Source organism: Flavobacterium branchiophilum NBRC 15030 = ATCC 35035, from assembly GCF_002217205.1.
GTDB lineage: Bacteria > Bacteroidota > Bacteroidia > Flavobacteriales > Flavobacteriaceae > Flavobacterium > Flavobacterium branchiophilum.
Map to the genome: position 1 here is coordinate 1 of NZ_MUGT01000007.1, position 57,671 is coordinate 57,671.

The following is a 57,671-nucleotide window of genomic DNA, read 5'->3' on the forward strand; positions in this document are numbered from 1 at the left end:
AAATATATTTGGTATAACCTTTGGCTTGAACCAAAGATATTGTATAATCATTCCAAAAGGCTTTAGCCCAAAAAAGAGCTGCTATTTATTTCGACTAAAGCCTCTAGGTAACTCAAGACATTCAAGTATCGATTGTAAGAATGATTTTTAAATTATTATTCATTCGTTTTTAGCGGATTCCAATCAAAGGATTAAATGAGGATCCTTTGATTCTACAATAATATATAAACACAATTTACAATCGACCTACTAAAAAGGTAGGCTGACCTACGATAAGGGTAGGCTGACCTACTAAAAAGGTAGGCGAGCCTACGAAAAGGGTAGGCGGGCCTACGAAAAGGGTAGGCGGGCCTACTAAAAAGGTAGGCGGGCCTACTAAAAAGGTAGGCAGACCTACGAAAAGGGTAGGCGGGCCTACGAAAAAGGTAGGCGGAGCTACGAAAAGGGTAGGCACTCCGAGCGTAGAAAGAATGACTGTTTTATGTTTAAAAAAATAATCTTAATACATCCTCAAAAAAAAAGAGCCGCTATATTAGCGACTCTTTTTATTTTAAAAAATAATATAATTAGAACTTATAGTTTAATGATAAATTAAACATAGTTCCTAATTGACTAAAGTGGTATCCATCATAAGTCATTTGAGAGTAACGACCGTTGAATGTGATAAGGTTATATTGGTTTCTTATTTGAGCTGGATTATTCATAATTGCTTGACCAGCAGCATTTTCTGCTTTAAATTCCCATTTTGGCAATACATTGAAAATATTGTTAACATTTAATGCTATAGTAATACTTTTTGAAGCATTATAATTGATTCCTAAATCTGTAACCGTTTTTGGAATAAACTCAGTTCTCAAATCGCTACTCATACCATCTTGTTTAAAAGTAGCTTTACCAAAATAAGTGTTATTTAATGAAAAATCAAATTTTCCAATTTTATAATTTGCACCTAAAATATATTTAGATTCAGGTCTTGAAGTAAATGTTAAAGCATTTAATGTAGCTCCAAATGAATTATTTATTACAGGAGAAATTCTTTTGTTTTCGAAAGTTTTATTTCCAGATAAAGTGAAAGATAATTTACCTTCTCCAATCATAATATTACTATAATTAAACACTAAATCTAGGCCAGAAGTTCTAGAGTCAAACGAGTTTGAGAACCAAGCAACACTTCCAAATTGAGTATCAACTTTATCCCCAAGAACAATTCTGTCTTTTACGACAATATTATAATAATCTAATGTAAAATTAAAGTTTTTAGTAGGTTTTGCACCCACTCCAAAAGTAATATTTGTTGATTTTTCAGCATCTAATTGTGGAATCCCTAATTGACGGGCTTGTGGTGATACATTATTAATAATTCCACTAACTTGAATACCTTGTCCTGCTACAAATGAATATTGAGCTTTTTGAGTATAAATTTGATGTAAAGTTGGTGCTCTAAATCCAGTAGAAATAGATCCTCTGAAAGTCAATTTGTCATCCATCAATTTGTATCTTGAACTCAATTTCCAAACGGCATTAGTTCCAAAATCACTATAATTTTCAAAACGTAAAGTACCATTAATTAAGAAATCTTTATTAACATCATAAGCAACATCAAAGTATGCACCTAAATTATAACGATTCCATTTTCCAGAATTTTCTGGTCTATTTCCAGCAAAAGAATCCGCTCCAAGACCTTCGTAAGATGCTTTATCTCCTACTAATACTTCAAAATTTTCAGATCTAAATTCAGATCCAAAACCGATACTAACTTTATCAGATAAGACTTTTGAAACATCAATATTTCCTACGATATGGTTAAAACTAGTTCCTCCCGGTTTAAATGTAATAGGAGAATTTTCTCTGTATATATTTTGACCATTTGCATCTAAAATAGTTGAACGGTTTTGTGAATTGGATACAGTATAAATTTGTTGATTTCCACCAATAGTAACACTTGCATCAGTATTCCAACCATTCATGGTAGATTTGTAACCTAATGTAGCATTGTAGTCGTTCAAATCTCCTTCAAAAGTTGGAACATATCCTTTGTATGAAGCAGCAGATCCACCTGCAAACAAATTAGCTAAATAAGGCATAGAAGCTAAATCTCTCCAATAAGGTGTTCTGTAATTAGCAAAAGAGTTTACTTTTTTGTAAACATAAGCAGCATTGTAATATATTTTTGAATGATCAGTTAAATCACTTCCTCCGTTCATTTCAAATTTGGCCGCTGCAGTTTCTGGTGATCCATTGATATTTCCAGCGTCTGGATATTTAGCCAAAAAGGCATTCACTTCTGAAGGCGATGCACCAAAATCAGCAATTTCACCATCTGCATTTACAGTACCGGGTCTGTTTGCTAAAGTTACTTTTGAGAAATCGATGGTGTAGTTGATAAACCCTTTTTCGCCAACAGTTGTTCCGTTGTTGATACTAAAACCTAACATTTTACCATCTCCTTTTCCAGTAATACCAGAACGAAAAGTGGTAGATCCACCTGTGGTACTTTTTTTCAAGATGATGTTCATTACACCAGCAATAGCATCAGAACCGTATTGTGCAGATGCCCCATCTCTTAAAATTTCAACTCTCTCGATAGCGTCTGTTGGAATAGCCGAAATATCAGCTCCTGTTTCACCACGTCCTGGAGACGTTTGAACATATACCAATGAGCTCATGTTTTTACGTTTACCATTTATCAAAACCAAGGTTCTACTAGGTCCCATGTTACGAATTTCATAAGGATCCAATAATGATGTTGCATCATTTACTGGAGTTTGAACCGTGTTGAACGATGGAATTTTGTATTGCAACGCTTTATCAAAAGTGGCCTGACCGGTAGAGTTCAAGTCTTTTGCAGACAATACATCTACTGGCAAAGCCGATGTAGTGTTGCTTCGTGGTGCCGTTCTTGTACCTACTACTACAATTTCGTCCAATGATTGTCCGCCTTCTTCTGAAAGGGTTACATTGATAACTCCGTTTGTTGATTTTCTTTCAACTTTTGCATAGCCTACATAGCTAAATACTAGTGTAGCACCATCTTTTACCTTAATTTTGTAGTTCCCATCCAAGTCGGTAGAAACGCCATTTGTTGCTCCTTTTTCGGTAACATTTACCCCTGGAAGTGCGGCTCCAGATTTGTCAGTAACCTTACCACTTACTTCTTTTTGTGCTATAGCAAAAGAGAAATTCAGTAGTAATAAAAATAAAATAATTTTTTTCATAAAAAAATGTATTAATTAATTAATCGATTTAATTCGGATGCAATATTAATTATTTTTTTAACAATAACTTAACTTTTATTTAAAAATTTGTAAATTTGTTCGACAAAATGATTATTAAACCAATTTTTATACATTTTGTGAATTAAAATTGAAACGTATAATAGTTTAATTAAGAATTTTTCAAAAAATGCTAAAATAAAACGATGTTTTAAAATCCAAATTTATTAGTATATATTTGCACAATAAAATTATAAATCACTAACAACTATTTTTTTAAATAGAAAAATTGAAAAAATGAAAGCAGGAATTGTAGGATTACCAAATGTAGGGAAATCAACCTTATTTAATTGTTTGTCAAACGCAAAGGCACAAAGTGCCAATTTTCCATTTTGTACGATAGAACCCAACATTGGAGTAGTAAATGTGCCAGACCCCCGAATAGAAAAATTGGAAGCTCTTGTAAAACCAGAGCGTGTTCAAATGGCCACCGTGGATATTGTAGATATTGCAGGATTGGTAAAAGGAGCTAGCAAAGGCGAAGGCTTAGGCAATCAATTTTTAGGTAATATTAGAGAATGTAATGCTATTATTCATGTTTTGCGTTGTTTTGATAATGACAATATTGTTCACGTGGATGGCAACGTGAATCCTATTAGAGACAAAGAAACTATTGATATAGAATTGCAATTGAAGGATTTGGAAACCATCGAAAAACGATTGGAGAAAGTAAAACGTGCTGCTAAAACAGGTAATAAAGAGGCCCAAGCCGAAGAGGCATTGCTTAATAGAATAAGAGAAGCCCTTTTGCAAGCCAAATCGGCAAGAACCGTAGTGCCTCAAAATGCCGATGAAGAAGTTTTGATGGAAGGATTTCAATTAATTACCAATAAACCAGTGCTGTATGTTTGTAATGTTGATGAAAATTCGGCTGTTTCGGGCAATCGATATGTAGATGAAGTAAAAGAGCTAGTAAAAGATGAAGATGCCGAGGTTATTATCCTATCGGTTGGGGCAGAAGCCGATATTACAGAACTTGAAAGTTATGAAGAGCGACAAGTTTTTTTGGAAGACATGGGACTTTCAGAACCAGGATCATCAGTTTTGATAAGAGCAGCATATAAATTACTCAAACAACAAACTTATTTTACAGCAGGTGTGAAAGAAGTTCGGGCCTGGACCATTAATATTGGTGCCACAGCCCCACAAGCTGCAGGTGTTATCCATTCGGATTTTGAAAAAGGATTTATTCGTGCCGAAGTGATTTCGTACGAAGATTTTGTTCATTATGGTTCTGAGGCCAAATGTAAAGAAGCTGGAAAATTTAAAGTTGAAGGCAAAGAATATATTGTAAAAGATGGAGATGTAATGCACTTCCGTTTTAATGTGTAGGTACATTTTATTATTGATGGAAAATATGTTTTTAAAAATCTAAAATGATAAGATATGGTAAAAAAAATCAAAGAAATATTTTCTAATGTATTCAAAGAAAGTAATGTTTATTTTTACTATATTGATAAAAATGGAGATTTTACCAAAACTAATGTAAAAATTATATTGTTTTTTTATTTCTCCATTTCATGTTTTTATTATTTATTAGATTTAAAAAATGCCTATATTGCCTTTTTTGTCAGTTTTTTATTGTTTTTTTTCTTAAATTTATTTAATAAAATCAGTTCACAACATAAATTAATTTTTATAACGATTGTATCAAATACATTATATTGTTATGTTGATTTGTGTTATGGAAAAAAATTTGATTTTTTGGTATATTTTTTTATTACCAATTCTTCAGCAATTATATTTTTGCGGTTTTTTAAATTAGCAGGAGCTTTAACCTTATTATTTTGTATTAATTATTTTTTAAAAGAAAAGTTTAATTATTATGGTTTTGATATTTCAGATACTGTAAATTATGAAAAAACATACTATATTTGGAAAAGTATGGTATATTTTATTGTAATGTTTTATTTGTTTACATTAGCCTTTATGGTTACAAATAGAATAGGACAGGTAATTAATGAGTTTGAACTGAATAACAAAGAACTTATCCTTTCAAGAAACAGACAAAAAGAGTTAGAACAGATTAAAGAATCGTTTTTTGCCACCATAAGTCATGAAATTAGAACTCCTTTAAATGCCATAAAAGGCATTTCAGATTTGCTAATTAAAGAAGAAAAAATTGCAAGAAGTGAATTAGACTTGTTTGAAATCATGAACAATTCAAGCAATCATTTGTTGTCGTTAGTAAATAATTTTTTAGATTTTTCAAAATTAAACGAAGGTAAATTCACTTTAATATATTCTGATTTCGATTTTGAAGAGAATATTAATTTTATTTTTAATATGAATTCAAAGTTGGCATTTGAAAAAAATTTAGTTTATGAAATCAAAAAAAATGGTATCGTACCCAAAAGATTTTATGCTGATAAAAACAGATTAAATCAAGTAATTTTGAACATTTTAAATAATGCCATCAAATACACAGATAAAGGAAGTGTTTCATTACATTATGGAGGTACTTATTCTAAAGATTTTGCTGATATTTTTGATTTAGAAATAAAAATTATGGATACTGGCATTGGAATACATGATATGTATTTAGGTAGTATTTTTGAAACATTTACTAATGTAAACCGTACATCAGAGGATAGCGTTGGTTTAGGATTGTCAATCTCAAAAGGATTAATAGAATTGATGAAAGGCAAAATAAAAGTAGAAAGTATGTTGTCTAATGGATCCACTTTTACTATAAAATTACCTTTAAAAATTTCTAATGAGCCTAAATTAAATATTTCAAAAATTGATTTTTCTGATAAATTAATACATAAAAAATTAAAAATACTAATTGTAGATGACAATAAAATAAATGTTATGGTTATTACCAGACAGTTAGAAAAAGCCATCAAAAAAGCAGAAGTTCATGTAGCAAATAATGGGGTAGAAGCAATAGATCAAGTTGAAAAAAATTATTATGATTTGATACTTATGGATTTGATGATGCCCCTAATGGGCGGAATAGAAGCTACCAAAATCATTAGAAGACATACAGATAATTTCAAAAAACACACTCCTATAATAGCACTAACGGCTAATGTTGAAGAAAAAGCTTTGGAAAAATGTTATCAAATTGGAATGAATGATTATATAACTAAACCATTTGATATTAATGATTTACTTCAAAAAATACATAATATTTTAGATTAATGTAATTTAAAGGTTTGATATATAATTTGATTTTTTTATAAAGAAGAGTACCAATCGTACGCTAGAAATCTTATTGATTTTTTATTTATAAATATGTATTTATATAAAATAATTATAAGTAAGTCCTATTAGTATTTTATATTTATGAAATAAATAGAATATTATTTATAAAAATAAAATATTTTTATTTAATCTGATTTTTTCATTTTTTTTTATATTTAAAAAACTAAAATAGCTAATGTATAGGAGTCATTTAAAAGGATTTATGCCAATTTAGTGATTAATTATTAGAACGAAATGGGATTCCATTTAGCTAGTTTCAACTTGTATTGGAACAAAATTTTATGATCATTTACTATAAAAATTTCCATTTATAAAACAATTATTCCTGTAAATTTCCATTTCCCATTTTCTTGATAACTTATTGCGATTTTATTTTTTGTTTTTTTCAAAATTGACTACTTTAGCACAAATTCGGAAATACAAAAAATGGCACAAGAAACACAATACGACGAAGACAATATTCGCTCGCTCGACTGGAAAGAACACATCCGCATGCGTCCCGGAATGTACATTGGGAAACTAGGTGACGGCTCATCGCCAGATGATGGTATCTATATATTACTCAAGGAAGTTCTCGACAACTGCATCGACGAATTTGTGATGGGTGCTGGCAAAACGATTGAGGTAAACATCAAAGACAAACTGGTTTCGGTGCGCGATTATGGCCGAGGAATTCCGCTTGGAAAAGTTGTGGATGTGGTATCCAAAATGAATACAGGTGGGAAATATGACTCCAAAGCCTTCAAGAAATCGGTAGGTTTGAATGGTGTGGGTACCAAAGCGGTGAATGCCCTTTCGAATTATTTTCGAGTAGAATCGGTGCGGGATAACCAACAAAAAGCGGCTGAATTTTCGGCTGGAAATCTCACATTAGAAGAAGATTTACAAGAATCGACCAAGCGAAAAGGAACGAAAGTATCCTTTATTGCTGATGAAACCATTTTCAAAAACTACAAATATCGAAATGAGTATATCATTAGAATGCTCAAGAATTATTGTTATTTGAACACGGGTTTGACCATCTATTACAACGGTGAAAAATATTTTTCGGATAATGGATTGAAAGATTTATTGGAAGAAGCCATTCATGCAGATGACATGATTTATTCTACCATTCATCTCAAAGGTGAAGACATAGAAGTGGCGTTAACCCACAGTAAAACGCAATATTCTGAAGAATACCATTCGTTTGTAAATGGACAAAATACGACACAAGGAGGTACCCATTTGGGTGCTTTTCGAGAGGCAATTGTAAAGACCATCAAGGAGTTTTATAACAAACCTTTTGAGGCTTCGGATATTAGAAAATCTATTGTTTCTGCGGTTTCCATCAAGGTAGAAGAGCCCGTTTTTGAGAGTCAGACCAAAACTAAATTGGGTTCTACAGAAATTGGTCCGAATGGGCCATCGGTACGTTCGTTTGTAAATGACTTTATCAAGAACAAGCTGGATAATTTTTTACATAAAAATCCAGAAGTAGCCGATGCATTATTGCGAAAAATATTGCAAGCAGAAAGAGAGCGAAAAGAACTATCAGGCATACGTAAATTGGCAAAAGACCGTGCTAAAAAAGCGAGTTTGCACAACAAAAAATTGCGTGATTGCAGAGTGCATTTGCCCGATATAAAAAACCCTCGATATTTGGAAAGTACTTTGTTTATCACCGAGGGAGATTCGGCTTCGGGTTCGATTACCAAGTCAAGAGATGTGAACACCCAAGCCGTTTTTAGTTTGCGTGGAAAGCCATTGAATTCGTATGGAATGACCAAGAAAATTGTGTATGAAAACGAAGAATTTAACTTGCTACAAGCTGCATTGAATATCGAAGAGTCGATGGAAGATTTGCGTTATAACAATATCGTGATTGCCACCGATGCCGATGTGGATGGAATGCACATTCGGTTGTTGTTGATTACGTTTTTTCTTCAATTTTTTCCTGAATTGATCAAAGATGGGCATTTGTATATATTGCAAACCCCACTTTTTCGGGTGCGAAACAAGAAAGAAACGATTTATTGTTACAGCGATGAAGAACGAGTAAATGCTATAGAGAAGCTAAAACCCAAACCCGAAATCACCCGATTCAAGGGATTAGGAGAGATTTCGCCTGACGAGTTCAAGCATTTTATTGGAGCCGATATTCGATTAGATCCTGTGATGTTAGACAAAGCCACTTCAATTGAAACCTTATTGGAATTTTATATGGGTAAAAACACACCCGACCGCCAAATGTTCATCATCAATAATTTGAAGGTGGAATTGGATGTGGTGGAGAAGTAGTTTTTTGGAGCACAAAGTTTCACAAAGATAAAAAAAACTTAGTGAAACAAATAGCACAAAGTTTCACGACGATTAATAAAAATTGTGAAACTTAGTACATTACTTTGAGAAACTTGGTGAAACACCTAGAAAAAGGATAAAAAAATAATAAAAAATAAAGAACCATGCTTTTTGCAACATTAAATGATCAACAAATAGAAGCGGTCAAAGCAGAACAAAAACGCATTTTAGTTTTGGCGGGGGCAGGCTCGGGCAAAACCAAAACCTTGTTGCAAAAAATAAAATATTTGGTCGAAATAAAAAAAGTGCAGCCCTCTGAAATTTTGGCTATTACTTTTACCAAAAATGCGGCCAATGAAATGATTGATCGTTTGATAATTGAATCGGATAAAACGGGTATTTATGAAAGCATTATTTTTGATAAAAGGATTTCTTTAGAGGAAAAAAACAAACAACGCTTTGTTTATATCAAAAAATTCAAATGGATTGAAAACCTGACCATCAGAACGTTTCATAGTTTGTGTTACAAAATCATGCAAAATTATGGCGTAAAAGAGTTTGACAATAAGTTCAAAATCATTTCTGAAGATAAAAAAACAGAAACCGACCCGATGTTTACTTTGGTTGCCAATGAAACCGTTTTTGAAGTTTTTCATAAAATTATCATTAGAAATTGCGAAAAAAACAACGATTATTTATTACAACTCAAAAAATACATCTTGGATTATATTGTCGATAAAATTCAAATCGACAAAAAACAAGTTTCCAATTTATACAACGAAGGTAAAATTTATTCCACGCTGAGAGGCGAAAAAGTACGTTCAAAATCAGAGCAATACATTGCCGATTGGCTTTTTCGGCACAACATAGGTTATCAATATGAACCCAATATCAACATCAAAGATTTTGGTTTCAAACCCGATTTTTATATTGAAGATGCTAATATTTATTTGGAACACATTAGCAATAAAAGCTATCCGTCGAAAAATAAAGCAGAACAATTTGAAAAAGGTAATATTTTATGCGTAAAAACGTATGAAAAAATGACTGAAGACACCGCCCTTTTCAATCATTCTTTAGACAAAATAATCAAAGGTAGGCTATCCGAAAATTATTCAAGCTCTCGAATTTTGTCCTATCAAGAAGAATTTAGCCGTTATCAAGAAGAGGTAAAAGATTTTATTTTTCAAGCCATCCGAATTGGTGATATGCTGAAAGTGGAAGATGCCAATTGGGACAAGATTTACGAAAAATCACAAAAAGACCAACACGAACGCATTCGGAATTTTTATCAATTAGTAATGCCGTTAGTAATTGATTATCAGCAATATTGTATTGATAAATCGTATTTGGATTTCAATGATATGATTATCAGAACCGTATCTTTGTTTAAAAAGCATAAAGACATTTTGCAGAAATTTCAAAAGCAATACCAATATGTTTTGGTGGATGAATTCCAAGATGTCAACAACCTGCAAGTAGCATTGATTCAACAATTGATTACTCCCGCTACCCAGCTTTTTTGTGTGGGCGATGATTGGCAAAGCATTTATGGTTTCCGAGGGTCGAATGTCGATTGTATTTTGAATTTTGAAAAAACCTTCAAACGCAGTAAAATTATAAAACTTAACTTAAATTACAGAAGTACACAAAGCATTGTAGGAGCTAGTAATGAGGTAATTAAGCACAATAAATTCAAAATAGAGAAAGAAATATTTGCCTCCAAAATGTCGGAATTTAAGATAGTTGAATTTGCCGGAAACAACAAAGAAGAGAATGTTGAATTTTGTGTAGAGAAAGTCAGAGAATTGCTTGAAAAAGGATACAAAAATGACGATATTTTATTCTTATATCGCCGAAGCAAGATGTACCAACCCTATTTTTTTGCGTTCAGAAATGAAAACATCAAAGTGCAGGGCAAAACCATTCATGCTTCAAAAGGACTGGAAGCGAAAGCGGTTTTTATCGTAGGACTGACCGATGGATATGGTGGTTTTCCGGATATTTGGCTCGAAGACCGAATATTTCAAGTCATCAAAACCGCCAATCATGACAGTTTGATGGAAGAAGAACGCCGTTTGTTTTATGTGGCAATAACCCGAGCCAAAGACCAATTGTATTTGATAACAGAAAAAGGAAATACTTCTCGATTTTTAAAAGAAATTCCAGACACATTTAAAGTTAATTATCAAGATATTGTGCCACAAATAGAGACGTTTCAATTGTGCAAAAAATGCAAAAAACAAGTAGAAAAACAATTTGAATTTTGTCCGTTTTGTGGGAAGAAAAAAGTAAATAAAGTGTTTTAAAAATGGCAGTAACAAAAGACGTAAAGGAGAAAATTGCCAGTTTGTCAAAAGATGAATTGGTAAAAATAGTTTTGAAAAGTATTTCAAAAGATAAACTGTTTTTGGATTATATTCAATTGAACTATTTTAAAAATGACCTCAATGAAAATGATATTTTTGAGGAATACAAGCAAAAAATAAACAAACTAATTTACAAGAGATACAAAGGATATGCAGATGAAGAGAAAGCGGCACATTTTATAACTGCCTGCAATAAAGAGTTAGCGAATTTTGAAAAATTAAGCAAAAATTATGAGTTGATAGTTGCGCTGATTTTATTGGTTTTAGAAAAAGCTTCATCAGATTTTGATGCAGGATTTGGCACTTGTTTTACTGCATTTGATTACAAGTTTACGTTGTTATTAAAAAAAGTGATTCGAATAATCAATACCAAAATGCACGAAGACATGAAAATAGAATATAGCCAAGAAATTAATAATTATCTTAAAGCCATAAAGGAAAATTCAGCCTATTTGGATTATGTTTATGAATTGCCAAAAGAAATTTAAAATTAAAATTTACAAACTAAATTAAGAAAAAAAATAACTAAATTTGTTCCATAAAACACGAAAGAAATGGTATCCAAAATAAGATTTAAAAACTTCAAACTTTTCAAAAACTGGCAAACGCTAGAAATCAAACCAATTACTATTTTGATTGGGAAGAATAATAGTGGGAAAACAGCGGTTTTGAAGTTGCCTTTTATCATTAATTCTATTATTGAAAATAAAAAAGTAAATACAACAATTAAATTAAAAAAAAGTTTTCCAGATTTTATTGAATTAGGTACAGACTTCATTGACTTAGTATATAACAGAAATAATATTGGTTTTTTGGAATTTGAGCTTGAAAAAGAAAGTTCTAAATTATATACTGCATTAGGTAAAGAGGGCATGTTGAATTTTAAATTCAATGAAGAAGAAATTATCTTAGAAAATGATCCTAATTTAAATAAATTGAAAGCTGTTTTAGCAACCTTTAAATATAGTATTGATTACATTGGAGGAATTAGAATTGAGCCTCAATATAATTATAATTTTAAAGGAATTGAAAACGAAATAATCGGATTGAATGGAAACTATGCGTATGATATTTTGATTAATGATTTAAAAAATAATGACAAAACATTAATTAGAAAAATTGACAAGTGGTATAACGAAAATTTTGAAGGCTGGAATTTTGATGTGATTGAAAATAAAGAATCAACCGAAGTAAATTATTCTATTGTTATTTCCAATAATAAAATAGATTATATAAACATTAAACAAACAGGACAAGGAATTCATCAGGTTTTACCTTTAATAACTAGAAGTTTCTTAACCGAAGGATTTCCAAATACAATTATTATAGAAGAACCTGAAACTCATCTTCATCCAGCAGCTCACGGTAATTTAGCGGAACGCTTTGTAGATTCTTATTTAGAGGACAATAACAAACAATATTTAATAGAAACGCATTCTCAAAATTTTGTTTTAAGATTGAGACGATTGGTAGCAGAGGGAAAATTAAAACCAGAAGATTTAGCTATTTATTATGTAGATTTTAAAGAAGAGGAATATGTGAGTGTTTTAAAACCAATAAATGTAAGTTTAGATGGAAGTGTGGACTGGTGGCCTGATGGAGTTTTTGGAGAAACTATAATAGAAACAAGAGCCATTATGAGTGCAAATATAAATGATGTAAGAAATGTGGATTAATATTACAAAAAATACTTTTGAAAATTCAGATTTTAAAGGGTTAAATTTTTTATATCAAATTATTTCATACAAACCAACATCAAGTATTAAACCTCGATATAATATTATAATTGACATTGAGAAAGTAAAAAACACTTCTAATTTTCAATTATTAAAAACGATAGAGCCAAGCCTTGAGGAATTTTTAGAAGCAGAATATAATGTTTATGTAATAAATGGTGCCGATAGTCCTTTTAAGGTTACTTCACAAATTGGAAACCAAAATTATACCATTGAAGAAGCCATTGCTTTTTTCAATCAACCTGTTTCTATTGTTTTAGAAAATAACAAAAATGATGCTTCGTTCATTTTAGCTATAATTAAACATTTTGGGAAAGTTAACGGTTACAATAAAGCACAAGAGCATATAGATAATGGCTGGTTGGTGTTTGAAAACGCAGGCGGATGCACTAATATTCCTAATTTTATGGAAGGTTTTTTACATCGATTTAAAGAATTAGCAAAAACCAATAAACGTAGTGTTTCTCATTATTTTAGAGGAATTATTTTCATAGATAGTGATAAAGAATTTGAAAATCAGCCAATAAAAACTACACATAAAAGTTTACTAAACAAACTCAATCAGTTGGAAATTGATTCATCGAATGTTTTAGATGCAAATGATAAGTTGAAAAACCAAAATGATAAAATACATATCCTTGAAAAAAGAATGATAGAAAATTACCTTCCTAAAGTAGTTTTTCAAGAAATTGCAAGACAAAATAGTGTAAAAACCGATGTAGATTTAAATGATTGGTTAGATGCCTATCTCAATCTAAACGAAAACAAAAAATTAGATTTTATTAACATTCCTGATGGAAAATTATTAGGAAATAATCATCCTATTCCAACAGAACTTAACAATTTATGGGCTAATCTTGGTGGAAACTTTCAAAAATTAGATAATGGTTTTAAATTCTATGGTTTTAAAGAAAATGGAAGTTTAAAATCACCAAAAGAAGGTAGTTTCAAAATTGAAATGCCAAAATGGTTTCAAAAAGAGCTTATAACAAAAGAAAACTTATCTTCAAGAGCAGGAAATGATGAATTAGAAAGAATTGTAAACAAAATAAATCAACTCTTATGATGGATTTAGAAGAAAAAATAAAAATAAAACCTGATGATGGATTTATTGCTGATTATATTTCTGATTTTTTGAATGGAAAATTACAAGTTCCTGTTTTTCAAAGAGATTTTGTTTGGAATACGGAACAAAAATTGGAGTTATTAAGAAGTATTGCTAAAGGTTATCCTATTGGTTCTGTTCTAATTTGGAAACCTAATCAAGAAACAATAGATATTTTCCAAAATATAGATAAAGATTTGACACTTGGTGGCTATGAAGTTCCTCCAAAAAATTATGATTCTTTGTATATTTTAGATGGTTTTCAAAGGCTTTCTACCTTAATTGGTTGTTTATTAAATCCAAATTTTGCAGAACAAAAAGGTATTAAAAGAAACAATTCCATTTGGCACAAGGAGTTTAACTTCGTTTTCAATTTATTAGATAATGATTTTGAAGTTGTTAGAAGCAAAGATTTAAGTAAATTATCAACTTATCAAATACCTGTTTATAAATTAGTAGATAGTAAAAATTTTTATGCTTTCCAAACAAGTCTTTTTAATAATGATATTTCAGACGATGTTGAAACTTTGTTACAAAGGTATCAAGAAATTGGAGATAGATTTTCAAAATACAAGATTCCCAATGTTAAATTATACGGTGGAACAATAGCAGAAGCAATAGAAGTCTTTCAAAAATTAAACTCGCAGGGTTCAGAAATAACTACAGATTGGCTGATTTCAGCAAGCTTAATAAAAAAAGACCCCAATTTTAGATTAGGTGATGAGATTACGAATTTGTTAGAAAACAAACTAAAGCCTTTTAACTTTGATAAACTAAAAAGAGAAGTAGTCTTAAATTGTATCATCAATTCATTTGAAGATGTTTATTTTGATGTAATTTCAAAAAACAGTACCAAGAAAATTGAAAATTTGGTACAAAAAGAAGACTTTATTGAAGTAGCAAAATTTACATTTAAATCTATAATTAAAACCGTAGAGTTTTTGTTTAAAGAATTAATGGTTATAGATGTTAAATTATTGCCTTATAGCAACCAATTTATTTTTATAACTTACTTTTTTAATAAAACAGAAAATCCTACTACAGAACAATTGAAAGTTTTAAAAAATTGGTTTTGGGTAACAACCTATTCTAATTATTTCACTATTTATAATTTAAGTAAACAAAGAACAGCATTCCAAACGTTTCAAAGATTTGTTTTTAGTAATGAAACTCCTATTTTTATTGATGAGAACAAAAAATTTGCAATTGAAAAATTCCCTAAAAAAATCTCTATGGGAAGTGTAAGAGGAAAAGCATTAGCTTTATTTATGCTTAATTATTCTCGTGAATTCAAACCTTTAGAAAATGGAAATGAAACAGATTTTAGAACTGCAAAAATTTTTGATGTTTATACTTTTAAAAACAAAGATGAAATTTTAGTGTTTGAAAACTCATCAGAAAATACAAATGTATTTTACGAAAAATTTGATCCAAAAAATATTTCATTCCCCGATGAAAAATACTTTTTAGGAAACTTTAATGATAATCCAGATGAGTTTTTGAAAGAAAGAAAAGAAAAAATTATTGAAGAAGAAATGAAGTTTGTAAAGTTTTTAGGTGTAGATTATTTTAATGATGATATTATTTCTGATGAAGATACTAAAGAAGATTGGAATAATTATTAATAAAAAAAACACTAAAATTAAGAGAAAAACTCATTGAAGAAAAAGAAAACCAATTTATTAAAAGTTTAGACTTAGAATTGGAAAATTAATTTGGTTTAGAAAAATAAATGAAAGACGAACAAGACAACATCATTCCAAACGAAGACGAAAACAACGATTCTATGGAAGTAAATGACAACACTAACAAAGGCTTTGAGGACATAGTTTCCTCAGGTGGTCACCATTTTTACGACAATAACGAAAACCCCGAAGACACCATTACCAAAGTAACGGGAATGTACAAAGATTGGTTTTTGGACTATGCATCGTATGTGATTTTAGAACGGGCTGTTCCCGCAATTGAAGATGGTTTTAAACCTGTTCAAAGACGTATTATGCACTCAATGAAGGAGTTAGATGATGGGCGCTATAATAAAGTAGCAAACATCGTTGGGCACACCATGCAGTATCATCCTCACGGAGATGCGAGTATTGGTGATGCTATGGTGCAAATTGGACAAAAAGATTTGATCATCGATATGCAAGGAAACTGGGGAAATATTCTCACAGGGGATAGTGCCGCTGCTTCTCGATATATTGAAGCTCGGATTTCTAAATTTGGACACGATGTGCTTTATTCTCCAAAAATTACGGAATGGGGCGTGTCTTATGACGGTCGTCGTGCGGAGCCAATTAACTTGCCTGTGAAATTTCCACTTCTTTTGGCTCAAGGTGCAGAGGGAATTGCAGTTGGATTGTCCACCAAAATTTTACCCCACAATTTCAATGAATTGATTGATTGTTCTATCAAAGTGTTGAAAGGAAAACCGTTTACATTATATCCTGATTTTCCAACCGCTGGAATTGCCGATGTATCCAATTATAATGACGGTTTGCGTGGTGGAAGAGTTCGTGTACGGGCAAAAATTGGTCAATTGGATAAGCAAACGTTGGTCATTACACAAATTCCTTTTTCGACCAATACGGGAACTTTGATAGATAGCATCCTGAAAGCCAATGAAAAAGGCAAAATTAAAATCAAAAAAATTGAAGACAACACGGCTGCTGAGGTTGAAATATTAATTCACCTCCCACCTGGTGTTTCTCCTGATAAAACCATTGATGCTTTGTATGCATTCACGGCTTGTGAAACCTCTGTGGCGCCTTTGGGTTGTGTCATTGAAAACCACAAACCATTGTTTATCGGTGTTACGGATATGTTGCGAATTTCGACAGACAGAACTGTTAATTTGTTGAAAAGAGAACTCGAAATTCAGCTAGATGAACTCGAAAACAAATGGCATTTTTCTACCCTAGAAAAGATTTTCATCAGAGAAGAAATGTACATCGATTTTAAATTGTATTCTGATCGAGAATCATTATATAAATACATGTATGACCGTTTTGAACCTTTCAAAAAATCATTTGTTCGGGAAATTAATGATGATGATTTGCAAAAATTAACCCAAATTCCAATGATTCGAATCACCCGTTTTGATTCGGATAAAGCGGATGAAGCCATTGCAAAATTGGAAGCCGATATGGAACAAGTGAAGCATCATTTGGATCATATTATTGATTATACCATCGATTTTTTCCAAAAATTAAAAGACAAATACGGAAAAGGCAGAGAACGTCAGACAGAATTGCGAAGTTTTGATACCATCGAAGCAACAAAAGTGGTGCTTAGGAATACCAAATTGTATGTCAATAAAGAGGAAGGTTTCTTTGGAACTGGACTGAAAAAAGACGAATATGTGGCTGATTGCTCGGATATAGATGATGTAATTGTCTTTTTGAGAGATGGAAAAATGATGATTTCTAAAGTAGATGAGAAAAAATTCGTAGGAAAAGACATTATACATATTGCAGTTTTTGATAAAAACGACAAGCGAACCATTTATAATATGATGTATCGCGATGGCAAAAACGGTTCCACATTCATCAAGCGATTTAATGTTTCTGGAATTACAAGAGATAAATTTTATGATTTAACTCAGGAAAAACCAGGTTCGATGGTTTCCTATTTTTCTGCAAATCCAAATGGGGAAGCTGAAGTAGTTACTATTCTTTTAAGGCAAGTGGGTAGTGTAAAAAAATTGAAATGGGATGTTGATTTCTCTGAAATTGCTATAAAAGGAAGGGCTTCTCGTGGAAATACCATTACCAAATATCCAATTAAAAAAATCGAGTTAAAAGAAAAAGGAATTTCTACTTTATTGCCAAGAAAAGTTTGGTTTGATGAAACGGTGCGTAGATTGAATACAGAAGCACGAGGAGAATTGTTGGGCGAATTTAAGCCCAATGACAAAATATTAATCATCAACCAGTCGGGAAAATTGAAAGTAATTACTCCAGAGTTGACCACTCATTTTGATGACGACATGATAGTTTTGGAAAAATGGCATCCGAAAAAACCCATTTCTGCCATTTATTTTGACGGAGAAAAGGAAAAATATTTTATTAAAAGATTTTTAGTTGATTTTGAAAATAAAGAAGAAACCTTTATTACGGAACACGAAAAATCGAAATTGGAAGTTGTTGCTACAGCGTATAAACCCGTAGCTGAATTGGTTTTTGCCAAAGTAAAAGGCATTCAAAAAGAAAACCAAATCATTAATATGGAAGCATTTATTGCCATAAAAGGTTTTAAAGCTTTAGGAAATCAACTCACTGCAGATAAATTAAAACAAGTCAATTTATTGGACCCTTTGCCTTATGATGAACCAGAAGAAATTGTAATACCAGAAGGATTACCACTTTTTGAAGACGATTCAAAAACTGAATCAGACCTTGATGAAGACGGACAAACTATTTTAAGTTTAGATTAAATAAAAAAGCCACTTTTAAAGTGGCTTTTTTAATAAAATTATCTAAGTACTGCACCTAATTCATTAATTATATTAAATTGTATCTTGTCCATTACTTTATCAATTTGTTGATCGGTAAGGGTTTTAGAATTATCTTGTAAAATAAAACTTACAGCATAAGATTTTTTTCCTTCTGGTAAATTCTTTCCTTGATATACATCAAATAAATCAATTTCTTTTAAAAGTATTTTCTCGGACAAACGGGCAATTTTATAAATATGTTCAAAAGCCACTTGCTCGTCTAAGAGTAAAGATAAATCCCTTCTTACTTCTGGATATTTTGGAATTTCAATAAATTTAATTTTATTAGAAATCACTTTTAAAATAGCATTCCAATTAAAATCTGCAAACAATACTTCTTGTTTGATATCAAAATGTTTTACAATAGGTTTTTTTATTGTACCAAATTCCACCAAAACCTCATTTCCTAAAGTATAAGACATTCCTTCGCTAAAGACATCAGAAGTAAGTGTTTTGTTTTGTAATTTTTGAATACCTAATCGGCTAAAAATACTATTGATTATTGATTTGAACATAAAAAAATCTGATTTCATAGATTGATTTGTCCAGTTTTGACTGTTTCTATTACCAGAAACAAACAAGGTCAAATGTTTGTTCTCTTGATAACCTTTTTCAAATTGATGATAACTTTTACCAAATTCAAATAATTTTAAATCTGTATTTTTTCTGTTGATATTAAATGAAACGGCCTCCAAACCCGAAAAAAGTAAAGATTGTCTCATTGTGGCCAAATCGTTACTTAATGGATTCAATATCGAAACATTATGTGCTTCATTTAAATTTTCTGAAAGTTGTATATAATTGGATGTTGTCAATGAATTGGCCATCATTTCATGAAAACCATTGGCATTTAATTGACTTGCAATAATATTTTGAACTTTATAATCTTCTGTTCTTGCAGCATTAAATGTTGTTGCATGAAGTTTTTTCGAGAATTGAATATTGTTATATCCGTAAACTCTTAAAATTTCTTCAATAACATCAACTTCTCTTTGAACATCTACACGATAAGATGGAATAACAAGTCCAAGACCAATTTCAGTTTCACTATTAATTTTTATATCCAGTGATGCTAATATTTTTTTGATATTTTCTTTTGGCAATGATTGACCTATTAATTTATTGGTTCTTTCAAAGTTTAAAAAAACAGTAAAATCTTCTATTTTTTTTGGATAATTATCAATAATATCAGAAGTTATTTCACCACCAGCAACTTCTTTTATTAATAATGCAGCTCTTTTTAAGGCATAAACAGTAATATTTGGATCTATACCTCTTTCAAATCTAAATGACGCATCGGTATTTAAGCCGTGTCTTTTAGCGGTTTTTCTGATGCTAACAGGATTAAAATAAGCACTTTCTAAAAAAATGGAAGTGGTATTTTCTGTTACTCCTGATTTTATTCCTCCAAAAACACCCGCAATACACAAAGGCCCTTTTTCATCACAAATCATCAAATCTTCTTCATGTAACGTTCTTTCTACTTCGTCTAATGTTGTAAATTTTGAACCTGAATCAACCGTTTTTACCAATATTTTTCCAGAAATTTTATTGGCATCAAATGCGTGTAAGGGTTGCCCTAATTCATGTAAAACATAATTGGTAACATCCACAACATTATTTTTAGGGTTGATTCCTATTGCTTTTAATCGATTTTGAAGCCATTCTGGCGATGGTTTGATGGTTAATCCAGAAAGTGTTACGCCACAATACCTAGGTGCTAACTTGGTGTTTAACACATCGGCATCTATTTTTAATATTTTTTTATCTACTCTAAAATTACTTATTGATGGTGTAATGAGTTCGACATGTACACCACTTTGAAGCATACCTGCCCTCAAATCACGTGCTGTTCCCAAATGGCTCATGGCATCGGCTCTATTGGGAGTAAGTCCAATTTCAAACACTTCGTCATTTTCTATCTGAAATACCTTGGCAGCAGGTGTCCCAACTGGCCATTTGTCTTCTAATATCATTATGCCGTCATGACTATCGCCAAGACCCAATTCGTCTTCGGCACAAATCATTCCATGACTTTCCATATTGCGAATTTTACCTTTTTTTATAGTAAATTCCTTACCTTCTTTATCGTATAAAACAGTGCCAATAGTAGCTACCAAAACTTTTTGTCCAACGGCCACATTTGAGGCACCACAAACAATTTGCAAAGAATTTTCGGCACCAATATCTACAATGGTAACTTTCAGTTTGTCGGCATTGGGGTGTTGTTCAAAAGTTAATATTTGTCCTACAACAACTCCCTCCAATCCGCCTTTTAGGGATTGAAATTTATCTACAGTTTCCACTTCCAATCCTAAATCTGTCAATAAGGCTGCTGTTTCTTCTGATTTCCAATCTATTTTTATAAATTGTTTTAACCAATTGTATGATATTTTCATTTTTTTGTTAATATAAATTATAGTTGTAGTTTTATTTATTATTTTTAGGAATAAATCTCGTTTTTTTAGCCTATTATTAATATTATTTGACTTAATTTTAGCTGCTATTGTAGCATATAAAAACACAAAAAAAAAGATTATTCGTTGTTTTTTAGAATGCAAATATAAAAAAATACCATCAAAAGTAACATGCCAAACGCATACTTTTAAAATAAATTTACAAACAAAATATTTACATGCTATATTTAAGTAAATTTGCCATAACTTAAAACGATTTCTTCACTATTATTATATATTACAATGAAAATTATAGCTGTTATTCCTGCTCGATATGCTTCTACACGTTTTCCTGCAAAATTAATGCAGGATTTAGAAGGCAAAACCGTTATAGCCCGAACTTATCAAGCGGCTGTCGATACTCAATTATTTGATGCTGTATTTGTGGTAACGGATTCTGAATTAATTTTTCAAGAAATTGAAATGCAAGGTGGCAAAGCCATTATGAGTCATAAAACACATGAATCGGGTTCAGACAGAATTGCTGAAGCCGTAGCCCATTTGGATGTGGATATTGTCTTAAATGTTCAGGGAGATGAACCTTTTATAAGCAAACAGCCACTTGTGGATTTGATTGAAGTTTTTAAAAATGATAAGAAAAACGAAATTGATTTGGCTTCTTTAATGAGAATTATCGATAACGAAGAGGAGATACAAAATCCTAATCATGTCAAAGTGGTAGTAGATCAAAACAATTTTGCATTGTATTTTTCTAGGTCGGTAATTCCTTATCCAAGAGAAAAAAATGTAGGTGTTACCTATTTTCAACACATTGGTATTTATGCTTTTCGAAAACAAGCCTTGTTAGATTTTTATCAATTGCCTATGAAGTCATTAGAAGCTTCAGAAAAATTAGAGCAATTACGGTATCTTGAATTTGGTAAAAAAATAAAAATGATTACTACAAATCAAGTTAGCATAGGTATTGATACCGAAGAAGATTTAGATAAAGCAAGAAAATATTTAAAAAAAAATATAAATTTAATGTAATATTACCAAAATGTTAAGTTTTGGTTAATAGAAATGCTAAATATTAATTTGTTAATACTCTGTTAATGTTTACTTAACATTAGTCCAATACATTTGCCTCAATAAATTAAAAAAAAATTAATATTATGTCATTAAACAGTATTTTTCAGTTTTTAACTCCAAAAGACAAAATGTTCTTTCCTCTTTTTGAAAGTGCTAGTAATAATTTGATAGAATTGGCTACAATTTTACATGAAGCTGTAAATCTACCCGCTGCCGAAAGAGAAAGTTTGTTTAATAAAATTGACGAATTGGAACAAAAAGGTGAAAATATTACACATCAAACAAATTTAGAATTAAGCCGAAATTTCATAACTCCTTTTGATAGAGAAGATATACATGCCTTAATTACTGCAATAGATAATGTAGCAGATAATTTACATGGTGCATCAAGTCGTATGAAATTATATCATATTGATAAAATAACTAAGTCTATTCGTAAATTAACTGAAATTAATTTAGAGGCATGTCAAAATATCAATACTGCAGTAAAAGAATTGAGAAATTTGAAAAATATTCAAAAAATAACCGATGCTTGCGCAAAAATTAACAAACTCGAAAACAAATCAGACAATGTATATGACAAAGCTGTTGCCGAATTGTTTATCAACGAAAATGATGCCAAAAATATTATAAAATATAAGGAAGTACTTTCTGTTTTAGAATCAGCTGCCGATAAATGTAAAGGAGTTGCAAGTGTTTTAGAGTCTATCGCTGTAAAACATTCTTAATAAATAATTATTTTAAGAAAAATATTTTTATGGATTTTACTTTACTTTTAATCATCATCGTACTTGCTTTAATATTTGACTACATCAATGGTTTTCATGATGCAGCTAATGCTATAGCAACCGTAGTGGCTACCAAAGTTTTAACGCCTTTTCAAGCGGTACTTTGGGCAGCTTTTTTTAATTTTTTAGCCTTTTGGGTATTTGGTTTTGGTGTTGCCGATACGGTTGCCAAAACGGCTCATACCATGGAAATCAATTTAATTGTAATTTTAGCGGGTGTAATAGCTGCAATTTGCTGGAATTTACTTACTTGGTGGTTGGGTATTCCTTCTAGTTCTTCTCATACTCTTATTGGCGGATTTGCTGGTGCCGCTTTGGCACATGCCATTGCTGTTCACGGATTTGATGCTTATACTGTTGTAGAAAAAGGTGAAACTTTGACCAAACATTGGTATGATATTGTAAGCTGGTACAAGCCTGGTAAAGATGGGGGCATGCCCTCTGGAGTAGCCATTATTATTGCATTTATTGTATTAGCTCCTTTGGTGGGGGCTTTGGTTTCTTATTTTATTTCATTATGGTTGCTTTATGCTTCTAAAAAAACCATTATGCCAAAAGTTTTTACCGTTTTTTTAATGATTGCAACGGTATATTTTATCAACGGAAAATTACATACTTATGCTAAAATTTCAGAAAAGAGCCATCCTCGTTTTGAATCACATTTTTGGAGTGTGGTTTTGGAACCTGAAAATATAAAATGGTTTCTAGTTGCATTTATTATTTTATCAATTAGTGCTTTTTGTCTGGTGTTTAGTAGTTTAAGTTACAGTAAATCAACTGCATATCTCAAAAAAATGCAATTGCTTTCTTCGGCTGCTTTTAGTTTAGGACATGGAGGAAACGATTCTCAAAAAGTAATGGGAATTATAGCGGCAGCAGTGGCTGTATATATTCATACCACTGGATTAGCTCAAGATTCTTTGCCTGATTGGTTAGATGTAGTTTTGCCAAAAGACGATATAAAAGGTAAAATGCCCGATTGGATTCCGCTTGCTTGTTATAGTGTTATTGCAGCTGGAACTTTAAGTGGAGGTTGGAAAATTGTGAAAACAATGGGGTCAAAAATTACAAAAGTATCTTCATTTGAAGGAGTTGCTGCTGAAACGGCGGGTGCTTTGACTTTATATTTTACCGAACATTTAAAAATACCAGTAAGTACAACACATACCATTACAGGATCTATAATAGGAGTAGGGCTTACCAAAAGGGTATCGGCCGTTCGATGGGGGGTAACTGTAAGTTTATTATGGGCATGGGTACTCACAATTCCAATTTCTGCAATACTTGCAGCAATATTTTATTTTACATTAAATCTATTTTTATAATATAAAATTTTTGTAAGAAATACCCAAAACGTGTTTTATTTATGAAGCACGTTTTGGGTATTTTTAATTGTGTTGAATTTGAAAGGCACTAACTAATTCTTCTGCCTCAACAAGATGGTTTTCACTTGATTGCATGATTTTTAATATATAATCCATACTTTTTGGATTCAATCCCATTCGCAATCCTATGTCATGTATGGCTTGATTTTCCTTAAAATCTACTTTTCCATCACAATGCATCAATAATGCCAATCTATAAAACTGAACTATGCGCTGAAATTCATCTTTTATCGGGATGATGTCATCTCTTTTTCTGAATAAATCTAAAAAAGCGTCTTTTTCAATGCCCAATTCTATCGAAACCATCAACAAAAAATCATATTCTTTGTCATGCAATTCTTCATCTACCAATGCAAAAGCGATTAATTCTGAAAGTAAACTAATTTTTTGTGCCCGTGTACTCATTTATTGTATATTTTTGGCTAAAATAATATTTTTAATTAAATTGTCAATAATGAAACGTTTTTTTATTTGTTATCTATGGATATTTTTTTGGAGCTTTTCTTTTTTCGGACAAGTACAAAATGTTGATTCTAAGGTTTTTACGTTTGATGTACCTGCACCACAATTTCAAAAACCTCGAAAAATTTGGATTTATTTACCTCAAAATTATGAAGCTACATCTCAAAAATATCCTGTAATATACATGCTCGACGGCCAAAATTTGTTTGACAACCAAACGGCTTTTGCTGGCGAGTGGCAAATAGATGAATCGCTGGACCAACTGAAAGCAAAGGTAATTATCGTTGGAATCGAACACGGAAATGATTTGAGATTATCTGAATTGACCCCATTTTCAAATGAAAAATATGGAGGAGGCTCTGCCGATTTGTTTTTAGATTTCATCATACAAAATCTTAAACCTCAAATAGATAGCAAATTCAGAACCAAAACAAATTCTAAAAACACAGCCATTTTTGGAAGCTCATTGGGCGGATTATTTGCCTATTATGCAGTTGTAAAACACCCTGAAGTTTTTTCTAAAGCAGGCGTTTTTTCTCCTTCTTTTTGGTTTTCAAATCAAATTTATGAATTAACTGAGCATGCACCCAAAATTAAAGCCAAAATTTATTTATTATGTGGCGATAATGAAAGCCCAGATATGGTTAACGAAGTCAATAAAATGAACTATTTATTGAATGTAAACCGTTGCAGTTGCCTGAAATTGACCAAAAAAGTTATTGTAAAAAACGGCCAACATAATGAAAAATTATGGCGAGAGCAATTTCAAAATGCTTACCTTTGGCTTTTTTAAAAACGAAAACTTTTTCAAATGACAAATAACGATATTTTCAAAAAATTAAGAGTAGCACTGATGTTACGTGACGATCAAATTGTTTCAATATTAGAGCTAGTAGATTTCCGAATAACAAAATCAGAACTAGGTGCTTTTTTTAGAGACGAAAAACATGAAAATTATATGGAATGTGGCGATCAAGTGTTAAGAAATTTCCTTAATGGATTGATTATTCATTTGAGAGGAACAAAAGATAATCCTAAAAACCCAAATGAAGTCCTTCAAAATATCAAAAAAGAAGCCACTTTTAAACCAACAAAACCAATCATAAAAAACACGCCAAAGTCCAATTTCAAGAAAAAAAATACTTCAAAAGCAGCACAACCTAAAGTTCAAGTGATTGAAAATGTAAAATTTAATAACGGTAAAAACAAAAAGAAATAATATTATCTTAATATTACTTCTTGTACTACCTCTCTTCTCAAGGCTTCATTGAGAAGGGTAATTATTTTGTCTTTACCATAGCTCAATTCAGCTCTCAATGTTGAGGAACTCAATTTGACATACAATTTACCCGATTTTAAAATTACATCTTCTGTATAAGCATTAACTCCGTTTCCCATGATGTTTTTCCATGCTTCTCTTACATTTACATCGTCTATGCCCGATTGAAGTTTGTTTTTTTTAATAATTTCTTTTATAACATCGGCCAAACACTCTTCGTTACTCGTTCTTTTATTCATTATTTTTTGCTATATGGTTCTTGTCTATTGTATTGATATTCAAACCCTTTTGCATCTTTCAAAACCAAAAAATGTTCCGATGCTTGCAAAATTTCTTCCTTAACTGTATCTTTTGTTTTGGGATATACCAAATAGCTTTTACCCGATTGTTGAATTACTTTTACATCTTCAAAATCATCACTCACTAAATAAGAACCATCCAGTTGTGGATGAACTTTCTTACGAAAACCCTTATGGTTTTTTATTTCAAAATAATCAATGGATTCGTTTACTTTGTAGCCTTTTTCGCTACCATCTGGCAATACAACATTTTGTATTTCCCAATAACCATTAATTTTTGCCTCTTCTATAGGTTTTGATGGGGTACATGAAAAAAATAACATGCCCAAACCTATTAAAAATAAATTTTTAAATGTCATACAAATATATTTTTGGAGCCATTCCAGCTGTTCGCTATATCTTTTGTTTTTTAAAGAAAAAAACAAAAGGATGTCGCTTCCATCTGGGCTAGGGCACCGTTTTTCAAAAGAAACAAATTTAGTATAAAAATGGGCTTTTTCAAAATTATAAAAGTTAAAATTCTATTTTAAATTCCTATTTATTTGCATAAAAAAACCTCTTGAAATGCAACAAGAGGTTTTAATATTAAAAAATAAAAATATTACATTTTAGCTTTCAAAGCTTTAGCTTTATCGCTCATTTCCAATGTTTTATAAACGCTTAATAAAGTTTTGGCAATATCTTCATTTTTTGGATTTAGCTCATAAGCTTTTTCCAAATAAGGTAAAGTGTCAGTAAACATTTTAGTACGATCCGTTTTCAATACGTTGTATCTTTTAGTATCTTTATCAGAGGTGCCAAGTTTGTTCATTTCTGTAACAATTTTTTCATCGGCACTTAATTTTAACTCTGCCATATTAGCATAAGCATTAACATAAGTAGGGTTGATTTCGATGGCTCTTTTGAAATATTTCTCTGCATCTACAAGTTGATTCGCTTTACGACTAATTACACCTAAATTATAAACTAAATCAACGTCGTTTGGATTTTTTTCCAACGCTTCTGAAATAAGTTTTTTGTAAGTATCCATGTCGTTCAATTTCAAATACAAGTCTGCTTCCGTCAATAACAATGAGCTGTCCTCTGGATTGGCTACTCTAGCCTCACGAATTGCTGTTTTAGCTTCTGCATCTTTTCCATTTGTAACTAAAATTAATGCTATATTTTTCATGATTTCACCTCTTTTGGAAGGTATTTTTTCTTCTCTAGGTTTTTCATGTGTGCCACCTTTTACAAACAAATCACGCTCTGCTTTTGTTGCAAACTGCTCTTCAGCTTTTGAGTCTTTATTTGTTGCATAATAAACGGTGCCTTCTCCAGAATAATTATTATTTTTCAACTCTTGATAATATGTCAAAGCACTGTTATAATCTTTTCCATTAATGGCATAACCCGCTGCATAATACAGTTTTTCCATATCTTTGGTGTCCAAATCATATGAAACTTTCAATAGTTTAGAACCTTCGGCATAATTGTCTTTATTACCCAATTCTACAGCTGCATTTACCAATTTGCCTTTCAAAATATTAATATTTTTCAAGGCTTCTTCAGTAAATTTGGCTTTGCCACTAGCTTTTTCAATAGCTTGTAAACTGGTATAGGCTTTTGCGGCATCCATCAAGTTTTGAGAAACTTCCATGTTTTTATTGGCCAATTCTAAAGCAATGTTTCCTTTTACAAACTGGTATTGGGCTTTGTCAGCATCTGTGGCCAATAGGGGTTCTGCTGCCATTAACAAGGTTTTAGCTTCAGGAGCATTGCCATTTTTTAAGGCTTTTTCAGCCGCTTTCAATTCGTTTTTTTGTGCCATGGCACCTGTCGAAATCATGACTATCGATGCTAGAATTAAATATCTTTTTTTCATAAAATATTTTTTTAGTTTTAGTTAATTATTTATTGCTGTTATTCTTCTGTTACGGGTTCATTATCAGTTGTTTGCTCTTCGGTTTCAGAGTCTTCATCTGGATTAGCCAATACGTCTTTTGATGTTTCTTCATCTTCATCTTTCATCACTTTTGTTACCGCAGCAATAGAATCTTTACCCTTCAAATTAATCAATTTTACACCCTGTGTTGCTCTGCCCATAACTCTTAAATCTTCTACGGCAAGCCTTATAGTAAGCCCAGATTTGTTAATAATCATCAAATCATCTGCATCAGTTACAGAGTTGATAGAAACAAGATTACCCGTTTTGTCTGTTATATTCAACGTTTTAACTCCTTTTCCACCTCTGTTTGTAATACGATAATCATCTAAGCTAGAGCGTTTTCCGTATCCATTTTCAGAAACAACTAGTATTTCGCTATTCATATCGTTTACAGCCACCATTCCAATAACTTCATCTTGGTCGTCTTGTAGCGTAATTCCTCTAACTCCAGATGCGGTTCTACCCATCGGACGGGTTTTATTTTCTTCAAATCGAACTAATTTACCAGATTTTACAGCTACTAATATTTGACTTTCTCCATTGGTTAATTCTGCTGCCAATAGTTCATCGTCTTCTCTAATTGTTATGGCAGCTACACCATTTACCCTTGGTCGGGAATATTGTTCCAAAAGTGTCTTTTTCATGATTCCTTTTTTAGTAACCATAATCAAATAATTATTTTGAATATATTCCTGATTTTTAAGGTCTTGTGTGCATATATAGGCTTTTACCTTATCATCGCTTTCTATGTTAATTAAATTCTGAATAGCACGTCCTTTGGCTGTTTTGTTGCCTTCTGGAATTTCATATACCCGCATCCAAAAACATTTCCCTTTTTGTGTAAAAAACAACATATATTGATGGTTTGTAGCCACAAACATGTGTTCTAAGAAATCTTGGTCTCTAGTACCAGCACTTTTTTGGCCAACACCACCTCTGTTTTGGGTTTTATATTCAGATAAGTTGGTACGTTTTATGTATCCTGCATGAGAAATCGTAATAACTACATTTTCGTCTGCAATCAAATCTTCTATACTCACATCGCCTCCAGAATATTCAATTACAGATCGACGGGCATCACCAAATTTATCTCTAATTTCAATCAACTCATCTTTGATCAAGTTGGTTCTCAAATCTTTATCGGCAAGTAAGGCTTTCAAGTGAGCAATCAATTTCATGATTTCTTCGTATTCGCTTCTCAATTTGTCTTGCTCTAGTCCAGTCAATTGACGCAAACGCATTTCAACAATCGCTCTTGCTTGAATTTCAGATAATTGAAATCTTTCTATCAATCGATCTCTTGCTTCTTCTCCATTTTTAGAGGCTCTAATAATTTTGATTACCTCGTCTATATTGTCCGAAGCAATAATCAAACCTTCTAAAATGTGGGCTCTTTCCTCGGCTTTTTTCAACTCAAATTGAGTACGTCGAACTACTACATCGTGTCGGTGTTCTATAAAATAATGAATCATGTCCTTCAAATTCAACATTTGAGGACGACCACCAACTAACGCAATATTATTGACACTAAAAGATGATTGTAATTGTGTAAATTTATATAAAGTATTTAAAACCACATTTGGAGTGGCATCTCTTTTCAAAATATATACAATTCGCATACCATTTCTATCCGATTCGTCTCGAATATTGGCAATGCCTTCAATTTTTTTGTCGTTTACCAAGTCTGCCGTTTTTTTAATCATGTCGGCTTTGTTTACTTGATATGGAATTTCTGTAACTATTATGGATTCTCGTCCATCCACTTCTTCAAAACTGACTTTTGCTCGCAAAACTATGCGTCCTCTTCCTGTTTTAAAAGCTTCTCTTACACCTTCATATCCATATATAGTACCCCCTGTTGGAAAATCAGGAGCTTTAATATGGTTCATCAATTCGTCAATTTCAATTTCAGAATTGTCTAAATATGCTAACGTACCGTTGATAACTTCTGTTAAATTATGTGGCGGCATATTGGTAGCCATACCCACAGCTATTCCCGTAGCTCCATTTATTAATAAAGTAGGAACACGTGTTGGCATTACTTTTGGTTCATATAAAGTATCGTCAAAATTCAATTGAAAATCAACAGTTTCTTTTTCAATATCGGCCATAATTTCTTCCGAAATTTTTTGCATTCTTGCCTCGGTATAACGCATGGCTGCTGGACTATCCCCATCGACAGACCCAAAATTTCCTTGGCCGTCCACTAGCAAATACCGCATACTCCATTCTTGTGCCATACGTACCATGGCATCATATACAGAGGTATCTCCGTGAGGATGGTATTTTCCCAATACTTCTCCAACTATTCTTGCTGATTTTTTATGGGCTTTATTCGAAAAAACACCTAATTCATACATGCCATAAAGCACACGTCGATGTACGGGTTTTAAACCGTCTCTAACATCAGGAAGGGCTCTCGATACAATTACAGACATCGAATAATCGATGTAGGCAGATTTCATTTCATCTTCAATGTTAATAGGAATTAACTTATCTCCGTCTGACATATTTTATATAGTTTATTTTAAAATTATTATGTTATAAAAAATCTTGCTAATTTATAGTTTCTATTTGAACATAACAATTTTTTTTACCAAAAAAATAATTAATTTATTAACAATAATATTATTGTAAGTAAAAAATTAAAGTATTTTAGAAAAATCTGGTTTGAAATAATGGGGGCCTTTCATTACTTTTCCATCGTTTCTATATATAGGTTGTCCTTTGTCATCTAACTTGCTCATGTTGCTTTGATGTATTTCGTCAAATATTTGTTCCATTTGGTTTTGCAAACCGTGTTCGATAATGGTGCCACATAATATATATAGCATATCGCCCAAAGCATCTGCAACATCGTGCAAATTGTTGTTGCTAACAGCCTCTAAATATTCTTCGTTTTCTTCTTTCATCAATTCAAATCGCAGTTTGTTTTTATCAAAACCTAAGCTTGCTTGTGGCCTTTTGGCATATCCTAATTGATAAATTTCATGAAATTTTTTCACTGATTCTAATTGTTTTTTCATACGTTTTATTTAATTTTTAATGAATATATAAGTCTATATTTTTTATTCAATATGGCTACAAAAAAATGATTATAAAGAAACAAACAAAAATACATCATAAACTAATTAAAAAATGTAATTTTGTACTCAAATTTTAGTATCATTATGTTTAGTACAGGGCAACTTATTTTTGCATCACTTTTTTTTGTATCGTTCGTTTTAATTACAATGTATTCTTATAAAAAGGATAAAAATCTTCATAACTTTTTTTATAAAGGTAATTATAAAGTACTATTGGCTTTTTTGATTTTTATTGGTTTATTATTTGTAATTAAATTTTATTTTAAACATTAATACAAAAATATGTTAAAATTTAACAGACTTTATTATATTTGCACACTTAATCATATTTAAAATGAAGATTTTAAAATATTTTTTCTTACTCATCATGCTACTTGTAACAGCAGCCTCTATTTTTGTGGCAACGTTAAATCCTAACTATGTAGTTGTAAGAACAAAAATAATAAAAACCCCCCGTATTACTGCTTATCAATACATTAACGATTTAAGAAATTGGGAAGAATTTGGTTCTTGGAAAGAGGATAATCCCAACATGCAATTTGATTACTCTGTAAATACTTCTGGCAAAGGCAGTTATTATAATTGGAAAAACGGGAACGATTTTGGACGCATCGAAACAGTATCGAATAAAGAGGGAATGTTAATTGTTCAAAAAATGAATGATAATGGCGAAATATCTGATGTATTTTGGCAGTTTAAGGATACTTTAGGAAAAACAAAAATTACATTCAAAAACATTGGAAAGATGGGTTTTTCTAATAAAATTTTTACCGGAATACAAGGTGGAATTGATCATGTGGTGGGTACCATTTTTGAAAGAAGCCTTGAAAATGTTAATAGAATTTTAGATTTTGAAGTAAACACTTATAAAGTTAAAATAAACGGTTATATTCAAAAAGCTTTTTTTTATTATTTACAAAAAACAATAATCAGCAAAGATGTACATATTAAAAAGAATATTCCTATTTTGATTCACGATATTAATCAGTTTTCACAAAAAAATAATATTCATACGGTTGGAATTCCATTTATCAAATACAATAAAAAAGACCCTAATAGGCAAGTTACAAGTTATACCGTGGGTATTGAATTGAAAGAAATGATTTATACTAGTAAGGAAAGTGAATTTGTAGTAGATAGTTTGCCAGCCACTCATTATATCAAAACAACTTTAACGGGAGATTATTCGCATTTGTATCAAGCAAAAATGAAAACATTAAATTTTATTTATAAAAATAAATTAATGGAAGACTTTGAAAAATCTTATTTGGAGTATTATGTGAAAGACAAATCGATAAGTAACAATGCATCTACTTGGATTACAGAGATTTATGTTCCAATAAAAACAAAATCCAAGCCTAAAAAATATTACAAACCGAAAGTAGAACAAACGACCGCCACACCAGCTCAAGCACCTGCTACTACTGAAACGGTAACTCCATCTAATACAAATTCAAATCTATAGAAGTCTTTTTGTTGAAGCTTACATTAACTTTTTTTAATAATTAAATGTCTGTTTAAACCTTTTCTAATTTTGAATGTCTAAAGTTGAAAACAATATTTTGGAAGAGGAGCAAGCATTTATATTGCAATTATTAAATCCAAAAACGCAAAATGTAGCGTTTCAAGAACTCTTACAAAAATACCAACGACCATTGTATAACCACATTCGTAACATTGTTTTAAATCATGATGATACCGATGATGTGTTGCAAAATACATTTGTAAAAGTATATCAAAATTTGAATAAATTTAAAGGAGAAAGCAAACTTTTTTCGTGGATGTACCGCATTGCAACGAATGAAGCTTTGACTTTTTTAAAATCAAAATCCAAAACACAAGGCATTTCAACTGATGTATTGCAAAATAAATTAGTACATAATTTAGAAGCAGATGCTCACTTTGATGGAGATGCTATACAATTAAAATTGCAAAAAGCCATAGCACAATTACCTGAAAAACAACAATTGGTATTCAAAATGAGGTATTTTGAATCTCTTAAATACGATGATATTTCGGATATTTTAGGAACATCTGTTGGAGCTTTAAAAGCCTCTTATCATCATGCAGCCAAAAAAATTGAAGATTTTATGCTACACCATTAAACTTTATATCTAAATCAAAGTCCTACTACCATGGAAACATTTAATTTAAACAACCAACACACAAAATCTACTGGTTTTCAAATACCAGAAGGCTATTTTGAGCAATTTTCGGATAAAATTCAAATGAGAATTGCCGCAGAAAAAAAGCCTAAAACTACCCTGTTCAAATTACAAAAAAATACAATTTTCAAAATAGCCGCAGTGTTTACTCTTGGTTTTGGAAGTATGTATTATTGGCAAACATCAAACCCATATTCAAATATCGACCCCATTGTTTTAGAAAATTACATTTCCGATTCAAAATCCATGACCGATAATGATTTGGCAGAAATTTTGGATGATAATGAATTAGATAAATTACAAATTGATTTGAACATTACACATCAAGATATTGAGAAAGAGTTGATTGATAATAATGATTTAGAAGAATATTTATTAAATTAATATAAAAATGAAAAATAATATTTTAACAATTTTATTGTTTTTACTTGCAACTACTTTTGGTTTTTCGCAAGGAAAATTTAAAGAAAAAAGAGAAAAAATAAAAGCCTTAAAAATTGCCTATATCACCAATGAATTAGCATTGACTACGGATGAAGCCACTAAATTTTGGCCTATTTTTAATGCGTTTGAAAAACGGGAAATGGAAATAAGAGGTGGTAAAAGACGAGATATAAAATTCAAACTAGACGATGTAGATTTGGATAAAATGACGGACAAAGATGCTTTAAATTTAATAAACACTATGGAAAGTTCTGAAGAAGAGCTGTTTCAATTGCGAAAAAAATTCATTTTAAGTTTAAAAGGAGTTTTGCCTCCTGTAAAAATTTTGAAGTTGAAACGTGCAGAAGAGGCATTTCATAAAAAATTATTGAAACAATACAAAGAACAACACAAAGAATAACAAGTAAAAACTTGTTAAATTGTAAAAAATAATATTTATTAAAAATAAAGTAAAAAAAATGGTGTTTTACATATTATCTTTATATCTTAATAACTAAATTTGCAAGTTCTTAAAAATATTTATAATGAGTACAACACACAAAGACTTACATCATAAATGGACAATTGGAGGTTTATTAGTAAGTTTGGGAATTATTTATGGTGATATTGGAACTTCGCCATTATATGTAATGAAAGCCATTTTGGGGCTTGAATTTGCAATCAATAAAGATTTAGTATTAGGTGGCATTTCGTTGGTTTTTTGGACATTAACGTTACAAACCACTCTAAAGTATGTGTTAATTACCTTAAGTGCAGACAACCATGGCGAAGGAGGTATTTTTGCCTTGTATGCATTAGTAAAAAAAAACAAAATCAAATGGTTAATTATTCCAGCCATTATTGGAGGAAGTGCCTTACTAGCAGATGGCATCATTACGCCTCCCATATCGGTGTCTTCGGCCGTTGAAGGGATTCGGTTGTTTTATCCAAAAATCAATACTATTCCAATTGTAATTGGTATTTTATTTATATTATTTACCATTCAACAATTTGGAACCAAATTAGTTGGTAATTTTTTCTCACCAATAATGTTGGTTTGGTTTTTGATGTTAGGTGTTTTAGGTGCCTATCAAATTGCCCTAAACCCTGAAGTTTTAAAAGCTTTAAATCCTTATTATGCTTATCATATTTTGGTAGCCGATAAAGGAATCAATCCAGAAGGTTTTTTTGTTCTAGGATTTGTTTTTTTATGTACTACGGGTGCCGAAGCTTTATATTCAGATATGGGACATTGTGGCAGAAAAAACATCAGAATTAGTTGGTTTTTTGTAAAGCTAACTTTAGTACTCAATTATTTTGGTCAAGCCGCTTATTTAATCCAACACGAAGGAATTACCTTAAAACAATTGAGTGCTTCAAACCCCAATCCATTTTATTTAATCATGCCCGAATGGTTTCAATTAGCAGGCGTTATTATTGCAACATTGGCTGCCGTTATTGCATCACAAGCTTTAATTAGTGGCTCATTTACCTTGATAAATGAAGCCATGCGTTTGAATTTTTGGCCTAAATTACGCATTAAATATCCTACAGAAGTAAAAGGTCAAATGTATATTCCATCAATCAATTGGATGTTATTTTTAGGGTGCGTTGGTATTGTTTGGCATTTTGAAGAGTCAAGTAATATGGAACATGCTTATGGTTTGGCCATTATTTTATGTATGATCATGACCACAATTTTGCTCAATTTTTATTTGATTTTAAAGCGAGTTCAATGGTATATCATTACCCCTTTAATCGGAACGTATTTGTTGATTGAGTTTAGCTTTTTTGCAGCCAATATTACCAAATTTGCAGATGGCGGTTATGTTACTTTGATTATAGCTATAGTGTTGATTATGATTATGTCCACTTGGTATTTAGCAAAACAAATTAATAAAAATTATACTAAAATAGTAAAAATTGCCGATTATAAAAAGGTTTTAGCTGAATTGAGCGTAGATTTGACCATACCAAAATATGCTACACACTTGGTATATATGACCAATGCCAATAGAATTGACGAAATTGAGGAAAAAGTGATGTATTCCATCTTACAAAAAAGACCCAAAAGAGCTGATGTATATTGGTTTGTTCATGTTAATATTTTAAATGAACCTTACAAAACAGAATATAAAGTAACTGAAATTGTAAAAGATGATTTGTATAGAGTTGATTTTAATTTAGGTTTTAGAGAGCCAACCAAAATCAACTTGATGTTTAAAGAAGTTTTAAAGGATATGGTTAAAAAAGGAGAAGTAGATATTACAAGTAGATATGAATCCTTAAATAAAAACAATATACTTGGTGATTTTAAATTTGTATTGTCTGAAAAATTCCTTTCAAATGATAGTGATTTATTATGGCACGAAAAAGTCATTATGAATACTTATTTCTTAATAAAGAAATTGAGTATTACAGAAGAGGATTCCTTTGGATTGGATAGCAGCTCTGTAAAAATAGAAAAATTTCCAATGGTTATTCACCCTCCAGAAAAAATTTGTTTAACACGGATTAAATAAAAGAAATGGCACTATTGTAAAATAGTGCTTTTTTATCTACAGGAATATACCAATAAATAATAAAAAAGCAATATATTTGTTTTAGAAAAAAAATAAAATGAGATTACACCGAAATTTAGTTTATACCACCATTGATAGTTTGAATGCCATATTTAATGAAGGCGAATATGCCGACAAAGTAGTAGCAAGAGCATTAAAAAAAGACAAACGTTGGGGGAGTCACGACCGTAAATTTGTTGCAGAAACTATTTATGAAATTGTTCGTTGGAAACGACTTTATTGTGAAATTGCTGAAGTAAAAGAACCATTTGATAGAGATAATTTATGGAGGATATTTGCGGTTTGGGCAGTATTAAGGGGGTATCCTATTCCAGATTGGCGACAATTAGAAGGTACACCAGAAAGAAAAATTAAAGGACGTTTTGATGAATTGTCGAAAAAAAGGGTTTTTAAAGAGTCTATACCAGATTGGATGGACGATTTGGGTGTTAAAGAGTTAGGTGAAGCAGTTTGGACAAAAGAGATAGCAGCCCAAAATCAACCCGCAAAAGTAATTTTAAGGGTAAATACACTTAAAACAAGCAAAGAAAAATTGAGAGCCATTTTGATGGATTTGAATATCGAAACTACTTTTTTAAACGACCAACCAGATGCTTTAGTACTCAAAGAACGTGCAAATGTATTTTTGACAGATGCTTTCAAAGAAGGATTGTTTGAAGTTCAAGATGCCAATTCGCAGTTGGTTGCAGCGTTTTTGGATGTAAAACCAGGAATGAGAGTTGTAGATACTTGTGCGGGTGCTGGCGGCAAAACATTACATATTGCTTCGTTAATGCAAAACAAAGGGCAGCTTATTGCTATGGATTTGTATGAAAGCAAACTCAAACAACTCAAACTTAGAGCCAAAAGAAATGGTGCTTTTAATATTGAGTACCGCATCATTGATTCGACAAAAGTCATTAAAAAATTACAAGAAAAAGCAGATCGGGTTTTGATTGATGCACCATGTAGTGGATTGGGCGTTTTGAAAAGAAATCCAGATGCTAAATGGAAATTGCAACCAGAATTTATTGATAATATTAGAAAAGTACAAGCTGAAGTATTAGAGAGTTATTCAAGAATTGTAAAACCTGGCGGCAAAATGGTATATGCAACTTGCTCTGTTTTACCATCTGAAAATCAAGAACAAGTCAATAAATTTCTTCAAACCGAAAATGGAAAACAGTTTAGTTTTATTAAAGATGCTAAAATTTTAGCTTCAGAATCGGGTTTTGATGGTTTTTATATGGCTCTTTTAGAACGAAAACTATAATGATATTCATGTAAACAGTAATTTTATTGTTTTCAAAGATTACCACAAAATGTAATGGATTGTTCCCCAACATCAATAAATTTAAGTTATTGTTTTATCTAGTCATTTATGATTTCGTATTGAAATAAAAAAAAAAAATGAGCTTAACAAATAAAACCAATAATAATTATTAACCAATAATTTACAAATATGAAAAAACTATACATAAAGATTTTAATTTGTTTTACAAGTTTTGGAATGGCACAAATACCAGCAAATTATTATAATAACGCTACGGGAACAGGTTACACCTTGAAAACACAGTTATTTAACACCATCAACAATAATACCAATTCGGCAAGCAGTAGTGCTAATTATGGTGGCTTGTGGACTTTATATACTGAAAATGCTTTTAGGGATTTGTATTATGAAAACGACAATTCCTTGTTAGATGTTTATTCAGAAAAACCTACTGGCCCCGATAGTTATAGCTATACAGGAACAAGCCAACAATGTGGTAATTACAATTCTGAAGGCGATTGTTACAACAGAGAACATACTGTGCCTCAAAGTTATTTTGGGGGTAGTGGTTCTTATCCGATGTATTCAGATGCACATTTTGTACTGCCCTCAGACGGTAAAGTGAATGCTCAACGCAATGATTTTCCGTACGGAAAGGTAAATGCAGCTACTTGGACATCTACTAATGGTTCCAAGTTGGGTTCCAACTTAAATAGTGGTTATTCTGCAGGTTATACCTCGACAGTATTTGAACCTATCGACGAATTTAAAGGGGATGTCGCCAGATGTTTGTTGTATTTTGTAACCCGATACCAAGACCAATTGCCAAATTTTTATAGCAATTCGACTTCTACAGCAAAAGTAATGTTTGATGGCAGTAGCAATCATAGTTTTTCAAATACGTTCCTTAATATTTTACTTACATGGCATGCGTCAGACCCTGTAAGTAATTATGAAATAGCAAAAAATAATGCAGTTTATACTTTTCAAGGCAACAGAAATCCATTTATTGATCATCCAGAATGGGTACAAAGCATTTGGGGAAGCCCATTAAAAATATCGGATTTTGATTCATTAGATAATATAGTTGTCTATCCAAACCCTTCAAATAATAAAACAATTTATATTAATTCTGATATTAGTTTGGATGAAATTGAATTAATAAATCTAAATGGGCAATTGATTCAAGTCATTAAAAACCCTTTATTTATCAATAAATCATTTGATATTCAAAATTTAAACCAAGGATTTTATTTTTTAAAGTTGAAAGCTGAAAACCAAATGATCATAAAAAAAATATTTGTAAACTAATTGATTTTAATCAATCAATGTGGTAAGTATCGGGACTCTTTTATGCTTATCAAATGAATTTCTTTTAAAAATCATTGTCAAAGAATCTATTTGACAATGATTTTTTTTAAAAATTTTCCAAGATAATTAAATTATTTTGTCATTTATCTTTGCTTTATATTACCCGATCCACTAACTTTACTTTCTATTTGTTTTGGGTTTCCTGAATAGGAAATATTTCCAGAACCCGAAATTTTGGCATCAAGAGCGTTGGTACAATTTACATTGATATTTCCAGAACCCGAAATGGCTACAGTTGCATTTTGAGTTGAAAGTAAAGGTGTTTTAATATTACCCGAACCAGATATTTTGCCAATAAAATCTTGACAATTACCTTCTAATAATATATTTCCAGAACCCGAGAGTTGGACTTCTACTTGCTGACTATCAAGCTGTAAGCGAATATCGCCACTTCCTGAAAGGGCAAGTTTAAAATTATCGAGTTTTAAAATAGCTTTACTAAAAATGGTACCAGATCCACTAGAATGTAACGAGTTTATAGACTCGACAGGAATTAATATTTTAATTTTATTTTGGTATTTATAAGGGATATAAATGCCGTTTTCAAGACTAATGTGTAAGGTTTCATTTTTTACTTCAGTAATTATATAAGGCAAAATAGCTTCGTCGGCAGTAATGATAATTTGACCTTCGGTGCCTTTTATAATTTCAGTTTCAAAAAAACTACTTATTTTTATGGCTTCATACTGGGGTGTTGTACGGGTTTCTGTTTTGATGATTTTTGTAAAATCAATTTTTTTAGTTCCCCAATTTTGACCAAATACATTTGTTAGTATGAACATACTTACGATTAAAAATTTTGTATTGACTTTCATTTTATTTAATTTTAAAGTTTATTTTTTGTTAATTTGATATTTCCGTAATCGGATTGAAGGGTTATTTGATGCAATCCACGTGTTTTATAATATCCAAGATAGTTTGAATGTACTGCAGATTCAGATTTTGTGTTGAAATATAAATCATTTGGAGCTTTTAAATCGGCATATTTTAAACTGATATTGAAATCAAAAGCATAACTTGGTTTGAATCCTATTTCAATTTGAGTATAAGATCCGTTAATATTTATCAAATTATTAACCTCCATATTTTGTATCTTCACATGTCCATATTTTGTGTTTATGATTGCTTGCTCCACAATTTGTAAGATGTCGATGTCTGTATATGTACTCCGACTTACAAAATTTTTAATATTTTTTATCGATACATTACCATATTTGGTATGTAATTGAAGCGTCCCAATTTGATCTATTTGCAATTGGGTATAATTGGAATCAACCGTTAAAGATAGAGCAGTATCAATATCTAATTCAGAGTATTTAGATGATATATTTGCTTTTTTTATATAATTTATTTTAGAATTTTCACAATACTCTAAATAAATATTGTTTTTTTCATTGCTCAATCGGTCAATCAAAATTTTACCATATTGACAACTAATATTAGTAAAACCATTGATTTCACCTAAATATATATTTCCATATTTATTTAAAATAGTCAAATTCCCATTTTTAGGAATTTTCAATTGATAATGAATTTCAAATGAATTATTTTGATTTTTTGAACTATTAATGCTATTTCCAATAGAAGTAGTGGCCGTTATTTTGGCTTTTAAAGCCTCGATATTTATTGTAATATCGTCTAATTTTTGATCAATCCACTTTTCGTTTTGTCCTAAAACTTTTATAAGGATGTCTAATTCAACTTTATCTTCATCCCATGTTGCCACAGAAATGTTTCCGTAAGTATTGTTGATTACAACATCTACATTTGGATTTACAAAATATATTTTTTTGATACTTTTTTGCTTAACAATTGGGCCAATAACATTTGAATATGCCAAATAGTATGTTGAAAAAAACAATAAAATAAATAAAAGTTTACAGTATTTTTTCATCATTCTCAATATTTTCATGTTCTTCAATTCTTTTTAATACTTCTTCCAAAAATGAAATTCTAGTTTGGAAATTACTAATTAAAGCTTTGATTAATATTTTATTTTCGCCATTTTTTTCTAATTCAAATAAAATATTTTGATAATCTTTGTCAAATTCTTTCATTTGTTTCAAAGCATCTTCAACCATTTTTTGATTTGCATCTGATTTTTTATCTTGAATTTTATATAACTCTTTTGCAATAAGCACTGTAAATATCGAATCAGTTTGTTGGGTTTCCTTTGAAGCAAATTTCAAATTTTTTTGCGGATAGCTGTTCAATTGATTAATAAAATACCCAAAACTGAGCAATATACATGCAGCAATGGTAGCATACCTCCAATAGTGTTTTTTTGCCTTTTTTGATGTTATTTTTTGCAAAAAAGCCAAACTATGATGGGTGGGTAGTTCCTTAATATCCCAATTGTCATGATTATTTTGAAACATTACATCTAAATCATCTTTCATTGATTTCATTTTTTTTTAAATTTTATTCTTAAACTTTCTTTTGCTCTGCTTAAAGTGGTTCTAAAATTGGTATTTGAAATTTGTAAAATATCGCAAATTTCTTCCTGGTCATAACCTTCTATGTAATATAAGGAAAGTATGATATTGTAACTGTCTTTTAATGATTTCATAGCATTTAGAATTTGTTGTACTTGAAAGTTTTTAACGTCATTCAATATTATTTCTGTAGGTATTTCAATGTTTTCATGTAATGATTCCTGCCATTCATCTATTGAAATTCTTTTTTCTTTTTTACAAAAATCGATGCTGCAATTTACAATAATCCGTTTCAACCAGGATCCAAAAGCCACCTCGTTTTTAAATTTTTCTAGATTTGAAAATGCTTTTAAAAATCCTTCTTGCATGATGTCTTGTGCAAAATGTTCGTCTTTTATAATTCGAAAAGCCACATTATACATAGCCTTTGCATACAAATGATACAATTCGTGTTGGGCCTTTGTATTTTTATCGATACATAAAGCTATAAGTCGTGCAATATTTGGACTGTTATTTTTCAAATATTTGATTTAGTTACGTAATTAAAGACCAAGTTTAATTTTATTTGTTACAGTATTAAGTTCAAAAATCAAATTTTTTTTTGAAAACAATGTGAAATTAAAAAAATATTGTTAATTTTGAAAAATATTTATGAGTTTATTATAAAACGGTCTTTTCAAAATGAAGATACAAATATAATATTATTCTACTAATTTTATTTTAAAAACAATAAAATAAATTCAAAATAATATATTTAACAAAAAAATATTACGGAAATGAAAAAAATAAATTTTTTAATGCTATTTTTAGTATTTATAGGATTGATGACATCTTGCGAAGTTGAACCTATTGATAGTAATTTGAATCCACAATCATTTGACGACAATACAAATAACAATTCAGGTGCTGCTTCATTTAAGGCTAACTTTAGCGGAGCAACTTTTACGGCAACAAGTACTTTAGCATATATATCTGGAGGATCAATTAGATTAGAAGCATTAAGAGGCACAAGTGGTGAAGGATTTGCCTTTTTTTTAGAAGGCACAACAGTTGGTACTTATGCTGCACCCGATAATTTATTAACTTATACACCAGCAAATTCAACAGATAATTTTGGCTATTGGGCTCAAAACCCATTAAGTCCCAATCAAAGTGTTGGGTCTGTAACGGTAACAGCTATTGATTCTGTAAACAAAACAATATCGGGAACATTCAATTTTACGGGATATTGGTCAGATTTTTCAGTAACAAATATAGCTCCAATAGTTTTTTCTGGAGGTGTATTTACTAATATTCCTTATTCTACACAAAGCCCTACGGGTGATACCTTTTACACTAAAATAAATGGAACAGAATTTGTGGACAATGATATTGTAGTAGCAACAGTAAATAATGTTATTGGAATAGCGGCCAAAAATGCGGCACAGGATGTTGTGAATTTAGGCATAAAAGAAACACTTACCGTTGGATCATACACCATAACGGGGGCTTCGACAGATCAAGTGCAAGCAAGTTATAAATTGGCGTCTAATATTTTACCAGTGTCTGCCACTGCGGGTACTATTACTATTACAAGCAAAACAACTGACAGAATTGTTGGTACATTTAGTTTTGCAACTGCCAATGGTACTTATCAGGCTACTAGTGGAACTTTTGATGTTGCTTACTAAAATAATATGTTACAAAAATGAACCCGCCTAATTGGCGGTTTTTTTGTTTTTGGCACAATCATTGAATAATAACTGTTCTCATATTTATAATTGATATTTTACTATCATTTCAATTTTAATTGCTTATGAAGTACTTTTTTTTCAATTATACTTAATTTATTAATGCCAAAATGACTTTAAAACAACGATATGTCAGATAATAAAATATTTACAATTGACAATATGTCATTAAACGAAATTGATTCAGATTCAGAATTGATTCCTCTACTATCAAAAGAAGACGAAGAAGAAATGAACAATGAAATTTTGCCAGAAACGCTACCCATATTGCCTTTGAGAAACACCGTTTTGTTTCCAGGTGTTGTAATTCCAATTTCGGCGGGAAGAGATAAATCCATCAAATTATTGAATGATGCCAATGCTGCTGGAAAAATTATTGGAGTTGTAGCACAAAAAGACGAAGCAGAGGAAAACCCAACAGAAGATGGAGTACACAAAATGGGTACTGTTGCTCGAATATTAAGAGTTTTGAAAATGCCCGACGGCAATATCACAGTTATTTTGCAAGGAACTAAACGATTTAAAATTGTTGATTTTATACAAGAAGATCCTTATTTTGTAGCTAATATTCAATCGATTAATGAAAAAAGACCTGTAAAATCTGATTCAGAGTTTAATGCTATAATCGATTCAATAAAAGAATTGGCCATTCAAATAATAAATGATAATCCCAATATTCCGTCTGAAGCCACTTTTGCAATAAAAAATATTGAAAGTAAGCCTTTTTTAATTAATTTCATATCTTCAAATATGAATTTGGATGTTAAAGACAAACAAGTTCTTTTGAGTATTTTGAATTTAAAAGAAAGGGCATTAGAAACGTTGAAGTTTATGAATTTAGAATTGCAAAAATTGCAATTAAAAAACAATATTCAATCAAAAGTACGATTTGATTTAGACCAACAACAAAGAGAATATTTCTTACATCAACAAATGAAAACCATTCAGGAAGAATTGGGTGGGGTATCGCATGAAGACGAGATAGAAGAAATGAAAACCAAGGCTAAAGCCAAACAATGGGACGAGAAAACTCAAAAACACTTTGAAAAAGAACTTTCAAAAATGATTCGATCCAATCCACAATCGCCAGATTATGGAATTCAGCGAAATTATTTAGAATTGTTTTTGGATTTGCCATGGGGGCATTATTCAAAAGATAATTTTGATCTTAAAAGAGCACAGAAAATCTTGGATAAAGATCATTTTGGATTAGACGAAGTTAAAAAACGGATGATAGAACATTTGGCAGTATTGAAACTTCGCAACGATATGAAATCGCCTATCTTGTGTTTAACAGGCCCTCCGGGAGTGGGAAAAACATCAATTGGACGTTCGGTTGCAGAAGCATTAGGTAGAGAATATGTAAGAATATCATTAGGAGGTTTGAGAGACGAAGCGGAAATACGTGGTCATAGAAAAACGTATATTGGGGCTTTGCCGGGTAGAATTATCCAAAGTTTGAAAAAAGCGGGAACATCAAACCCAGTATTTGTTTTGGATGAAATAGATAAATTATCTAATAGCCATAACGGCGATCCGTCTTCGGCATTATTGGAAGTGCTTGATCCTGAGCAAAATAATTCTTTTTATGACAATTTTTTAGAATTAGGTTATGATTTATCAAAAATCATGTTTATTGCTACTTCAAACACAATGTCCACCATTCAGCCTGCATTGGTCGATAGAATGGAAGTCATTAAAATGTCTGGATATACTATTGAAGAAAAAATTGAAATTGCCAAACAGCATTTGTTTCCAAAACAATTGGAAGCACATGGGTTAAATGCTAAACACTTGAGTATTGGCAAAAAACAGTTTGAAAAAATAATTGAAGGATATACCAGAGAGTCTGGTGTAAGAGGCCTTGAAAATAAAATTGCACAAGTAGTTAGAAATGCTGCAAAATGTGTTGCCATGGAAGAGGAATATAATAAAAAGCTAACAGATGAAGATATTGTTACTATATTAGGTGTTCCAAGATTAGAGCGAGACAAAGCAGAAAACAATGAGGTTGCGGGTGTAGTTACAGGCTTGGCTTGGACATCTGTTGGTGGTGATATATTGTTTATAGAATCATTAATTTCTGCTGGAAAAGGCAGCTTATCTATAACCGGAAACCTTGGTAATGTCATGAAAGAATCAGCAACAATTGCCTTGGAATATATCAAATCTAATGCTGAAATACTTGGCATCAACCCTGATTTGCCATCGAAATATAATATTCATTTGCATGTTCCAGAAGGGGCAACTCCAAAAGATGGGCCAAGTGCAGGTATTGCCATGCTTACTTCGTTGGTGTCGTTGTTTACTCAAAAAAGAGTTAAAAAAAGCCTTGCTATGACGGGTGAAATTACACTTAGAGGCAAAGTATTGCCTGTTGGTGGTATTAAAGAAAAAATCTTGGCTGCAAAAAGAGCCAATATCAAAGAAATTATTTTATGTTATGAAAATAAATCAGATGTAGCTGAAATTAAACCTGAATATATTGATGGTTTAACGTTTCATTATGTAAAAGAAATGCACGAAGTAATTGCAATAGCAATTACCAATCAAAAAGTTAAAAATTTTAAGGAATTAATGTAGTATTAATATTTTTTAAAAAATTTTATTTTATAAAAAAAAACTTCTTAATTGAGGTTTTTTTTGTTTTTATTTATATTGAAAATGGTACATTATTTTTTGTCAGAATAAAGTTGATTGCAGGTTTTGCGTGAGGGATTGCAGTGGAAATCCTTTTTTGTTTTTTCTTTAAAAACAAAAAAGATTGCAACGAAAAGCCCGACCCGTAGTTTTACGGAGGGACACGCCCACATCATTTATATTTTGAAAAATATTAAAATATGAAACCGATAAAAGAAGGGCCTTTTTGGTAATTTTATATTATAATATTTGAAATAAATATAGCAATATTATTTACATAACCTTAAAATAATAATAATTGCACTATATATTTGTCTAAATTTTAAACTTTGATAAAGATGATTGATTTGAATAAATGCTTATCAAAACGACATTGATAAAAATATTATTAATTTGATTTCAATTTTAAAAAAAAACCTCGATTAATTTTAATAAAATCGAGGTTTTTTATTTCAATATTATTGGTATGCTTCGATAGGGACGCAGCTACAAACTAAATTTCTGTCGCCAAATGCATCGTCGGCTCTGCGAACAGTAGGCCAAAATTTGTTTTCCTTTAAATAGTCTAATGGAAAAGCGGCTTGGGTACGTGTATATGGAAAATTCCACTCGTCTGCTGTTAGCATGGCTTGTGTATGTGGTGCATTTTTCAAAACATTGTTTTTGTCTTCGATTGAAGCGTTTTCAATTTCTTGTCTGATGCTAATCATCGCTTCGCAAAAACGGTCTAGTTCGTCAAGGTTTTCGCTTTCTGTTGGTTCTATCATTAGTGTACCGGCAACAGGGAAAGAAACTGTTGGGGCATGGAAACCAAAGTCCATCAAACGTTTGGCAATATCGGTTACTTCGATGCCTTTTTGTTTAAACGGGCGACATTCTAAAATCATTTCGTGTGCGGCCCTTCCTTGTTCACCAGAATATAAAGTGTCGTAATGTCCGTTGAGTCTTTCTTTGATGTAATTGGCGTTTAAAATAGCCATTGTAGTTGCTTTTGAAAGCCCTTCTTCGCCAAGCATGCAAATGTAGCCATAAGAAATCAAACACACTAAGGCAGACCCCCAAGGGGCAGCTGAAATGGCTGTAATGGCTTGAGAGCCACCTGTTTGGATAATAGGATTGCTTGGCAAAAATGGTACCAACTGTGGGGCAACACATATTGGCCCAACACCAGGTCCACCGCCACCGTGAGGGATTGCAAAGGTTTTGTGTAAATTCAAATGACAAACATCGGCACCAATAGTAGCAGGATTGGTTAGGCCTACTTGTGCGTTCATATTGGCACCATCCATATATACTTGACCACCGTTTTCGTGTATAATTTGAGAAATTTCTTTAATTGTACTTTCAAAAACTCCGTGGGTAGAAGGATAAGTTACCATGAGGCATGATAAATTATCTTTATATAAAATGGCTTTTTCTCTTACATCTTCCACATCGATATTGCCATTTTCGAGTGTTTTGGTAACTATGATTTGCATGCCTGCCATGGCTGCCGAGGCCGGATTTGTACCGTGGGCAGAGGATGGAATTAAAGCAATATTTCGGTGGACATCGCCTCTGGCATGATGATAAGCTCTAATGACCATTAAACCTGCATATTCGCCTTGTGCACCAGAATTGGGTTGTAAGGTTGTTCCTGCAAATCCTGTAATAATGCTTAATTGTTGTTCTAATTTGCTTAACATTTCTTGGTATCCTAATGCTTGGTTTATTGGAGCAAAAGGGTGCATATTGTTCCATTGTGGGTTGCTTAATGGTAACATTTCGCTTGCGGCATTCAATTTCATTGTGCAGGATCCTAACGAAATCATAGAATGATTGAGCGATAAATCTTTTCGTTCGAGCATTTTGATATAACGCATCAATGCCGATTCTGAATGGTATTTATTGAAAACTTCGTGTTGTAAAAATGCGGATTTTCTGTTTAAATGTAATGGTATTGCTGAATTTTCATCTAAACTGTTAAGTTTTTCAACTGATTGACCTTTTGCAGATGCAAATATTTCAAGAATTTTGTTAATGTCATTAATACTTGTAGTTTCATTAAGTGAAATAGCAATATTTTTTTCATCGATATAATAAAAATTATATGATTGTGCTTCTGTCAAAGGTTGTATGATTGATTGTTCAGCTTCTATGACAATTGTATCAAAATAAGAAGTATTTTTTTGAATATATCCCAAATTATGAAGCTCTTTAGCAAGATTATAAGCTAATGATTGAATGGTATTGGCAATATATTGCAAGCCTTTTGGCCCATGATACACAGCATACATCCCAGCCATTACAGAGAGTAAAACTTGTGCAGTACAAATATTTGATGTAGCTTTATCTCGTTTGATGTGTTGTTCTCTGGTTTGCAGAGCCATTCTTAAGGCTCTGTTGCCATCAGCATCTATGGTGATGCCAATGATACGACCTGGCATACTGCGTTTGTATTCGTCTTTTGTTGCAAAATAGGCAGCATGAGGGCCGCCATAGCCTAATGGAATACCAAACCTTTGGGTTGTACCAACAACAACATCGGCACCCATTTCGCCAGGAGGTGTAAGAATAGTAAGACTCAATATATCTGCTGCTACCGCCACTTTTATATCATTAGATTTGGCTTTAGATATAAAATCGGTGTAATCATATATTTGTCCGAATTTAGCAGGGTATTGTAAAATTGCTCCAAAATAACCTGATGAAAAATCAAAATTTTCATGATTTCCAATTACAATTTCTATACCAATAGGCGTTGCCCGTGTTTGTAAAACAGAAAGGGTTTGAGGAAAAATAGCTTCCGATACAAAAAATTTATTGACATTATTTTTTTTCTGATCTTTAGTTCTAACGTCAAACAAAAGTGCCATTGCTTCAGCAGCTGCCGTTCCTTCGTCTAACAATGAAGCATTTGCTATTTCCATTCCAGTAAGTTCTATAACCATGGTTTGAAAATTCAAAATAGCTTCCAATCTGCCTTGAGCAATTTCTGCTTGATAGGGGGTGTAAGCGGTGTACCAACCAGGGTTTTCGAATATGTTGCGTTGAATGACTGCTGGAACCACTGCCTGATTATAGCCTAGACCAATATATGATTTGAAAATTTTATTTTTGTTTCCCAATTCATGTATGTGGTTTGCAAATTCATATTCTGTCATGGCAGGAGCCAATTCTAGAGGTTTTTTTAAGCGAATATCGGCAGGTATAGTTTCAGAAATGAGTTGTTCTGAACTGGAAACACCAATAAATTGAAGCATTTTTTGAACATCATTTTCACTAGGGCCAATGTGTCTTAAAGCAAAAGCATCTGTTTTCATGTGTAGTTATAGTTATGTTTTTTAAATCATGTTGCTAATATTCAACAGGTTTAAAAATTGATGGTATAATTTTGAAAAGGCAAAATTAAATATTAATTGGCTAATAATGATTGTTTTTTTAATGTATTTTTTAATAATTTATCAACTATTTTGAATAATTTAGGAAATCGTTTTGTTAATTTTGCAAAATGAAATTGCTACATAAATGCTTTGATTTATACCTTTCATACAGTTTGCACATCGGATTTGAGGTGTGGTGTATGGTACAAATAACGTATTATTATTTGCATTTAAAACCAGATCTTAACTTGGCCGCAGTTGTTTTTTTGGGTACTGTTTTTGGGTATAATTTTCTGAAATATGCTGATGGCTTTATTTCAAAAAGAATGCCATGGCACAAATTCAAATGGTTTTTTGTTTTGAACGCATTAATTTTTGTAATTTTTTGTTTTTTTTACAGTCAATTAATATTTTTATTGCAAATAATATTAATTATTTTGGTCACTATGATTTTTATTTATCCAAAAATAAGAAAAATAACCAACTTAAAATTAATTTACGTAAGCTTTTGTTTGAGTTTAGTTACGGTTTTTTTACCTTTATTACAGCATACCCACCTTCAAAGTCAAGTCTTTCTTGTGTTTTTTGAACGTTTTGTATTGATCATAACATTATTGATTCCATTTGAAATTGCCGATCTAAAAAACGACATTGATATTGTAACCATACCTAAAATTATTGGAATTCATAAAACAAAATTATTAGGTTTTTTATTGTTAATAATTGTATTTTTTATTAATATTATGTCAAATGATATTGATTTCATTAAATTTTTTATATATATTTTAATATTTTTAAGTATTTTATTTTCAAATACGATCAAATCAAAATATTTTACAAGGTTTTGGGTAGAAAGTATTCCTATTATTTGGTACTTAATGCTTTATTTTTTGTAAAAAAATCATTCAATACATTTCAAATAATTTATAAAATAAGATTCAGGTTCATAGTATATGCCATCTAAATCAGAATGTAATGTTTTTTTAAACACGATATCTTCTGTTTCCGTGGTAAATTTGATCCTCATAAATGAAATAGGTGATTGTTTTAAATCTTCCATTGTGCCTTGTATAAACATAAAATATCCTGTAAGAATTTTTGTTGTAGTATTGGTATGATCCATCAACGAAGTACCACAATCTTCTTTGTCCATAGCTAAAAGCGTAATAATTTTTCCATTTTGAAGTTGAAAATACAATTTGGAATTTTTATCTAAACATTTTGCCTTTGTAAAATTATTATTTTTTGTAATAAATTGAATAGACAAACTTGGTAAACCATCAGAATTGATTAAAGAAAAATATATAAACCTAGAATTTCCAGCAAATATATGTTCGTGTATCAAATATTCTTTGGTAGCTTTATAAACACCTAAACTGTCTTTTACATTGGAACTGTATTCACATTCTTTTTGTGCCAAAAGCGAATGACTTATGAAATAGATCAATAAAAATAGGAATTTTTTCATTTTATGTTGTTTGTTTTAAATTTTGGTGCAAATTAAAACTATTTTTTGATTATTCAAATTAGTAGTAAAAAAACAATAGCTATTGCCTCCATCTTTTATTTTCCATTTCTTTTTTATTACATCTACAGATTCAGGAAAATTCCTGCAACTAACATTCATTTTTTGATTTTCAATATACTTTTTCAGCTCATTTTTTTGATATACAAACACATTTTCCACTATAAAAATACGTCCAGGAAAGGTAATTAACTCATTTGATGTGTACAAATGACTATTTTGATGTAATTTTGGTACCTGAAATGCAGTACAAATGGCTTGGAAACCACCAGATTTCATAATAGCGGCATTGGGTTCATATATATATTTTTGTGGTAAATTATATAATGCGAAGTCTTCATTTGAATCATTATCAAAATCAAATGTAATTTCTTCATTTTTGGTTATATTGATCGTTTTAATAGTAATATTACCTTTATAATTGTTTTGAATTTCCCATAATAATTCTTTTACTTCATTATCAAGAGCCACCACATGGATATTTTTGACAAAGTGAAGTTCCTTTAATCCTGCGGTAATATCTAATAAAGTTGCAGTTTTTATAAGTATATTATTGGAAAATTTAAAATAAAAATCTAAATTTTCAGCTACATTTGGGACACAATCTTTTAATAAGAAAACTTTTCCTTTAGATTCATGTCGCCTAGACGGATCTATATAAATCCAATCAAATTGTTGGTTTAACTGTTCTAAAATGACAGCGCTATCGCCATTATAACCTATAATATTTGTCTGATTTAAAGCTTTAAAATTATTTTTTGCTATTAAAGATAAGCTTTCATTAATTTCGCAATGTATAATATGATTTACTTTTTTTGAAAAAAAATAAGTATCAACTCCAAAACCACCGCTTAAATCAATCATACTTTTTCCAGAAACTATCCTTGATTTGTATAAAGCTGTAATTTCAGAGGAAGTTTGTTCGACGGCTATCTTTGATGGAAAAATAATATTTTGGGCATTAAAAAAGGTGGGTAATTTATGTTTTGCTTTGGTTTTTGCCGCAATTTGATTTAATATTGAGGGCCAATCTACTTCAGGAAATGGATTTTTTTGTAATGCCAATTGGCTAACCTCTTTTCCAATATTGTTAGTAATAAAATGTTGAATATCAGGTAATAAAATTGTAGAAATGTCCATTATACGTTTTTTGTAAATGCAATGACTAATTTATTATTTGGCATAAATTCTTTCAAAATAACTTTCATAATAGTATAAAGTGGAATGGCAATGATCATTCCTGCAATACCAAAAAGGGTTCCAAAAATTAAAGTGATCAAAAATATTTCTAATGGATGTGAATTCAATTTTTTTGAAAAAATCATGGGTTGTGAAACGTTATTGTCTATCATTTGAACCAAAATAAAACCAAACATCACATACAAAGTTGTAGGTAATATTTGAGTTTGAAAATCGCCTCCAATACAATTCAACATCGTTAATAAAGCCGCAATAACAGAGCAAATCATTGGCCCAATATAAGGAATAATATTGAGTAAAGCACACAAAAAAGCAATGATAAAGGCGTTTTCGATATCAAATATTAATAAAACAATCAGGTATAGAACAAAAACAATGGTCAGTTGAATAATCAAACCAATCAAGTAATTACTTAAAACTTCGTTTGTTTTGTGCAACGAATTTAGGATTTTTTCTTCATGCGAATCGGGTATCAACTTCTTGATTCCAATAATAAAAAGTACTTTGTCTTTTAAAATAAAAAAAGTTATGAATAAAATTGAGGCAAACCCCATTCCAAAATTACCTAATAAAGACAAAGTAGAATTAAGAAAATTTGGAATAAAATCTAAATTGATTTTTGATGTAATGTCATTTTTTTTAACTATTTTATTCAAATCTACATTGTGATTTAATAAATAAATTTTTATTTTTTCTATTAAATTGACAATATTGTGTTCAATTTGATTGATATTTAACAACGATAAATTTTTACTTTGTGTTGTTATTAATGGGATGAACATCATGATGAATCCAATAAAAATTAAAAATATTACAATAATTGATGTAATAACTGCCAAATTATTTGTAAAATTTAGTTTTTTTCTTAAAAATTCAATAAAAGGGTTGAGTATTAATGCCAATATAACAGATAAGATAATGTAAAGCAAAATGGTTTGTAATTCGTATAAAAAATACAAAAAAACAGTTATTAAAATTAAATAAAGGACTGATTTTAATATGCCTTGGGCAATTATTTTTGAAGTAATCATGGTGTTAATTATTAAAAACGTAATGAATAATATTGGCTCCCATTTTCAAAGCTTTTTCATGAACTTCTTTTGGGTCGTTGTGCACTTCTAAATCTTCCCATCCATCGCCTAAATCGGTTTCAAATGTATATAATAAAACCAGTCTTTTTTCTAAAAAAATACCAAAAGCTTGTGGTTTTTTTGCATCATGTTCATGAATTTTAGGAATACCATCCGAAAAAACAAATGGTTTTTGAAAAATGATATGCTGCGAAGGTAGTTCAACTAATTCATTATTTGGAAATAATTTCTTAATTTCTTTTCTAATATATACATCCATTCCATAATTATCATCAATATGTAGAAACCCTCCTGATGTTAGGTAATTTCTTAAATTTTCTATATCTGCGGTACTAAAAACGATATTTCCATGCCCAGTGGCATGAATAAAGGGATAGTTCATCAAATCAGGACTGTTTGGCATAACCACTGCGGGTTTGGATTTGATTTTAGTGTTCAAATTTTGATTGCAAAATCGGATCAAATTGGGCAACGACGTAGGATTTGCATACCAATCACCACCACCATTGTATTTGAGTAATGCAATGTCTTGTGCCGAAATACTACAACTTAAAAACAACATTAGGAGTGCTATTTTTTTCATTATTAGATTATTATACATATTATTCATTATGATATACTATACTATGACAAGCAACAATTGCGGCTGTTTCTGTTCGCAATCGGGTATTACCCAAACTTACGGGTACAAAATTTTCTGCCAGTGCTGCTTGGATTTCTGAGGTTGAAAAATCGCCTTCAGGACCAATTAACATTAAAATATTATGATTACTTTTCATCACACTTTTTAAAGTGTTCTTTTGATCATTTTCACAATGTGCAATATATTTTTGACCTTCAAAAGTTTGTTTCAAAAAAGTTTTAAGAGGTATTGCTGCATTCAATTTGGGTAAATAATATTGATTGGATTGTTTCATGGCTGCTAAAATTATTTTCTCAAAACGATCATTTTTAATAATTTTTCTTTCAGAATGATCACATATTATAGGTGTTATTTCATCAATACCAATTTCAGTTGCTTTTTCTAAAAACCATTCAAATCTTTCATTCATTTTTGTAGGGGCAACGGCTAAATGAATTTTATATTTTTTTGGACTAATTTCTTTACAATCGTTGATATTTACAGTACATTTTGATTCAGATTCTAATATGATTTCACATTCAAATAAAAAGCCTTTGCCATTTGTTACATATAAAATATCGTTTAGTTTTTTTCTTAACACTTTGATAATGTGTTTGCTTTCTTCTTTATCAAAACAAAATGTGATTGTTTCTTGATCTATATCTGGATTATAAAATAATTGCATATTAAAATTCAATTCTTGCTTTTGAAACTACAGATGTGTTTTCAAAATTTTGGGTTAAATATTTTTGATACCCCACAATACCTATCATTGCGGCATTATCTGTGGTATATTCAAATTTTGGAATATAGGTTTTCCAGCCATATTTTTTTTCAGCATTTTTTAGAGTTTGTCTAATGCCAGAATTGGCCGATACTCCTCCGCCAATGGCAATTTGTTTGATGCCAGTTGCTTTGACTGCTAATTTTAATTTGTCCATCAAAATTTCGACTATGGTGTGTTGAATGGAAGCACAAATGTCGTTTAAATGGTCATTGATAAAATTGGGATTAATGGCTTGTTGTTTTTGGATAAAATATAAAATAGCCGTTTTCAAACCTGAAAAACTAAAGTCTAAATGTGGCACTTTTGGTTTTGTAAATACAAATGCTTTTGGATTGCCTTTTTGAGCATATTGGTCTATCAATGGGCCTCCAGGATAGGGCAGGCCTAGTATTTTGGCACTTTTGTCAAAGGCTTCGCCAACGGCATCATCTGTTGTTTGACCGATAATTTCCATGTCAAAGAAATCTTTTACACAAACAATTTGAGTATGTCCACCTGAAATTGTTAAGGCCAAAAATGGAAAAGTTGGTTTGTCAAATTCTGGTTCATCTATGAAATGTGCTACAATATGGGCGTGCATGTGATTGACTGCTATTAGCGGAATTTGAAGTGCCAAAGCCATTGATTTGGCAAACGACCCACCAACAAGCAACGACCCCATGAGTCCTGGCCCTTGTGTAAAAGCAATTGCATGGAGTTGCGATGGGCTAATTTGGGCTTTTTTTAGTGCTGTGTCAATAACTGGAACAATGTTTTGTTGATGGGCTCTCGAGGCAAGTTCTGGCACTACGCCACCATATTGTTTATGAATCAATTGGTTAGCTACAACGTTTGACAAAACTTTGTCGTTTTGCAAAACGGCTGCAGCGGTATCATCGCAGGAACTTTCGATGGCAAGAATATAGACGTTTTTATTTTGCATATAAAAGGCACGATTTTTGTGTATTATTGCTATTATATATGTAAAAATTTTTAATTTTACAGCGGTTTACAAAATTATAGTTTTATTTCTATTTTTAAACTAATAATATTTAATTTCTCAAAAAAAAAATTGATCAAAAAAATTCAAAAAATAACAGCCCGTTTATTATTAGGCATTCTTTTACTTATATTAGTATCAGGAATACTGCTTTGTTTACCTTTTGTTCAAACTGCTTTAGGGCATTATTTTACAAATAAAATCAACCAAAAATATAAAACAAACATCAATATAGAGCAACTTACTTTTACAGCATTTGGAGGGGTAAAAATGCAGCATGTATTGATTAAAGATTATAAAAACGACACCTTAATATATTCTAAACATCTGAATACTAATATATTAGATGGGCGTAGATTGCTTGATGGCGACTTGCTTTTTGGATCCATTTATTTAGATGGTTTTTATTTGAATTTAAAAACCTATAAAGGACAAAACGATAGTAATTTGGATCGATTTATAGATGCTTTTGACGATGGAACCAAATCTACAAGTCCTTTTTTGATGCAAGCCAAAGCCGTTTCTATTGCAAATGCAAGGTTTTTGCTTACAGATGAAAACAGGAAAAACCCTAAAGATTTAGATTTAAAAAAATTAAATACCCAATTTAAAAATTTTCAAATTTTAGGGCCCAATGTAACTATGGATATTCCTAAAATGTCTTTTTTGGACCATCGTGGTTTGTTTGTAACAAATATGTCCACCTTATTTTCTTATACAAAAAAACAAATCAAACTTTTAAATTTAGATGTAACTACCACAGAATCAGCACTAAAAGGACAAGTTATTTTGAATTATGAACGAAAAGACTTTGCCGATTTTAATAATAAGGTGCTGTTTGATGTCATGATCAACGATGCCAATTTGGCTACTAACGACATTAGATTTTTTTATGATGAAATTGGAAAAAATCAAAAGTTTAATTTAAAAGCAACACTTCGTGGGACTCTTAATAATTTGTATGCCTCACAATTGAAATTGATAGACGATAAAAACACTCAAATTATTGGAAATGTTCAATTTAAAAATTTATTTGGCAAAGAATATCAAAAGTTTTATATGAAAGGTACTTTTGATAAAGTAGCATCAAATTATTCAAATCTGATTCAGTTATTACCCAATGTTTTAGGCAAAAATTTACCCTCGAATATTGCAAAATTAGGTCAGTTTTCATTAAAAGGCGATGCAGAAATTACCGTTAGTACCATAAAAACAAAATTCAATTTGTTGTCTGATTTAGGAGGAATAAGTTCTGATTTGGCAATGACCAATATCAATCACATAGACAATGCCAGTTATCAAGGAAATATCATGTTGGATGCCTTTGATTTGGGTACATTTGTAAACGAACCCAATTTAGGCAAAGTAAGCCTTGATTTGGATGTAAATGGTAATGGTTTTGTTCAAAAGTATTTGAATACTAAGTTTTTAGGAAATGTTACTGCCATACAATATCATGGCTACAATTATACAAATGTGGTAGTAAACGGACAATATGAAAAATCATTGTTTCAAGGTCAATTGAGTGTAAACGACCCTAATTTGTTATTGGATTTTGATGGCATAGTCGATTTGGGTTCTCAAAACAAGCATTATGATTTTAATGCCAAAATAGGTTTTGCCAATCTTAAAAAATTGAATTTTATTTCAGATCCCATTTCAAACCTAAAAGGAAATATTACCATTGATGTTGCTGGAAATTCTATTGATAATTTAATAGGACACGTCAATTTTAATCAATTAGAATATCAAAATCCAAAAAATGTATATTATTTTGAAGATTTTGAATTTGAATCAAGTTTCGACGATCAGAAAGTAAGAACAATTTCGGTTAATTCGCCAGATATTATTGAAGGAAAAGTGGTTGGAAAATTTCAATTTAGCATGTTGCAAAAAATGCTTGAAAATGCTTTGGGTAGTTTATACACTAATTATAAACCAAACATCATTCCAAAAGGGCAATATTTGAAGTTTGATTTTAATATTTACAATAAAATAATAGAAATTTTTTATCCTGAAATTCAAATTGGAAACCAAACCGTGATGAATGGCAGTATGAATTCAGACAATAATGGATTTAAGATGAATTTTAAATCGCCCGAAATAAAAGCATATCAAAATGTTTTTGATAAAATAGACATCCAAATAGACAATAAAAATCCGTTGTATAATGCTTATATTCAAATGGATAGCATTAAAACAGATGGTTATAAAATGAGCGATTTTAGTTTGATTAACATTACCAAAAAAGACTCCTTATTGTTAAGAACCGAATTTAAAGGAGGAAAAAAAGGCCGTGATTTTTTTAAACTGAATTTGTACCATA

44 protein-coding genes (1 of these 44 running past the window's edge) are annotated in these 57,671 nt (G+C 30.8%); 25 read left to right on the forward strand and 19 right to left on the reverse strand.

What is annotated here, in order from left to right:
- Positions 1 to 566 precede the first annotated feature (566 nt).
- Entirely contained in the window at positions 567 to 3,215 is a 2,649-nt protein-coding gene (locus B0A58_RS01080; RefSeq protein ID WP_089079512.1) for a TonB-dependent receptor, read from the reverse strand.
- A gap of 294 nt (positions 3,216 to 3,509) precedes the next feature.
- Between B0A58_RS01080 and ychF the strand changes: the two genes are divergently transcribed.
- From ychF to B0A58_RS01125, 9 genes are all read left to right on the forward strand, one after another.
- Positions 3,510 to 4,604, forward strand: coding sequence for a redox-regulated ATPase YchF (gene ychF / locus B0A58_RS01085; protein WP_014083893.1), 1,095 nt, complete (start codon positions 3,510 to 3,512; stop codon positions 4,602 to 4,604).
- Between the two features lie 372 nt (positions 4,605 to 4,976).
- Entirely contained in the window at positions 4,977 to 6,419 is a 1,443-nt protein-coding gene (locus B0A58_RS01090) for a response regulator (RefSeq protein ID WP_165766268.1), read from the forward strand.
- Between the two features lie 489 nt (positions 6,420 to 6,908).
- A complete protein-coding gene (locus tag B0A58_RS01095; protein ID WP_089079514.1) occupies positions 6,909 to 8,762 on the forward strand; it encodes a DNA topoisomerase IV subunit B in 1,854 nt (617 codons plus the stop codon).
- A 164-nt stretch (positions 8,763 to 8,926) separates the two neighbouring features.
- On the forward strand, positions 8,927 to 11,071 hold the full coding sequence (locus B0A58_RS01100; RefSeq protein ID WP_089079515.1) for a UvrD-helicase domain-containing protein: 2,145 nt from the start codon (positions 8,927 to 8,929) through the stop codon (positions 11,069 to 11,071).
- A gap of 2 nt (positions 11,072 to 11,073) precedes the next feature.
- Positions 11,074 to 11,619 carry a hypothetical protein gene (locus B0A58_RS01105; RefSeq protein ID WP_089079516.1) on the forward strand — a complete coding sequence of 182 codons (546 nt, stop codon included), beginning with the start codon at positions 11,074 to 11,076 and terminating at the stop codon, positions 11,617 to 11,619.
- Between the two features lie 66 nt (positions 11,620 to 11,685).
- Positions 11,686 to 12,807, forward strand: a complete 1,122-nt coding sequence (locus B0A58_RS01110; protein WP_089079517.1) for an AAA family ATPase — start codon at positions 11,686 to 11,688, stop codon at positions 12,805 to 12,807.
- Positions 12,797 to 13,933 carry a hypothetical protein gene (locus tag B0A58_RS01115; RefSeq protein WP_089079518.1) on the forward strand — a complete coding sequence of 379 codons (1,137 nt, stop codon included), beginning with the start codon at positions 12,797 to 12,799 and terminating at the stop codon, positions 13,931 to 13,933. Before B0A58_RS01110 ends, B0A58_RS01115 begins: the two co-directional genes overlap by 11 nt.
- Positions 13,930 to 15,597: a DUF262 domain-containing protein gene (locus B0A58_RS01120; protein ID WP_089079519.1), complete on the forward strand. Its 1,668-nt coding sequence runs from the start codon at positions 13,930 to 13,932 to the stop codon at positions 15,595 to 15,597. Before B0A58_RS01115 ends, B0A58_RS01120 begins: the two co-directional genes overlap by 4 nt.
- Positions 15,598 to 15,704: 107 nt before the next feature.
- The gene (locus B0A58_RS01125; RefSeq protein WP_089079520.1) at positions 15,705 to 18,407 is read left to right on the forward strand and encodes a DNA gyrase/topoisomerase IV subunit A; all 2,703 of its coding nucleotides are present in this window, start codon (positions 15,705 to 15,707) and stop codon (positions 18,405 to 18,407) included.
- A 38-nt stretch (positions 18,408 to 18,445) separates the two neighbouring features.
- On the opposite strand, the gene pheT is transcribed toward B0A58_RS01125, so the two are convergent.
- Entirely contained in the window at positions 18,446 to 20,905 is a 2,460-nt protein-coding gene (pheT, locus tag B0A58_RS01130) for a phenylalanine--tRNA ligase subunit beta (protein WP_338082472.1), read from the reverse strand.
- A 261-nt stretch (positions 20,906 to 21,166) separates the two neighbouring features.
- Here pheT and kdsB point away from each other — a divergent pair, with 261 nt between their 5' ends.
- From kdsB to B0A58_RS01145, 3 genes are all read left to right on the forward strand, one after another.
- A complete protein-coding gene (gene kdsB / locus B0A58_RS01135) occupies positions 21,167 to 21,913 on the forward strand; it encodes a 3-deoxy-manno-octulosonate cytidylyltransferase (protein WP_089079521.1) in 747 nt (248 codons plus the stop codon).
- 125 nt (positions 21,914 to 22,038) lie between these two features.
- Positions 22,039 to 22,683 (forward strand): DUF47 domain-containing protein, encoded by a 645-nt coding sequence (locus tag B0A58_RS01140; RefSeq protein WP_014083901.1) that lies wholly within the window; start codon positions 22,039 to 22,041, stop codon positions 22,681 to 22,683.
- Positions 22,684 to 22,712: 29 nt separating this feature from the next.
- The gene (locus B0A58_RS01145) at positions 22,713 to 24,068 is read left to right on the forward strand and encodes an inorganic phosphate transporter (protein ID WP_014083902.1); all 1,356 of its coding nucleotides are present in this window, start codon (positions 22,713 to 22,715) and stop codon (positions 24,066 to 24,068) included.
- A 63-nt stretch (positions 24,069 to 24,131) separates the two neighbouring features.
- On the opposite strand, the gene B0A58_RS01150 is transcribed toward B0A58_RS01145, so the two are convergent.
- Positions 24,132 to 24,533 (reverse strand): excinuclease ABC subunit B, encoded by a 402-nt coding sequence (locus tag B0A58_RS01150; protein ID WP_014083903.1) that lies wholly within the window; start codon positions 24,531 to 24,533, stop codon positions 24,132 to 24,134.
- A 49-nt stretch (positions 24,534 to 24,582) separates the two neighbouring features.
- Here B0A58_RS01150 and B0A58_RS01155 point away from each other — a divergent pair, with 49 nt between their 5' ends.
- Both B0A58_RS01155 and B0A58_RS01160 read left to right on the forward strand, forming a co-directional pair.
- The gene (locus B0A58_RS01155; RefSeq protein ID WP_089079522.1) at positions 24,583 to 25,383 is read left to right on the forward strand and encodes an alpha/beta hydrolase; all 801 of its coding nucleotides are present in this window, start codon (positions 24,583 to 24,585) and stop codon (positions 25,381 to 25,383) included.
- An 18-nt stretch (positions 25,384 to 25,401) separates the two neighbouring features.
- Positions 25,402 to 25,809, forward strand: a complete 408-nt coding sequence (locus tag B0A58_RS01160) for a DUF1456 family protein (RefSeq protein WP_089079523.1) — start codon at positions 25,402 to 25,404, stop codon at positions 25,807 to 25,809.
- Between the two features lie 2 nt (positions 25,810 to 25,811).
- Here the strand turns inward: B0A58_RS01160 and B0A58_RS01165 are convergent, their stop codons facing one another.
- From B0A58_RS01165 to B0A58_RS01185, 5 genes are all read right to left on the reverse strand, one after another.
- Positions 25,812 to 26,108 (reverse strand): DUF721 domain-containing protein, encoded by a 297-nt coding sequence (locus tag B0A58_RS01165; RefSeq protein WP_089079524.1) that lies wholly within the window; start codon positions 26,106 to 26,108, stop codon positions 25,812 to 25,814.
- A complete protein-coding gene (locus B0A58_RS01170) occupies positions 26,108 to 26,527 on the reverse strand; it encodes a hypothetical protein (RefSeq protein WP_014083907.1) in 420 nt (139 codons plus the stop codon). Before B0A58_RS01170 ends, B0A58_RS01165 begins: the two co-directional genes overlap by 1 nt.
- A 242-nt stretch (positions 26,528 to 26,769) precedes the next feature.
- Entirely contained in the window at positions 26,770 to 28,032 is a 1,263-nt protein-coding gene (locus B0A58_RS01175; protein ID WP_089079525.1) for a tetratricopeptide repeat protein, read from the reverse strand.
- A gap of 38 nt (positions 28,033 to 28,070) precedes the next feature.
- Positions 28,071 to 30,605, reverse strand: coding sequence for a DNA gyrase subunit A (gene gyrA, locus B0A58_RS01180; protein WP_089079526.1), 2,535 nt, complete (start codon positions 30,603 to 30,605; stop codon positions 28,071 to 28,073).
- A gap of 135 nt (positions 30,606 to 30,740) precedes the next feature.
- Positions 30,741 to 31,121, reverse strand: coding sequence for a pyrophosphohydrolase domain-containing protein (locus tag B0A58_RS01185; RefSeq protein ID WP_089079527.1), 381 nt, complete (start codon positions 31,119 to 31,121; stop codon positions 30,741 to 30,743).
- A 394-nt stretch (positions 31,122 to 31,515) separates the two neighbouring features.
- Here B0A58_RS01185 and B0A58_RS01195 point away from each other — a divergent pair, with 394 nt between their 5' ends.
- From B0A58_RS01195 to B0A58_RS01225, 7 genes are all read left to right on the forward strand, one after another.
- Positions 31,516 to 32,646, forward strand: a complete 1,131-nt coding sequence (locus B0A58_RS01195) for a GyrI-like domain-containing protein (protein WP_089079529.1) — start codon at positions 31,516 to 31,518, stop codon at positions 32,644 to 32,646.
- Between the two features lie 97 nt (positions 32,647 to 32,743).
- Entirely contained in the window at positions 32,744 to 33,286 is a 543-nt protein-coding gene (locus B0A58_RS01200; protein WP_014083912.1) for an RNA polymerase sigma factor, read from the forward strand.
- Between the two features lie 30 nt (positions 33,287 to 33,316).
- Positions 33,317 to 33,730, forward strand: a complete 414-nt coding sequence (locus B0A58_RS01205) for a hypothetical protein (protein WP_089079530.1) — start codon at positions 33,317 to 33,319, stop codon at positions 33,728 to 33,730.
- Positions 33,731 to 33,737: 7 nt separating this feature from the next.
- Entirely contained in the window at positions 33,738 to 34,190 is a 453-nt protein-coding gene (locus tag B0A58_RS01210) for a sensor of ECF-type sigma factor (protein WP_089079531.1), read from the forward strand.
- Positions 34,191 to 34,314: 124 nt separating this feature from the next.
- On the forward strand, positions 34,315 to 36,291 hold the full coding sequence (locus B0A58_RS01215; RefSeq protein ID WP_165766269.1) for a KUP/HAK/KT family potassium transporter: 1,977 nt from the start codon (positions 34,315 to 34,317) through the stop codon (positions 36,289 to 36,291).
- Positions 36,292 to 36,388: 97 nt separating this feature from the next.
- Positions 36,389 to 37,603: an RsmB/NOP family class I SAM-dependent RNA methyltransferase gene (locus B0A58_RS01220; RefSeq protein ID WP_089079533.1), complete on the forward strand. Its 1,215-nt coding sequence runs from the start codon at positions 36,389 to 36,391 to the stop codon at positions 37,601 to 37,603.
- Between the two features lie 189 nt (positions 37,604 to 37,792).
- The gene (locus tag B0A58_RS01225; RefSeq protein ID WP_089079534.1) at positions 37,793 to 38,914 is read left to right on the forward strand and encodes an endonuclease; all 1,122 of its coding nucleotides are present in this window, start codon (positions 37,793 to 37,795) and stop codon (positions 38,912 to 38,914) included.
- Positions 38,915 to 39,057: 143 nt separating this feature from the next.
- On the opposite strand, the gene B0A58_RS01230 is transcribed toward B0A58_RS01225, so the two are convergent.
- From B0A58_RS01230 to B0A58_RS01245, 4 genes are read right to left on the reverse strand one after another with little or no spacing between them, the layout of a single operon-like run.
- A complete protein-coding gene (locus B0A58_RS01230) occupies positions 39,058 to 39,789 on the reverse strand; it encodes a head GIN domain-containing protein (protein WP_089079535.1) in 732 nt (243 codons plus the stop codon).
- 11 nt (positions 39,790 to 39,800) lie between these two features.
- Positions 39,801 to 40,814: a DUF4097 family beta strand repeat-containing protein gene (locus tag B0A58_RS01235; protein WP_185740251.1), complete on the reverse strand. Its 1,014-nt coding sequence runs from the start codon at positions 40,812 to 40,814 to the stop codon at positions 39,801 to 39,803.
- Between the two features lie 37 nt (positions 40,815 to 40,851).
- Positions 40,852 to 41,382 carry an anti-sigma factor gene (locus B0A58_RS01240; protein WP_243389426.1) on the reverse strand — a complete coding sequence of 177 codons (531 nt, stop codon included), beginning with the start codon at positions 41,380 to 41,382 and terminating at the stop codon, positions 40,852 to 40,854.
- Positions 41,379 to 41,930 carry an RNA polymerase sigma factor gene (locus B0A58_RS01245; RefSeq protein ID WP_089079537.1) on the reverse strand — a complete coding sequence of 184 codons (552 nt, stop codon included), beginning with the start codon at positions 41,928 to 41,930 and terminating at the stop codon, positions 41,379 to 41,381. Before B0A58_RS01245 ends, B0A58_RS01240 begins: the two co-directional genes overlap by 4 nt.
- A 255-nt stretch (positions 41,931 to 42,185) precedes the next feature.
- Here B0A58_RS01245 and B0A58_RS01250 point away from each other — a divergent pair, with 255 nt between their 5' ends.
- Complete coding sequence (locus B0A58_RS01250; RefSeq protein ID WP_089079538.1) at positions 42,186 to 43,079, forward strand: DUF6252 family protein; 894 nt, start codon at positions 42,186 to 42,188, stop codon at positions 43,077 to 43,079.
- Positions 43,080 to 43,268: 189 nt separating this feature from the next.
- Entirely contained in the window at positions 43,269 to 45,722 is a 2,454-nt protein-coding gene (gene lon, locus B0A58_RS01255) for an endopeptidase La (RefSeq protein ID WP_089079539.1), read from the forward strand.
- A 515-nt stretch (positions 45,723 to 46,237) separates the two neighbouring features.
- Here lon and gcvP read toward each other — a convergent pair.
- On the reverse strand, positions 46,238 to 49,081 hold the full coding sequence (gene gcvP / locus B0A58_RS01260; protein WP_089079540.1) for an aminomethyl-transferring glycine dehydrogenase: 2,844 nt from the start codon (positions 49,079 to 49,081) through the stop codon (positions 46,238 to 46,240).
- A gap of 391 nt (positions 49,082 to 49,472) precedes the next feature.
- Here gcvP and B0A58_RS16230 point away from each other — a divergent pair, with 391 nt between their 5' ends.
- Positions 49,473 to 49,730 carry a hypothetical protein gene (locus B0A58_RS16230; RefSeq protein WP_133063049.1) on the forward strand — a complete coding sequence of 86 codons (258 nt, stop codon included), beginning with the start codon at positions 49,473 to 49,475 and terminating at the stop codon, positions 49,728 to 49,730.
- Between the two features lie 312 nt (positions 49,731 to 50,042).
- On the opposite strand, the gene B0A58_RS01270 is transcribed toward B0A58_RS16230, so the two are convergent.
- From B0A58_RS01270 to tsaD, 6 genes are read right to left on the reverse strand one after another with little or no spacing between them, the layout of a single operon-like run.
- Positions 50,043 to 50,609 (reverse strand): hypothetical protein, encoded by a 567-nt coding sequence (locus tag B0A58_RS01270; protein ID WP_089079542.1) that lies wholly within the window; start codon positions 50,607 to 50,609, stop codon positions 50,043 to 50,045.
- A gap of 15 nt (positions 50,610 to 50,624) precedes the next feature.
- Positions 50,625 to 51,806, reverse strand: a complete 1,182-nt coding sequence (locus tag B0A58_RS01275; protein WP_089079543.1) for a class I SAM-dependent methyltransferase — start codon at positions 51,804 to 51,806, stop codon at positions 50,625 to 50,627.
- The gene (locus tag B0A58_RS01280; RefSeq protein WP_089079544.1) at positions 51,806 to 52,897 is read right to left on the reverse strand and encodes an AI-2E family transporter; all 1,092 of its coding nucleotides are present in this window, start codon (positions 52,895 to 52,897) and stop codon (positions 51,806 to 51,808) included. The genes B0A58_RS01275 and B0A58_RS01280 overlap by 1 nt, the downstream gene beginning before the upstream one ends.
- Before the next feature lie 4 nt (positions 52,898 to 52,901).
- Positions 52,902 to 53,540 (reverse strand): DUF4159 domain-containing protein, encoded by a 639-nt coding sequence (locus B0A58_RS01285; RefSeq protein ID WP_089079556.1) that lies wholly within the window; start codon positions 53,538 to 53,540, stop codon positions 52,902 to 52,904.
- Between the two features lie 19 nt (positions 53,541 to 53,559).
- On the reverse strand, positions 53,560 to 54,264 hold the full coding sequence (locus tag B0A58_RS01290) for a 16S rRNA (uracil(1498)-N(3))-methyltransferase (protein WP_089079557.1): 705 nt from the start codon (positions 54,262 to 54,264) through the stop codon (positions 53,560 to 53,562).
- Between the two features lies 1 nt (position 54,265).
- On the reverse strand, positions 54,266 to 55,288 hold the full coding sequence (gene tsaD, locus B0A58_RS01295) for a tRNA (adenosine(37)-N6)-threonylcarbamoyltransferase complex transferase subunit TsaD (protein WP_089079545.1): 1,023 nt from the start codon (positions 55,286 to 55,288) through the stop codon (positions 54,266 to 54,268).
- 129 nt (positions 55,289 to 55,417) lie between these two features.
- Here tsaD and B0A58_RS01300 point away from each other — a divergent pair, with 129 nt between their 5' ends.
- Positions 55,418 to 57,671: the 5' end (the start) of a translocation/assembly module TamB domain-containing protein gene (locus tag B0A58_RS01300; protein WP_089079546.1), read on the forward strand. The gene runs 2,258 nt beyond the window's last position; only the first 2,254 of its 4,512 coding nucleotides appear in the window; it begins with the start codon at positions 55,418 to 55,420; its stop codon lies beyond the right edge, outside the window.

Coding starts and splice junctions, on each gene's coding strand:
- B0A58_RS01220 (WP_089079533.1), top strand. CDS start 36,389: ATGAGATTACACCGAAATTTAGTTTATACCACCATTGATAGTTTGAAT.
- lon (WP_089079539.1), top strand. CDS start 43,269: ATGTCAGATAATAAAATATTTACAATTGACAATATGTCATTAAACGAA.
- ychF (WP_014083893.1), top strand. CDS start 3,510: ATGAAAGCAGGAATTGTAGGATTACCAAATGTAGGGAAATCAACCTTA.
- B0A58_RS01100 (WP_089079515.1), top strand. CDS start 8,927: ATGCTTTTTGCAACATTAAATGATCAACAAATAGAAGCGGTCAAAGCA.
- B0A58_RS01125 (WP_089079520.1), top strand. CDS start 15,705: ATGAAAGACGAACAAGACAACATCATTCCAAACGAAGACGAAAACAAC.
- B0A58_RS01155 (WP_089079522.1), top strand. CDS start 24,583: ATGAAACGTTTTTTTATTTGTTATCTATGGATATTTTTTTGGAGCTTT.
- B0A58_RS01145 (WP_014083902.1), top strand. CDS start 22,713: ATGGATTTTACTTTACTTTTAATCATCATCGTACTTGCTTTAATATTT.
- B0A58_RS01140 (WP_014083901.1), top strand. CDS start 22,039: ATGTCATTAAACAGTATTTTTCAGTTTTTAACTCCAAAAGACAAAATG.
- tsaD (WP_089079545.1), bottom strand. CDS start 55,288: ATGCAAAATAAAAACGTCTATATTCTTGCCATCGAAAGTTCCTGCGAT.
- B0A58_RS01115 (WP_089079518.1), top strand. CDS start 12,797: ATGTGGATTAATATTACAAAAAATACTTTTGAAAATTCAGATTTTAAA.
- B0A58_RS01225 (WP_089079534.1), top strand. CDS start 37,793: ATGAAAAAACTATACATAAAGATTTTAATTTGTTTTACAAGTTTTGGA.
- B0A58_RS01210 (WP_089079531.1), top strand. CDS start 33,738: ATGAAAAATAATATTTTAACAATTTTATTGTTTTTACTTGCAACTACT.
- B0A58_RS16230 (WP_133063049.1), top strand. CDS start 49,473: ATGGCACAAATTCAAATGGTTTTTTGTTTTGAACGCATTAATTTTTGT.
- gyrA (WP_089079526.1), bottom strand. CDS start 30,605: ATGTCAGACGGAGATAAGTTAATTCCTATTAACATTGAAGATGAAATG.
- B0A58_RS01275 (WP_089079543.1), bottom strand. CDS start 51,806: ATGGACATTTCTACAATTTTATTACCTGATATTCAACATTTTATTACT.
- B0A58_RS01110 (WP_089079517.1), top strand. CDS start 11,686: ATGGTATCCAAAATAAGATTTAAAAACTTCAAACTTTTCAAAAACTGG.
- B0A58_RS01215 (WP_165766269.1), top strand. CDS start 34,315: ATGAGTACAACACACAAAGACTTACATCATAAATGGACAATTGGAGGT.
- gcvP (WP_089079540.1), bottom strand. CDS start 49,081: ATGAAAACAGATGCTTTTGCTTTAAGACACATTGGCCCTAGTGAAAAT.
- B0A58_RS01280 (WP_089079544.1), bottom strand. CDS start 52,897: ATGATTACTTCAAAAATAATTGCCCAAGGCATATTAAAATCAGTCCTT.
- B0A58_RS01240 (WP_243389426.1), bottom strand. CDS start 41,382: ATGAAATCAATGAAAGATGATTTAGATGTAATGTTTCAAAATAATCAT.
- B0A58_RS01120 (WP_089079519.1), top strand. CDS start 13,930: ATGATGGATTTAGAAGAAAAAATAAAAATAAAACCTGATGATGGATTT.
- kdsB (WP_089079521.1), top strand. CDS start 21,167: ATGAAAATTATAGCTGTTATTCCTGCTCGATATGCTTCTACACGTTTT.
- B0A58_RS01270 (WP_089079542.1), bottom strand. CDS start 50,609: ATGAAAAAATTCCTATTTTTATTGATCTATTTCATAAGTCATTCGCTT.
- B0A58_RS01290 (WP_089079557.1), bottom strand. CDS start 54,264: ATGCAATTATTTTATAATCCAGATATAGATCAAGAAACAATCACATTT.
- B0A58_RS01150 (WP_014083903.1), bottom strand. CDS start 24,533: ATGAGTACACGGGCACAAAAAATTAGTTTACTTTCAGAATTAATCGCT.
- B0A58_RS01170 (WP_014083907.1), bottom strand. CDS start 26,527: ATGACATTTAAAAATTTATTTTTAATAGGTTTGGGCATGTTATTTTTT.
- B0A58_RS01105 (WP_089079516.1), top strand. CDS start 11,074: ATGGCAGTAACAAAAGACGTAAAGGAGAAAATTGCCAGTTTGTCAAAA.
- B0A58_RS01195 (WP_089079529.1), top strand. CDS start 31,516: ATGAAGATTTTAAAATATTTTTTCTTACTCATCATGCTACTTGTAACA.
- B0A58_RS01160 (WP_089079523.1), top strand. CDS start 25,402: ATGACAAATAACGATATTTTCAAAAAATTAAGAGTAGCACTGATGTTA.
- B0A58_RS01095 (WP_089079514.1), top strand. CDS start 6,909: ATGGCACAAGAAACACAATACGACGAAGACAATATTCGCTCGCTCGAC.
- B0A58_RS01230 (WP_089079535.1), bottom strand. CDS start 39,789: ATGAAAGTCAATACAAAATTTTTAATCGTAAGTATGTTCATACTAACA.
- B0A58_RS01205 (WP_089079530.1), top strand. CDS start 33,317: ATGGAAACATTTAATTTAAACAACCAACACACAAAATCTACTGGTTTT.
- B0A58_RS01250 (WP_089079538.1), top strand. CDS start 42,186: ATGAAAAAAATAAATTTTTTAATGCTATTTTTAGTATTTATAGGATTG.
- B0A58_RS01175 (WP_089079525.1), bottom strand. CDS start 28,032: ATGAAAAAAAGATATTTAATTCTAGCATCGATAGTCATGATTTCGACA.
- B0A58_RS01080 (WP_089079512.1), bottom strand. CDS start 3,215: ATGAAAAAAATTATTTTATTTTTATTACTACTGAATTTCTCTTTTGCT.
- B0A58_RS01185 (WP_089079527.1), bottom strand. CDS start 31,121: ATGAAAAAACAATTAGAATCAGTGAAAAAATTTCATGAAATTTATCAA.
- B0A58_RS01165 (WP_089079524.1), bottom strand. CDS start 26,108: ATGAATAAAAGAACGAGTAACGAAGAGTGTTTGGCCGATGTTATAAAA.
- B0A58_RS01285 (WP_089079556.1), bottom strand. CDS start 53,540: ATGAAAAAAATAGCACTCCTAATGTTGTTTTTAAGTTGTAGTATTTCG.